Below are 57671 nucleotides of genomic sequence, written 5' to 3'. Positions count from 1 at the left end.
ATTAATCAGCCAGCGGAAGAACAAAGCCCTATGCAGTTAGCTCAGCGTTGCACTGATTTATTAGCCTCATTTACTCGCCATATTAACTATAAATTCATTGTAGGTGATGAGCTAAAAAATAATAACTATATGGGTCTTTATACGGTTGGAAAAGGTTCAAACCGCCCGCCTGTACTATTAGAGCTTGATTATAATCCGAGCAAAAATAATGATATGCCTGTTACTGTGTGTTTGATTGGTAAAGGAATTACCTTTGACTCAGGTGGATATAGTCTTAAACCGAGTAGCTTTATGGAGTCAATGCGCTCAGATATGGGCGGCGCTGCATTAATAACGGGAGCACTTGCTTTGGCAATTGCTAGGGGGCTTAACTATCGAGTTAAACTCTATTTATGCTGTGCTGATAATTTAGTTAGCGGGAGTGCTTTTAAATTAGGTGATATCATTAACTATCGTAATAAAGTGAGCGTTGAAATAGAAAATACCGATGCTGAAGGCCGTTTAGTCCTTGCTGATGGTTTATTGTGTGCTGATAGCGATAATGCGAAATATATTATTGATTGTGCGACGCTTACAGGGGCAGCTAAAGTTGCGGTAGGTAATGATTATCAATCTTTATTGTCTTTTGATGATATCTTTGCAAGTAAGCTTTTACAAAGCGCAAATAATGAGCATGAGGCTTTTTGGCGACTTCCATTAGCTGAATTTCATCGACAACAATTTCCATCATCTTTTGCTGATATTGGTAACTCAGGTTTACCAAATACCGCAGGTGCGAGCACCGCGGCTGCTTTTTTATCTTATTTCATCAAGGATTATCGCAACAATTGGTTACATATTGATTGTTCTGCAACATTTCGTAAAAGTGCGACAGCCTTGTGGGCAACCGGAGCAACAGGCGTTGGGGTTCGTTCGTTAGCTAATTTATTACTGACATTAAAATAAAAAAAAGCGCTTAATGAAGCGCTTATATATTTAATACTATTGAATAATCGTCACTTTCTTTATATAAACAGGCGTAACAGGTACGTTTTGATGCGGCCCTTTGCGCTCAGTTTGTACATGAACAATTTTATCTACGACGTCCATGCCATCAATTACTTTACCAAAAACAGCATAGCCATAATTATCTGCTGATTTATAATTTAAAAATTCGTTGTCTACAATATTAATAAAAAATTGACTTGTTGCACTATCAGGATTTTTTGTTCTTGCCATTGCAATGGTTCCTCTGTCATTTTTTAAACCATTACCTGCTTCATTTTTGATTGGTGGATTGGGTGTTTTAAAATTTAATTGATCATCAGCTCCGCCACCTTGGATCATAAAATTAGGAATGACACGATGGAAAATAAGATTGTCATAATAACCACTATTAGCATAATCAATAAAATTTTTTGTCGTGATTGGTGCATGTTCATTATCAAGTTCAAGTTTTATGTTCCCAGCACTTGTTTCCATTAATACTTGAGTATTTGCCACAGCAAAAGTAGAGACGAATGATAGTCCTAATGTTAGTAATAATACCTTTATTTTATCCATGCTAAATTTCCTATAATTCGATAGAGTAGCTCAATTATAGCTAATTATTGCTATCATAAAATAATTTTCTATAATATTTACATAATATTGAGCATTATTTCTCATAAAACGATCTGATTTACTCATAATTAGTACCGCTTAGTTAAAATAATTATGAAACTAGTAATAAATGAGCGCATTTTATGAACTGTATATTATGTTATTTACCTCTAAATTTACATTGGGGGATTTGTAGTCAGTGTTTTCAACACCTTCCTCGCATCATTTCTGCTTGTTCGGTATGTGGATTACCATTGTTTAATAAAAATAATTCGTGCCACCATTGCCAGTTATTGAAGCCGAGTTGGCATAAATTAATTGCTGTTGCCAATTACCAAAAACCGTTCACAAAACTTATTTATCAATTTAAATCTAATCAGAAAATAGAGTTATCCTATCCTTTAGCAAGGTTGATGTTTTTGGCGTGGTATGATGAGCGCTTATCTACGGGCCTATGTAAACCAGATATTGTGACTTGTGTGCCTTTACATCACAACCGTTATTGGTCAAGAGGTTATAATCAGTCCGCTCTTTTAGCAAAACATATCGCTTATTGGTTAGGTGCTGATTTCAAACCTTTTTTACTAAAGCGTAAAACGAAAAGTGCAGATCAAAAGAGCTTATCAAAATTTCAGAGACAGAAAAATGTTGAGCATATCTTTGACTGTGAAACAGATTTGATGAAAAAAACGATTGCTGTTATTGATGATATTGTTACAACAGGAAGCACCATTGATGAAGTCAGTAAACAGTTGATATTACGAGGCGCTTTAAATATACAAATACTTTGTTTGTGCCGTACTACCTTGTAAAACCTAAAACAAGCTATATAATATTTGATAAATTAAGTCAACTATTATCCTAATGCTATCTATATAGGTTATCTGTTATCGACAAGTGAGTATTATATGTCAATTATTACAATCAGCGATTCAGCTAGAGCACATTTTAAAAAATTATTAAGTAACCAAGCCGATGGAACACAAATTCGTGTTTTTGTTATTAACCCAGGTACTCCAACGGCTGAATGTGGTGTATCTTATTGTCCTATTGATTCTATTGAAGACTCTGATATAGAAGAAAAAAACGAAGATTTTTCAATTTATATTGATGAGATTAGTGCCCCTTTTTTAGACGATGCAATCATTGATTTTGTTACCGATGAACTCGGCTCGCAATTAACCTTAAAAGCACCTAACGCTAAGATGAAGAAAGTTGCCGACGATGCCCCATTAATTGAGCGAGTTGATTATATGATTCAAACTGAAATTAATACTCAGCTAGCAGGACATGGTGGATATGTAAGCTTGATTGAACTTACTGAAGATAATCATGTTATTTTACAATTCGGTGGTGGTTGTAACGGGTGCTCAATGGTTGACGTTACCTTAAAAGAAGGAATAGAGAAGCAATTGTTAGCTGCTTTTCCTGAGCTTGCTGGGGTTCGTGATTTAACCGATCACCAAGCGGGTTCTCATTCTTATTATTAGTAAGATTAAAATTAAAAATTATCATTTTTTTCTTTGATTATGTTTGGAGTTGCGGCATAATCGCGGAAAAGGTGACCTAACTTATGGATAATAATGTATTATGATTAATCAAGCCAATGTTATTTCTGATCTAATTATTTGGATTGAAAAAAATTTAGAGCAGCCTCTATCTATTGATCATGTGGCAGATAAATCCGGTTATTCTAAATGGCATCTTCAGCGTATGTTTAAAAAAGTTACTGGTCAAATTCTCGGTACTTATATTCGACATAGACGTTTAACTCATGCAGCATTAGCACTTAGGCTAACAAGTAAACCGATTTTAGATATTGCAATGCAATATCGATTTGATTCACAGCAAACTTTTACACGGTCATTTAAAAAACAATTTAATGATACCCCAGCAACTTATCGTCGTAATGAATTTTGGGATCCTGTAGGACTAACCCCGCCAATTGAATTAAATAAAACTCAGTTTAGACTACCTGAGCCAACATTTATGGATTTTCCGCAACAAGTTTTTTGGGGAGTTACATATAAAAATAACTGTAGTTTGAATGAGTTATTACAACATAATGCTATTTTAAGAAAGCAATTCTTTGTCGATTATTTAGATAAATATTTCAAAAATAATGCAGTTTTACCAAATGAAGTTTATAGTTTCAGCCAGATCTATAAAGGGAAAGAGCATTTTGATGAACAAGAAGTGCTCTATACTATTGCGATTGAAGACAATAACATTCTTGATAATGCTGAAAAATATGTCAGCCAAGGTGGTTTATATCTTTGTTTTAAATATATTGGACCACCATCCGATCTGGTAGACTTTATTTCACAAATTTATTTTGCAGCGATACCAATGCTAAAAGTTAAACTGCGTCATGGTGATACTATTGAAATTCATCATAATCATAGCAACTTAACGTCAGTGTCTAACTTAACTGAAATACCTCTAGTTGAGTGTGATTACTGTGTTCCAGTTATTATGAAAGATGACGATTAAACGAATTACTCTAGTGATGGGCCTCATTAAAATGAGGCGCTTATTTATTTAATTAGATTTTTTTCGAGCCATTGTTTAAATTCTGGAGAGACATCCTTTAATGAATTCGAGCCTCTTGTTACAGTCGCAATACCAATACCTAATTGTTCTCTAAGCTGACGTTGGTTAATTTTTGCCTCAAGTAATGCCTTCACTATTTTTACACGAGTAATTAACGCATTGCGTTCATCAATGGTCATTAAAAGCTTAAAAATATCAAATTGGTGATTATCATCAAAAGCTTTATTCAAAAAAGCTACTGTTTGTTGCCAATCATCTTTTTCCATTACATTCTCTTCTAAAAATTAACGATATAAAATTTAATATTTATAATTTACTTCATTATTGTGCAAAATCATGTCCGGTTGATTATTTAGCATAAGATCATAGATGTAATCATAAACGAGTACAGTTTTAACATAATTTCGTGTTTCTGTAAAAGGAATGCTTTCAATAAATGCCACAGCATCAAGTTGGCCGTTACTTTCTTTTAACCAACGATTAACTCGGTTTGGGCCTGCATTATAAGCTGCTGAGGCTAAAATTCTATTATTACCAAATAATTGATAAACATAGTCTAAGAAATAAGTCCCGATTTGAATGTTTGTTTCAGGGTCGTAAAGTTGATCGGCTGAGTAGTAAGATAAATTTGCTATTTTTTTTGCGCTATCCTTTGCTGTGCTAGGCATTAATTGCATAAGTCCTCTTGCTCCAACAGGGGATTGAACTGTTGCATCAAGCGCACTTTCTTGCCTAGATATTGCCAGTGAATAGGAAAGGGGAATTACTTTTTGTTCTAATGATGATTTAAAGAAATCTTGATAAATAATTGGAAAACGTTCGAGCCAGTTATCCCATAATTTACCGGCTATTGTTGCCTGTACGCTATGCTCAGCCCAACCTTTGCTATAAGCATAACGAGCTAGCTCTGCATATTGTTTATTACTAGTATTAGAATATAAATAATTACGCCATTCTTTTATTGCTTCGGGGAGCATGTTCCAAAAGCGTAATTCATCAATGCGCTTAATAACCGCATCATCTTTATATTTATCATCTAAAATTTTTGACTCATTTGGCGCCGATGTCATACCGTCGATAATGGTGTAATTAAAATCATAATTGAAAGGTTGTTTTAGTTTTTGGGCACTATACATCGCATAGAAACCTCGGCTTTTTATCAAGCGATTAAAGATTTCATTTGCTTCTTTTTGATTATTTTTATTAAGGAGTCCGATGGCTTGCCAATATTGCCATTCATCTTTTTGTTTATCCTCTGTCGATAATAAATTTAACCAATAGGCGACATCATCTAAATTATTTGTTTTTAAAGCTTGGCGAATTTCACGTTCAATTTGCGTTGTATTGCGATCTTGGGCAATAAATTGTTTGCGCCATTTTATTTGCTTATCTGTTGCTGAGTCTTTGAAGTAATTATTAGCAATTGTTCTAAACATTGCATTTTCATCATTTTTGCTCAATTTTTGTTGTTTTACTAGTGTTGGAATTAATATTTTTGCCTTATCTGCATCAATATTTGCGAATCGAGCAAAGGATAAGTTAACTATTTTTTTGCTAAATGAACTCGGTGCAATATTTTTAGCAAATTCCGGTAGTGTTTTTGCATTAGCAAACAAAGCTAATAAGTTCTTTTTAAGGGTTTTATAGCTATCTGGTAATTGTTCGGTTAAGTGACGGGCTAATTTAATATTATTTTTTTTAAGTACTAATTCGATTCTAAGTAAAATTATATTTGCTGTTTTTTGTCCTGCTTTACCCCATTCATCGAAAATAGCATCGCACGCACTAGGCTGATCGTCTGGAGATAACCAAATATTTTTAATTGGCTCTAATGCCGCTGATTTTTTTCCTAGCTTTAATAATGCGTATTGATAGCGGCACTTTGAAGCAATTGAATCATCAATATCTAACGCGTTTATCTCATTCCACTTTTGCTCTTTAGTTAGCAGCTCTAAATAACTTTGTATTAAGGTACTTGCAAGAGGAAAATCATTATTTTGTGTAACAAATTCATTAATTTCTTTTGTTGTAGCGGTATTTAAGTGCGCGGTAATATATTGATATTGTGCATAAGGATATAACGGGTAGCTTTTTAACGAATCGAGAGATTTTTTTTGTTCACCATCAGTTAATGACTGATAAGTTGTTTGCCAATGATTAAAACGCGTACGCAGTTCATCAATCGATACATTTTCAGCATTAGCGTTAATAGTAATAATGAAATAACTTATAACCACTAATAATATCGTTTTTAATTTCATCTATGTCACTCTCAATACCGTTACTAAATAATTGTATAGTCTAACATACCTCAAATGTTTAATGATACGTACATGAGTTGTAATTTCACTGAAAAAAATTTATTGATTTTCTTAGATATAAATTTATATGAGTGAAATTTTTGTATGGCATGCTGTAAATTTTAACTATTTCTGTACTAATTTTCTTCAAACAAATTATCTTTTCAATATCTTGAATAATAATGGTTGCAATCTTTAGTTAATCCTATATTATGGGCACCTCTCTGACGCGGGGTGGAGCAGCTTGGTAGCTCGTCGGGCTCATAACCCGAAGGTCGTTGGTTCAAATCCAGCCCCCGCAACCAATTTTTTTTCATTTTTTTCAGCAATACAATCACGTTATTATTATCTTCTAATTATTGCTATTCTCTATTATTTCTAATATTTGATTTAGGGATAAAGATGCAATTAAGCATCCTTTAGTTGGTTGTTTTAGGTACGGAAAATAAGGTCGCAACAGCTTCATTAATCCGCCTAGCAATTAATGAACTATTCATTGTATATAAGTGAACACCATCAACACCTTGTGAAACTAAATCTACTAATTGATCAATAGCATAAGCAATGCCGGCATCACGAAACGCTTCGGGGTAATATTCATATTTTTCCATCATTTGTTTAAATTTTTTCGGTAGATGGACACCACAAATTGATACCATTTTTTCAATTTGTTTTTTATTTACAACCGGCATAATCCCGGCTTCAATTGGGATATTAATTCCTATATCAGCGGCTTTATCACGAAAAACATAAAAAAATTCATTATCAAAAAATAGCTGAGAAATTAACTGATCAGTGCCAGCATCGACTTTTTCTTTTAAATTAATTAAATCTTGTTTTACGGTTGCAGCTTCACTATGCCCTTCAGGATAGCAAGCACCAATAATATTAAAGTCACCTTGTTCTTTAATAAATGAAACTAATTCACTTGCATAGCGAAAATCTTGTTTTGGTTGCCACTCAGGGGTGATATCCCCCCTAAGTGCTAATATATTGTCAATTCCCGCAAATTTTAGTTCTTTTAAAATTGATTTTATTTCATCTTTACTAAAATGAATACAAGGTAGATGAGCAACACTTTCAATACCATAAGTATGCTTGACCGCATGGGCAATACTAATGGTTGTTTCACCATTCAAACTTCCTCCCGCACCGTAGGTAACACTAATAAAATCAGGCTTTAAATTACCAAGTTCACGTAAGGTGCCATAAATTGATTCAAGCGGAGAGGTTTTCCTTGGCGGAAAAACCTCAAACGAAAGAACCGTTTTATCTTTAAATAATTGATTCATCTTCATATCTATAACCCTAAACGAACATCCAACGTTGCTTTAACTAAGTTAATTAGGCTTGCTACAACTTCCTTTTCACCCCTTGTTTTTAGTCCACAATCTGGATTGACCCAAAGTTTTTGCTTATCAATTTTATTTAATAGCTTTTCAATTGTTTGACGAATCTCATTTACAGATGGCACGCGTGGTGAATGAATATCATAAACACCGGGTCCAACTTCTGTTTGGAAATTATTTTGTTTTAATACATCAATAATTTCTAGATTAGAGCGTGATGCTTCAAATGAGATAACGTCTGCATCCATTTGGTCAATTTCTTTAATAATGTCAGTAAATTCGCTGTAACACATGTGCGTATGAATCTGAGTTTCAGCTTTAACTTTGCTATGAACAAGGCGGAAAGCTGGGATTGCCCAATCTAAATATTCGCTAAGCCAGTCTGCTTTTCGTAGTGGTAGCTTTTCTTTTAGTGCCGCTTCATCTATCTGGATAACACTAATTCCCGCAGCTTCTAAATCAAGTACTTCATCAGCAATTGCAAGACCAATTTGGAATACTGATTCCTTGTAGGAGATATCTTCACGCGGGAATGACCAGTTTAAAATTGTTACAGGTCCGGTTAACATGCCTTTTACTGGTTTATTAGAAAGGCTTTGCGCATACTGTGAATATTCAACAGTGATTGGTTTTGAGCGAGACACATCTCCCCATATAACTGGAGGTTTAACACAGCGAGTACCATAAGATTGTACCCATGCTTTTTCTGTAAAAATGAAACCATTTAAGCTTTCACCAAAATATTCCACCATGTCATTACGCTCAAATTCACCATGAACTAAAACATCAAGACCAATTTCTTCTTGTAGTTTGATACATTCAGCAATTTTTTGTTTATTAAATGCGGTGTATTGTTCTAAGCTAATTTCACCTTTTTTAAATTTAGCTCGATTTAAACGCACATCGCTGGTTTGTGGAAAAGATCCAATCGTTGTGGTTGGTAGCACCGGTAAGTTTAGAGTCTGTTTTTGTCGTTTTTCGCGTTGATTAAATTCTGGTAAGCGAACAAAATCTTGTGGCGATAGGGCTGCAACTTTTTGCCTTACGTTTTGGTTAGTTCCTTCACGTTCACGAGTAAATAAGGTTTGATTAGTTTTGTAGGCCTGGTGCTGCTTTGGATCTACTTCATTTATTAATTGACCAAGCTCAGCTAACTCCAGCAGTTTTTCTTGTGCAAAAGTAAAATACGCTTTTTGTGCAATCGTTAATTTTGTTTCATTTTGTAAGGTATAAGGAACATGTAACAGTGAACACGATGTATTAATAACTAATTTACTGGTATTACTTTTAATTTGCGCTAATAGCGGTAGCGTTTTAGCATAATTATTACGCCAAATATTTTTACCATTAATAACCCCTGCAAATAAAATTTTATCACTAGGAAAACCATATTGTTGTAGTAGGTTAAGTGATTCTTTACCTTCAACAAAATCAATACCAATACCATCAAAAGGCTGAGCGATAACGTTAGTATAACAATCACGAATATCACCAAAATAGGTTTGCAATAAGATTTTTACGCTTCCCTTTGTCGGTAATATTGCTTGATAGATTTGTTCAAAAGATTGAATGTCTTCTTTACTTAAATCTGTGACTAAAATTGGCTCATCGATTTGGACCCATTTAGTGCCAAGTTGTTCAAATTTAGTAATAATATTTTGATAGGCACTAACAATCTGAGCTTGGTAGCTCTGATATGTTTGACCTGCTGGCAATTTAGCGAGTTTTAAAAATGTTAGCGGCCCAATAATAACAGGTTTAGTTTCTATTCCAAGCGCTTTAGCTTCTTGATACTCATCAAAGGGTTTAGTGCCAACAAGTTTAATTTCTGTTGTTGCTTCAATTTCTGGCACTAAATAGTGATAATTGGTATTAAACCATTTTTTCATAGCCAGTGCATGTACATCACCTTTATCACCTTGATAACCACGAGCCATAGCAAAATATTGACCTAGTTCGGGCAATGTCAGTTGCTGATAACGTTTTGGGATCACATTAAGTAAGTTTGCGGTATCAAGTACTGCATCATAAAATGAGAAATCATTAGATGAAATATAGGCTATTTTATTTTCTACTTGTTGTTGCCAATGCGTTGCTCGTAGTGTTTTAGCTAAGCCTAATAATTCATTTTCGCTTTTATCGCCTTTAAAATAAGATTCGATTGCAAACTTTAATTCGCGAAGTTTACCGATACGTGGATAGCCAATAACAGATGTAGTCATTTTTATTTCCTCAATTAATTGGTCAAATATTGCCTTTATTTGAAGATAACAAAAATTATTGTTATTGAATAATTCTATTTTTTTATTATTAGATATAGTTTTTTTCTATACTCAAGATGGTTGTAATCGGAAACAATAGGTAGATAAAAGAGTTAAGCTTAAATGTTTTATTTATTGCTAAGATTTATTTAAACTTAACTTATTTTTAATTAAAAATTAAACTCTATTTAGTTATCTCGATGAGAGATCATGTCTAATATATCGATATCGATTTTAGGACATGGGCCGATAATCTCATCAAAACATAGAATAAAACCGTTTTTGTTAAATGGTTTCCAATTACTATTTTTATCATTAGGCTCACCTGTTTTTACAAAATTAATCATATAATTGATAAATGATTGGTTGATATTAATATCATTTTCAGTCCAAGGGCGGTCTAATTTATCCAAATTATTTAAAAAATAAGGTAAATCACTTGAATGAAAGGCACCGAATGTACCATGCTCTGGCCATGGGATCGCTCTTTTTAAAACATAAAGGTAATTGGCATTATGGGTTGATGATATTCTTTGGTTTGCTAACCATTGCATTGCATAGTTATTTTGATCTCTCAGTAGTTTTTTATAATTTTCACGGGCTTCCAAATTATTAGTAGGCTGATAAAAATTAAAAACACGGTCTTTGTTTTTAGGGTAAAATTTATCAATATAGTCATGGAGTTCATTAATAGTAATAACATTATATTCTTTTTCGCTTCCTCTCTCGTCCCATACAGTGCCAGCCATAATATCAATTTTATTTGCAGACTGATTTTTGTATAAATTAGTGACGGTATCAGGCAAAAATTCGCCATCAATAACTGCACCTTTAAACGGTGTATCTTCAGTGAAATTCGCTAATAATTCTAAAGCAGGTGCTGCTCTTAATGAATCTAGTGTTAGATAGTTGAATTTTGTGGCCCAATTTGAAAATTTTTTTTCTACATCAGAGAGGTTATATTGAATATTATCAGTAGGATGAATCCCATAATCTGAGATAGTCGTACCTGGTGCACTTAGCATAATTGCTTTATTATATAAATTACGAGTAAGAGGGGAAGCATTTAATAGCATAATTGAATTTGCACCAGCTGACTGTCCTAATAATGTTATATTATTTGGGTCACCACCAAATTGTTTTATGTTATTTTTCACCCATTGTATTGCTGCGATTTGATCATAAAAAGTATAGTTACCAGATTTTCCCTCTTCTTTTGTCAAACTAGGGTGAGCCATCATTCCAAAAATACCTAGGCGGTAATTAAATGAAACAAAAATAACATCTTGTTTAGCTAAATTTTCTCCATCATAAATAGCAACATTTGTTGAACCTTCAACAAACCCACCTCCGTGGAGATAAATAATAACCGGTAATTCTTTTTTTGATTTAACGGGAGCCCAAATATTTAAATATAAACAATCTTCACTGACAAGGCCTTGATGTAAAAACTCTTTAGTCCAAGGTAATTTATCCCCCTTAACTCTATTTTGTATACAGCCATCACTATCGACGACTGTATATTTAATATTATCCCAATTTTCTAATTTTTGTGGTTTCTTCCAGCGTAGATTATTAATTGGTGCTTTAGCATAAGGAATACCTTTAAATATCGCTATACTGCGGTCTTTGTTATAGATTCCCTCAATCTTACCATTTTCGATTTGGACTTGATTGTTTATGTCAGCTAATGTGAAAAAATTACAGGAGATTAGCGTTAAAATTAACAGTAATAATTTATTGAACATTTTTTTAACCTTATTTTTTATAATACCGGAATATCGATAACAAAATACAATTAAAAAAGATATAAAATTAGTTCATTATTGTGATCTTATCCGCTAAATAGTCAGCAGCGACGCATAATTTATGTTATAAAAGTTAATCTAGATTCAAAATTAACAATGTCTGTGATGAGTTAAATAAGTTAAGCGAACTCGATATATTCTAAAATAATATCTTTTTGAATTATTTAATTTTTACGTAAGGTTATATAGCTTTTAATACCTTCAAGCATTGCTTTTGCGATTTGATTTTGAAAATTTGCTGTCTTTAGTTTCTTTTCTTCATTCAAGTTACTAATAAATGCAGTTTCAACTAGTACTGAGGCGACATCAGGGGCCTTTAATACGGCAAATCCTGCGGTCTCAACTTGAGCTTTATGCAGTGTATTAACTCGCTTCATTTTACTTAAAATTTCTTTACCAAGAATTAAGCTATTACTTGTGGTAGTTGTTTGGACTAAATCTAAAAGCGTATGATCAAGATAACGATCGCCACTGCGACTGACACCACCAATTTCATCAGCTTCATTTTGTGTTTGTGCCAAATAGCTTGCAGCAGAGCTACTTGCCCCTTTAGTTGATAAGGCAAACGCTGATGATCCTTTGGCTGAGCGTTTAGTAAAAGCATCAGCATGAATTGAGATAAATAGATCTGCATGAAATGCACGTGCTTTTTCTACGCGAACACGTAATGGTAAAAAGATGTCCTCGTTACGCGTTAGATGCACTGTCATAGCTTTTTCTTTACGGATCAAATCACGTAAACGGCGAGCTATTTGTAAAACAACATCTTTTTCTCGCGTTTTATAATAACCTATCGCGCCAGGATCTTCTCCACCATGACCAGGATCAAGTACGATAACGATTTTATCATTTGCTTTTTTGACTGGCTGGCTAATTGGAATATCGTTATCATTAAGATCACCTTTATTGAATTCTTGTAATAAAGCAAATAAAGGGTCATCGTCTAAAGTATTTTTTTGTAACGGATAGAGATCGATAACTAATCGATTTTTAAATTCAGCGATTGGTTTGAGCGTAAAAAGATTAGGATTTATATCTTGCTTTAATTCTACAACAAGTCTTACTGTTTTGTTGTCAAACTGACCAACTCTTAGCTGTTTAATATAAGGATCTTCTGGCTTAATTAGTGATGATATATTGCGAAAAGTACTATTTAAGCTTAAATCATCAATATCTATCACTAACCTATTTGGATTAGTAAGGTAAAATTGCTTATAGGATAACGAAACGTTTGATTCAAGTGTTATGCGAGTATAGGTTGATGACGGCCAAACTCGAACAGCTGCAATTTGCGCCGTAGCTGCAAATCCAACTCGTGTAACAGATAATAGGCAAGCAGCTGCTATTCCTTTTATCAGTAATCGTCTTGTTGAATCAAATGGTGCAGGCATAATCAATTAAGCATTAATAAAATGTTATCTAAGGGCTACAAATAATAGCATAAAACAATCATATATTTATAGCGGCCTTATTGGGTAATCATCATAAAAAATTCTTTTTTACGCTATAATTACACTTTACAACAAAAATATAACGAGAAAACTTGCCAATTATTGTTTATTCTAGATAGTATTTTTTGGGTATTTTTCTTTTGTATTTTCAAGATTATTGCCTTGATTATCATGGCTTTCTAAGTTGTATTTAACAAGTAAAGTCTCTATAATTAAAGCTTATACACTATTGTTTGCTAAAACATTAAAAGGATTAAAGAATGTCTACTTCAGTTTCGATTTCTTATATTGATAGAGCGGTCCAATTACTTAATAAAATCGGTATTACTATTAAGCCACAAGCTGATGCACCAATTTTAAAATTATTAGATGAAGTCGCTGAAATTGATAATGACCGTATTGTTGCAATTGCTCGCACGTTACAGCAACAAAGTGCATTTAATGAAGTCGTAAGGGAACAGATAAACGGTATGGAAGTCTCTCAGCGCTATACTAAAATCGTTGCCAGTTTTGATAGTATACGTAATGATATGAACCAAATGGTTGTATGGTTAGATGATGGTAGATTAGATTTCTTTGAAAAAGTTAAAATGGGTTGGATGACTTTAGTTCGAGGCTCTATTCCTGATCGCTTTGACCTGATAAAAAAAACGTTTTTAGAAGTATCTAAAGAGACAGGAAATCAAGTTGAGCGTGAACGTATTATTTTAAATGCTTATCAAGATTTTCGCTTTGGCTTAAAACAAGCTCAAATCGCTGCAGAAGAAGTCGTTAAAGTTGCAGCTTTACGTTTAGAAGAATATAAAGCAAAACTCGCAACGGCAATGGCCGCTATTGATAGTTTCGATTCGGAAGATCAAATCGAACGAGCTCGTTTAGAATTAGCTAGAGATGTCGCATTACGTGACGTTCAAAAAGAAGATGGCCGTTATCAGATAGTTTTAGATTTATCTAATAATCTAATTGTTTCTTATAACTCTGCTGAGGCTGTGTTTGCAAGACTACAGCAAACAACTTCTGTGAAAGACCGTGTTTACCAACAAAGTGTCAGTTTCTTCTCAACTAATGAAATCGTTTTTACCGCGTTAAGTGCATCAATTACGTCTTTAACAGGCTTAAATGAAAGTACGAAAACATTAGAAGCGATGAAAGATGGGATAAATAAAGGCATAGAAAGTATCGCAACATCAGGAAATAAACAGTTAGAAGAAGGCCTTAGAGCAGGCTACGGTTCAACAATTAAAGCAGAGTCTTTACGTACGTTGATGGAGGCGATTGTTAATTATCAAGAGTCTAGCCATAAACTTATCACCGAATTAAGAAATGAGTCTATCAGTAATGCTCAAGAAATTGACCGAATTGTTGAAGACGGTAAAGAACGTTTTAATAACATTATTTTAAAGGTTAATGTTTAGTGCAAGAGGTTAAACTTAGTGATCAACTTGGTGCAATGGCGATTATTGATGAATTATATCAAAAACAGCAATTGCTATTAGAACATCTTGATCGTGATAAGTTACGTAGTAGTCTTACAGAAAAAATAAAAAATTATTATCAAACTAAAGGATTAACGATTGATGATAAAACCATCAATGATGGCGTTGATCTTTGGTTTGATAGTCGCTTACGCTTTAGTACCCCCAAACGGTCTTGGCTTCAGCGGGTACTCATTTTTTGTTATATTAAAAGAAATTTTTTATTTTTAATCGTTGGATTCTTATTATTTGTTTTTTTTGTGGTCGGTTCTATTTCTTTAGTAAATTCTCTACAATTGAAAAAAAATATAGGTGTGGCGTATAGTCATATATTAGCATCAAAGCAATCATTAGCTAATTTGAGTAAGGAGCTCGAATCACTCAGTAAGCAAGATATTACTTATGCGCAAGTTCCTGTAAAAAAATTAAGAACATCAATTGCTGATTTACTCAATCAAGAAAAAGTATCTCGAATTACTAGACCTGTAATTAACGACACACTGACGACTACTGAAATAAAGCAAACATTTGAAACGTTGAAAAAATATGACTTTTCTATTAAAGATAAGCTATCGCTGATAACCTCTCAAATGAGTCAACTACGTACGCTAACTGAAAATGACCATAAATTAGCTCAATTGATTAATAATCAAAAATTTACACAGGCGAGTAAACGTTATCCCGTTTTACAAATTGCGGTGGACTCGGTTATTGATAGTTTAAATAGTGGTGGGACGTCGATTGATACGAGTCAAATTGAAAAACTTTATGACTCAGTTGACAGAGCGACAACGTTAGAAAATAAAATGACAGCTGATATAACGCAGCTAAAATCACTAGATGTGCCAGATACCGATCTTGAGCCAGTCACAGCATTACAGACAGCCTTAATTGCTGACTTAAAAAGCCTTAAATTTGGCAATGTTGATAACTACAACAAGATGATTGCTTACTATATTAAGCTTGCTCAAACGGCATTAACTTTAACGATTGTCGATGAGCCTGATTCTAAATCTGGAGTCGAGCGTACTCATAATAATACCAGTGGTAAATCTTGGTTCTTAATTGTAAGACCGATGACACCTTCTGGTCATGCACAGTCGCTATGGGTGAAAAGTATTGAAACCGGTAAGACAGAATTAGTTGATATGTTTGGCCAGCAAGTTAGTCAAAATGCCTTTGACCTTGTTAGAAAAGATAAAGCACAAGATGGACATATTGATAATTCAAAGCTTTGTGATAAGCCGATTGGTCGTTTAGGATTTGAATGCCCTAGCTCAGTTAAAGCTGGCAGAATTTTGGAGTGGTAGAGCATGCAAACAAGAATAATTGAGAGTACTATTAATCGAAGGATTGACGATACTCGGGGATCTTTAGATTTTGCTAATAAGATGCTTCAAGATGCACATCAAAATATATTAAATTTAAAGCATCAACAAGTAACAATATACGAAAAAATAGCGACTATTTTTCTATTAGAATCCCCCCAAAATGATAATAAACAAATACAAGCACTTGTTACTCAATTGCAAGAATTGTTTATTAAATTAAACACAAGCTCTCAGGAGCTAGAACAGCTCACGTTAGAGTCTCTTAATAAAGTATCTGATACACTTTCGAAAATAGATACCTTAACAATTGAAAAGGTTATGTTATTAGAGCACGATCCAAACTATGTATCACTATTTAATCTTTTAAAAAACCAAGAAGAAAATATTGAAAACGAAACACTTGCTTTTAATGAATCACAAAAGGAATTTTCGCAAAAATTAGCTCAGTATTATCGAAATAGTTGTTACAATTACCTTATCAAAAGAAGGTTTGGTCAGCAAGATTATCGTGGGTTTTGGATATTTCGTAACTTAGATGCATGGGCTGCAAGATATGTTAACTTTACTGAAAATTATAAAAATCAAAGGATACTTGAGTCATTGATTAAAGAATCCCAAAATCGTTATGATAATAAAAAAGAATCCTATCAATTAACATTGCAACAAAAAGAGCAGAAAGAGCAAGAGGTTGAAGATAAGCTGAAATTACCCGTGTTGAGGGATCAACTTGCACAAAAACAACGAATTCTAGCGGGTTATCAGGAACAAAAAGCTCAAATTTACCAAAATCTAAATGAAACTCAGCTAGGGAAAGGAAACCAATTTTATGAAATCGCTCATCAATTAGCTGAGGTAATGCGACAACAATCAATAAGTTCTCTTGAACATTTAACCCGACAAACAAAGTCAAAAGAGGATGATTTGTTACTACAAGATCTGACAGGAATAGAGAGGCAAATACGTAAACTTGAAGGTATGCTACCTTCTTTAAAACAAAATTGTGAAGCAATTGAGCAAACTTATAACCGTTTTAATCAAGTATTTTTTATTTTTAAACAAAATAATATTCCTAGTGGTTTTTATGAATACAACTTATCGCCATCTAGTCTTAATCAGCTATTGGATAAATTACTAAATAAAGCAGTCTTTCCCGAGACGATTGCACACGCAATTATTGCTAATCGAATGAAAATCAATAGAAATCGCTCATCAAGTGGTAGCAGCGGATGGTCAGTTGGGTGGGGCAATAGCACTACGACATCAAGTTCTTCTTATCGCCGCTCCCCCAGTGGTGGCTTCTCATCTCGATCGTCTAGTTCATCAAAAGGTAGTGGATTTTCCTCTACCTCATCGAGTGGTGGTGGTGGATTTAAGACAACCGATAGTTTTTAAAATTGCAGTTAAATTTGTCAGGCTTGATGTCAGTATAATCAAGCAGAAAATGCCCGCTTAATAAGGCATGTTACTTATACTGACACTAAAACTTGCTTATATTTGTATCATAATGCGCATAATTACCTTTTATAATAAAGTCTAATTTTAAAATAATTTTTTATCTTGCTTGTTTTATACTGATATTTTGATTTAATAGTTAAAGATAAATAGTTTGGGGGTATTTACCCATTGAAAATAACGGTTAGATTAACTTGTGGATAATTGATTATGAAAAATGTTGGTTTTATTGGTTGGCGAGGCATGGTTGGGTCTGTTTTGATGCAACGTATGATTCAGGAACAAGATTTTAATGGCATTAATGCTATTTTTTTCTCAACGTCTCAAACAGGACAAGATGCGCCTTCTTTTACAGGTAAAACAGGTATTTTACATAATGCTTATGATATTGACGCGCTTAAAGCATTAGATATTATTGTTACCTGCCAAGGTGGTGACTATACTTCTGATATTTACCCTAAATTACGTGATGCAGGTTGGCAAGGTTATTGGATTGATGCTGCGTCAACCCTACGTATGAAAGATGATGCGATTATTATTCTTGATCCTGTTAATCGCGCGAATATTGATAGTGCGTTAAATCGAGGCATAAAGACATTTGTTGGTGGTAATTGTACGGTTAGCTTAATGCTTATGTCGCTTGGGGGGCTATTTGCCGCCGATTTAGTTGATTGGGTATCTGTATCTACTTATCAAGCCGCATCAGGCGGTGGCGCTCGCCATATGCGTGAACTTTTAACTCAAATGGGTATGTTACATGCTGATGTAGCAAAAGAACTAGCTAACCCACATTCTTCTATTTTAGATATTGAGCAGAAAGTAACAGCGAAGATGCGTGATGGTTCATTGCCAACAGATAATTTTGGTGTGCCGCTAGCAGGTAGCTTGATCCCATGGATTGATAAACAGTTAGATAACGGACAAAGTAGAGAAGAATGGAAAGGGCAGGCGGAAACTAATAAAATTTTAGGTACATCAAGTATTATTCCTGTTGATGGTTTATGTATTCGCATCGGGGCTTTACGTTGCCATAGCCAGTCATTTACAATTAAACTGAAGCAAGATATTGCTGTACCTGATATTGAGCAACTGTTATCTGCACACAATGATTGGGTAAAAGTCATTCCTAATGATCGTGAGTTATCGATGAAAGAATTAACACCGGCTGCGGTAACTGGAACGCTATCTACTCCAGTTGGCCGTTTACGTAAACTCAATATGGGTAAAGACTTTTTGTCGGCCTTTACCGTTGGCGATCAGTTATTATGGGGCGCCGCCGAGCCATTGCGCCGAATGTTAAAAATTTTATGTTAGTTTTTATGACTCACGGCATATGCCGTGAGTCCATTTCATTTCTCACTCTCAAGAATTGTCATCAATAGCGAACCACTAAATAGAGCTTGTTGAACCAAAGCAAATGCACCAATCGCTGAACAATCATTTAACGTAGAACAGTTAAGTGATAAGTTTTCACGGAGTTGTTGTAAACTTTGTGAATAAAGTACACTATTGATGGCATTAAGCAGAATTTCTGGTGATTTGGTTATCTCGCCAGCTAAAACTATACATTGAGGATTAAAAATATTAACCATAATTGCGACGGCTCTACCTAAGTTTTCACCTGCATTCTTTATTAATTTTTCAGCTAATTCATCACCCTGATTAGCTAATTGGCAGATTGTCACGATATCGCATTTATCAATAGTTAACTTACTTGGGTATCCTTGCTCAATGAGTAACTTTGCTCTATTTTCAATTTCTGTGTTCACAACTTGATTTTCAAGGCAACCAAAATTACCACAGTGGCAACGTTGCCCTAATGGATTAACTTGAATATGGCCAACTTCGCTAGCGCTTTGGTTATGATTCATTAGGAGTTGTTGATTAACAATAACACCTGAGCCGACACCCCGATGAACACGAATCAAAATTGAATCTTGTACATTTTGGGTGGAGCCAAAATAACTTTCGGCAAGTGCTAGGCTTTGTACATCATTACCGACAAATGTTGATACGTTAAACTTTTGCTGTAAAATTTCAGCCAGTGGCCAGTTATTGACAGTAATGTGTGGTGTATAGCGTACAATGCCATTAACTGAATCAATAACACCAGGCATCACAACTGAAATCGCAATTAAATTTTTGATTTTTTTGCTATGCTCATTACAAAATAATTCAATTAAGTTAATTAAATAATTTTGAGCTAGCCTCTGAGTATAATCAGTAAGCGGATAACGTTTGAGTACTAAGCTATTGCCACCGAGATCGTAAAGTTCAATGGTAACATGGGCACGGCTTAATTGGATTGCAATAGATTGGTAATTTTCAAATTTAGCCTCAATAGAAACCGCTGGGCGCCCACCGGTAGATTGCTGAGTATCAACTTCTTTAATTAATTTTTTCTTCAGTAACTGGCGGGTAATTTTTGTAATACTAGCAGGAGCTAGCTGGCTTGTTTCGGCTAATTGTATTCGTGAAATAGGGCTTTGCTGGATAATTAGTCGATAAATCATGGCATAATTGAGTTGCTTTACTAGCTCTGCATTACCGACCAAGTTTAAATAGTTCAATGCCATTAACCGTTACTACCTTAATCTATTTTATTTGGGGTAATTATATACTCAATTGGTGGTCAGTTGCACATTTTGTTCTAATTAAATACGAGTTATATCATTACTTTTACCAATATTACACTTATTAGCAATGATATAACTATTTAATTTTGATAATTTATAATTTACCGTTAACAATCGTTCTTTGCACAACAAAGTTATGATCAAAGGCAACTAAATTAGCAATTTTTCCCGCTGTAATTGTACCTAATATATTATCGACTCCAATTGCTTTAGCTGGGTATAGTGTCGCCATTTTCAGTGCCTCATCTAAAGCAATACCAGCATAATTAACACTATTTTTAACTGCTTCAATCATTGTAAGCGCAGAACCGCCTAAAGTACCACTTGCATCTGTGCATTTCCCATCTTTGTAGTAAACGGTTTTTCCGCCGAAAGTACATTTTTCAATATTCGTTCCAACAGGTAAGATAGCATCAGTAATTAAAATTAATTTATCGCGTTTAATTTTTTGAGAATTACGGATATTTGGCCAACTGACATGTAGACCATCGGCAATAATACCACAGTAGACTTCCGATTCATCATAAATAGCTCCAACAACGCCAGGCATACGTCCTGTAATTGCTGGCATCGCATTAAATAGATGCGTTCCCATGCGAATTCCCGCATTAAATCCCGCTCTAGCATCTTCATAAGTTCCATTCGAATGTCCTGCTGAAACGTGAATTCCTGCTTTCGCTAGTTGCCCAATAAAGCTTGGATCTACTTTTTCTGGGGCTAAAGTGATAATTTTAATAACATCGGCATTTTTACACAAAAAATCAATCATCGCTTGATCGGGTTTGCGGATATAATTGATGTTATGAATCCCTTTTTTTTCAGGATTGATGTAAGGTCCTTCTAAATGAAGGCCTAAAGCTTGATGGCTATGTGTTTTTAGATATTCACGCATTACTTCAACGGCTTTATGCATAAACTCGTCGCTTGACGTGATCAAGGTCGGTAGATAGCTTGAACACCCCGAGAGTAAATTTGTTTGTTGCATAATTTTTAGCGTTTTGATACTGAGCGCATCGATTTCTTCATTAAATTGAACGCCACCACAACCATTTAGTTGGATATCAATAAATCCAGGCGACAGAATTGCCCCTTGTAAATTTTCGATCATAATATCATGTGGAATGTTGTCATTATGACAAATCATTGAAATTCTATTATCATTAATGATTACAGCGTGGTCATTAAGAACTTCCATTCCCGTATAAATTTGGCAATTTGTTAATGCATACATAAAATTTACTCTTATTTATCGTATCAATTAGTATATTAAAAATAACTTTAAAGTACTTCTACTTTTAGATTATCAGTTTCAAGTTGTTTAAAATATTTTAACGTTTTCACTTTCAATTCATTGGTACTTGGATCATCACAAACTATGATTGCTTTTTGGTGAGTTTGTAAAATACTCACTGTCCACATGTGATTAACAGAACCTTCAATCGCAGCTTGTAATGCAAGTGCTTTATTATGTCCAAATACTAATAATAATACTTTTTCGGAGTCCATTAGCGTTCCAACACCGATTGTTAATGCATATTTTGGCACTTGATTTATATCATTATCAAAAAAACGCGAATTAGCAATGCGAGTATCTTCTGTTAATGTTTTAATTCGAGTGCGTGAACATAATGATGAGCTTGGTTCATTAAATGCGATATGTCCATCTTGACCAACACCACCAATAAACAGATTTACTTTGCCATATGATTTCATTTTTTCTTCATATTGTTGGCACTCTTTTTCAATATCACTGGCATTGCCATTTAATATATGAATATTGTTAGGGTTAATATCAACATGGTTAAAAAAATTATCATACATAAAAGTATGATAACTTTGAGGGTGATTTTCAGGGATCCCCACATATTCATCCATGTTAAAGGTCACTACATTTTTAAAACTAACCCTACCGGCTTTAAAATATTTAATTAAATGTTTGTACATTAACAATGGTGAGCTTCCAGTTGGTAAACCTAATACGAAAGGTTTTTCTGCTGTTGGATTAAATTTATTAATTTGTTCTACAATATAATTAGCTGCCCAAGCGCCGCCTTGCTCTGCATCTTGTAATGGGATTAATCGCATATTATTGCTCCGTTTTAATTTTATTTAGTTTTAATCAACTGTTATATTTACTCTAACGAATATTTTTTCTTTTTACAAAAGTTTTTTTACTTAAAAAAATAAATAAGCATAAATTGTTTATAATGTATTCAATTATAATGTTTCGATCAGTGATATTTATCACAAAAAAGGATAATTAATTTGCGAAGAAAAATATTATCGTGTCAAATATACATTAGATTTTAAATATTTTTTTTTACTTATGGAGCCCTTATGGGAATACTAGCTTATTTACAGCGTCTTGGTAAATCTTTGATGTTACCAATTGCAACCTTACCTATCGCTGCAATTTTATTGCGCCTAGGTCAGCCTGATGTACTGAATATACCGTTTATTTCTGTTGCAGGCGGCAGTATATTTGATAATTTGCCCTTATTATTTGCTTTAGGAATTGCAGTCGGTTTATCTAAAGATGGTGCTGGCGCTGCAGCATTAGCTGGCACGGTTGGATATTTTATCTTAACGAAAGGAACCGAGGTATTAGGAAACTATACTGATGTCACTTATGTTTTAAAGGATAATTTAGAACAGGCTCATAGCTTTATTGTTAAAGATAGCAACATTATTGCAAAGCTTCATCAGCTCGTGCCGAGTGTTTCGCCAGCTTTAGATAAAAATGGTAATGAAATTGCTAATTCATTAATTGTCGTACTAAGTGATGTAAAACTTAACTTATCTTTTTTCGGTGGCGTAATTGCGGGCATTGTTGCAGGGCATTCTTATAACCTTTTTTATAATATTAAACTCCCCGATTATCTCGCTTTTTTTGGTGGCAAACGTTTTGTCCCCATAATGACAGGCCTCATTTGTTTAATATTAGCTTTTATTTGTGGTCAAATTTGGCCTTATGTACAAAATGGAATCAATAGTTTTAGTCTGTTTGTCTCGAGTAGTGGTGCTATTGGTGAATTTACTTATGGAGTGATGAATAGAGCGTTAATTCCATTTGGTTTACATTATATTTTACACTCTGTATTTTGGTTTGGTTTCTTAGGTGAATGTACTAAAGTTACTTATGAAATTGTTGCTACCGGTGGCTTAGATGTTACGCAACATTTTATTTGTTTAAGTCCTGATATCGTAAAAGGTCTTGCTTTAGGTGGGAATGTTGTTGATGTGCATAATAACGCCATTACGGGAAGTGTAATAACTGAAATTGCGCCATCAATTATTCGTGGTGATTTAAATCGATTCTTTGCCGGGGATCCAAATGCTGGCGTATATATGGCTTGGGCATATCCTATCTTTATGTTTGGGCTACCAGGCGCGGCATTAGCTATGTATTTTGCTGCACCAAAAGGTAATCGTAGTCGAATTGGAGGGTTATTATTTTCCGTCGCATTTACCGCATTTTTAACTGGCATTACTGAGCCTATTGAATTTACTTTCTTATTTTTAGCGCCATTGCTATATGTTATACATGCCATCTTAGCTGGTATTTCAATGGTAGTTGTTAATTCGTTAGGTATATTACATGGCTTTGGCTTTTCGGCCGGTTTAATTGATTATGTTTTAAATTGGGGACTGGCAACTAAGCCTGGATTATTAATTCCAATTGGCTTGGTATTTGGTATTATCTATTTTGTTATTTTTTATTTTAGTATCAAAATTTTTAATATTAAGACGCCCGGTCGTGAAGATGATTTTGATTATAACCAAGACACCACCGCTACTGATGTAAAAAATATTAATCAAGATGATAATTTAGAACAAATTGCTATTAAATATTTAGATGCATCAGGTGGTAAAGATAATATTACTAATATTGAAGCGTGCATTACTCGGTTACGACTAACAGTAAAGGACTCCGCTCTAGTTGATATCGAAAAATCGAAAATGCTTGGCGCTAAAGGCGTGGTAAAATTGGGTAAAACAGGTGCCCAAATTATTATTGGCCCACAAGCCGAAAAAATAGCTGACGCTATGAACAGATTAATGTGATTTAATTTTTTATATCCACTTTTGCCGGGTGAAATACTCGGCTTTTTTTTAGCGATCATTTTTAACACACGAATATTGATAAATTTTGTGTATAATCTTACTTGGTAAATAATATAAGATATTCATATCATGGTTACTTCACTTATTGCATTTAATAAACCGTATGGGGTTATTTGTCAATTCTCCGAGCATGACACGCATCCAAGCTTAAAAAACTTTATTACGCTACCTGAATTTTACCCTGCAGGGCGTTTAGATACTGATAGTGAAGGGTTGTTATTACTAACTAATGATGGAAAGTTGCAAACTAAAATCGCGTCACCTAAGTTTAAATTGCCCAAAACTTATTGGGCACAGGTTGAAGGGATAGCCGCTCCCTGTGCGATTAACCAATTACAAAAGGGTATTGAGCTAAAAGAATTTGTTACTCAGCCAGCAAAAGTTAAAATAATTGCAGCACCAACTTGTCTTTGGCAACGCGACCCGCCAATTCGTGAGCGTAAAGCGATCCCTACATCATGGCTAAGTATTACGATAACGGAAGGAAAGAACCGCCAAGTGAGGCGGATGTGCGCAGCGGTTGGATTTCCTTGTTTAAGATTAGTTCGGGTTCAAATTGGTGAATTTAATTTATTTGAACATTCACTTGCTTTAGGTAAATGGCAAGCATTAACAGAAAATAACCTATTTAGTTAAATTAACTAATATCAATATCGAGGAGAAGATAGATGATTAATAAAGATACAAAACTTTGTATGTCTTTGTCCGCAAGGCCAGGAAATTTTGGCACAAAATTTCACAATAGCTTATATCAACAATTAGGGCTCAATTTTATTTATAAGGCTTTTTCTACTCAAAATATTGAGGATGCAATAAAAGGTATTAAAGCGTTAAGCATACGTGGTTGTGCTATTTCTATGCCATTTAAGGAAGTTTGTATTCCTTTTTTAGATAAATTGACTGATTCGGCTTTAGCCATTGATTCAGTAAATACGATTGTTAACGATGATAATTATTTAACGGCTTATAACACTGATTATATTGCAATTCAAAAATTAATTATTCAGTATCAGTTAACACCAGAACATTCAGTTATTATTCATGGTAGCGGCGGAATGGCGAAAGCTGTTATTGCTGCATTTTATGATGCTAGTTTTAGGAATGTGACTATTCTTGCTCGTAATCAAGTGTTAGCGCAAAAAATAGCAGATAAATATGGTTTTTTAGCATTAACCAAGCCAAAAAGCCAATATGATATTTTAGTTAATGCAACCCCAATAGGTATGGTTGGTAGCACTGATTCAGATAAATTATCATTTTCCTCGGATCTTGTTAAACAAGCTGCTATTGTATTTGATGTCGTTGCAATGCCTGTTAATACTCCATTGATTAATGAAGCCAAAAAATATAACCGAATAACAATTTCTGGTCGTGAAGTGATGATCTTACAAGCAGTAGAGCAATTTATTCTTTATACTGGTAAAATACCAACTGATGAACAAATTCAATTAGCGGCGCAAATTGCTAGTCAGCAATAAGTGATAATAAATTCGACGAATTGGTTATCTAAAAAAGGGCTATTCGGATTTGGCTAAAACTGTATATAATATAAGTTGTTATAAGCTGATATTTAGTAAATAATAAACGACAAATTTTAATAAGTACAAGATATTATCGGAGTTATTGTTCAAATGACAGAACAAAAAAAAGTGGGTTTTTTTGCTCGCTTAAAAAATGGATTATTTAAAACAAAACAAAATATCGGCTCTGGTTTTTTATCTTTATTTAAAGGAAAAAAAATCGATGCTGATCTTTTTGATAATTTAGAAGAGCAGCTATTAATTGCCGATGTTGGTGTTGATACGACACAAAAAATTATTCGTTCATTAACAGAGCATGCTTCTCGAAAACAGCTTAAAGATGCAGATGCTTTGCATGATTTACTAAAAACTGAAATGGAAAATATTCTGACGAAAGTTGATGAACCACTAGATCTTAATCAACATAAGCCTTTTGTTATCTTAATGGTTGGTGTGAATGGCGTTGGGAAAACGACCACGATAGGTAAATTAGCTAAGCAGTTTCAAAATGAAGGTAAGTCGGTCATGCTTGCCGCTGGTGATACGTTTAGAGCCGCGGCAGTTGAACAGTTACAAGTTTGGGGTGAACGCAATAATATTCCCGTGATTGCCCAGCATACTAATGCCGACTCTGCATCGGTGATATTCGATGCATTACAAGCGGCTAAGTCGAGAAAAGTTGACGTCTTAATTGCTGATACGGCTGGGCGTTTACAAAATAAGTCCCATTTAATGGATGAGTTAAAGAAAATTGTTCGTGTCATGAAAAAACAAGATGACAGTGCACCACATGAAATTATGTTAACTATTGATGCAAGTACGGGCCAAAATGCGATTAGCCAAACTAAAATATTTAACGAAGTGGTCGGATTAACGGGAATAACACTGACTAAGCTCGATGGCACAGCGAAAGGTGGCGTTATTTTTAGTATTGCAGATCAATTTAATATTCCTATTCGCTATATTGGTGTTGGCGAAAAAATTGATGATTTAAGGCCTTTTGTTGCTAGCGATTTTATTAATGCTCTTTTTGATAATAATATGGATGATAACGAAAATTCATGATTCGATTTGATCACGTCAGTAAAGTATATTCTGGTGGTAAACCTGCATTACAGAATGTAAATTTTTCGCTTGTTAAAGGCGAAATGGCTTTTTTAACAGGTCATTCTGGCGCTGGGAAAAGCACTTTACTACGCTTAATTTGTGGACTTGACCGAGCTAATGATGGGCAAGTACTGTTAAATGGTCATGATGTTAATCAATTGAAGAAACAAGACATTCCATTTTTAAGGCGTAAAATTGGAATGATCTTCCAAGATCACCAGTTATTAATGGATCATTCTGTATATGATAATGTTGCTATTCCTCTTATCATATTAGGTAAACCTGTAGAAGAGATTCGTCGTAGGGTTTCAGCTGCCCTAGATAAAGTTGGTTTAATCGATAAAATGAAATTTTACCCTATCCAATTATCAGGCGGTGAGCAGCAACGCGTAGGGATTGCAAGGGCTATTGTGAATAAGCCAATGATATTACTTGCCGATGAGCCAACGGGTAATTTGGATGATAAACTATCAAAAGATGTCTTAAAATTATTTGAAGAATTTAATCAAAGCGGTGTAACTGTCTTAATGGCAACCCATAATATGGGATTGATTCGGCGTAAACATCATCGGATTTTAAACTTAAGCCAAGGTCGCTTAATTGGGGATACCCATGTTAGCGAATAGAAATAAAAATCAGCAAACGGCTGATAATGTATTTTTCTCTCGCTGGAAAAGACAGATCCAATATGCATGGCAAAATGTTTTTAATGATTTTCGTCAACATATTTTGGCCTCATTATTGACCATTATTGTCATTGCAATTTCAATTACCCTGCCAACTATTGGTTATTTATTGTGGAAAAACGCAAATGAAGCTGCACATCAGTGGTACCCAACACCGAATTTAACTGTATATTTAGATAAATCTTTAACCACAGCGCAGACAGACGAATTGCTCGATAAAATAAAACAATACCCTGAAGTTGAAAATATTAATTATCTTTCTCGAGATGAAACATTAGACGAGTTTAGACTTTGGTCAGGATTTAGTGATGCAATTGATTTGCTCGATGAAAATCCATTACCGGCTGTGGCAATTGTTATGCCTAAAGATGATGCTAAGCAAACAAATATATTGCATGCAATTCAAGTCCAAATTATTAAACTAAAAGGCGTTGACGATGTTCGGCTTGATGATAGCTGGTTTACTCGGTTAACGGCGTTAACGGATATGGTTAAAACAATTGTTTGGACTATTTCGATACTAATGATTATTGCTGTTTCATTGGTCATTGGTAATAGTATTAGGTTAGCGATTTTTGCTAGACGTCAAACTATCGTCGTTATGCAGCTTATTGGTGCAACAGAAGGTTTTATTTTGCGACCATTTTTGTATAGTGGCATATTTAATGGTTTTGTCAGTAGTGTTGTTGCGTTAATTCTATCGGAAATATTTATTTTTCAAATTGATGCAATTATATTGAATGTTTCATCTATTTTTGGAACTATATTCACCATAGAAGGCTTAAATTGGGATGAAGCATTATTTATTGTACTCATCTCAACTATCATTGGCTGGTTATCTGCACTTGTTGCAACGAAAAAATATTTAAATATGACTCATATTGCTTAATAAATAGCTGGTTTTGTGATTAGAATGATTGACCTAGCTTTGATTTATTGAAAAAATGTGAACTAAATCACGTTTTTATGGTCTAATAAAAAAGATATCAATAATATTAACTATTATTTGATAATGATAATACAGATTACTGGTTTGTTGTTCGTTGTTAGTGATAACAGCAAATAGAAAATACATAAGGGGAATTTTTATATGAGTAATGACATAAAAATGCAATCTGTTGCTTTGATCCCACAAGGTAATATTGAATCTTATCTTCGCATGATTAACACTTACCCAATGTTAACTGCGGAAGAAGAAAAAGAACTCGGTGAAAAGCTTTACTATCACGATGATGTCGATGCGGCAAGGCAGCTCATTTTATCGCATCTTCGTTTTGTTGCGCATATTGCTCGTGGCTATTCTGGGTATGGTCTGCCACAAGCGGATCTTATTCAAGAAGGTAATATTGGCCTTATGAAGGCCGTTCGTCGGTTTAATCCTGAAATGGGTGTTAGGTTAGTTTCATTCGCTGTTCATTGGGTTAAAGCTGAAATTCATGAATATGTACTGAAAAATTGGCGGATAGTTAAAGTTGCAACAACTAAAGCACAACGTAAATTATTTTTTAATTTGCGTAAGTCTAAAAAGCGTTTAGGTTGGTTTAGTTATGATGAAGTTGGTATGGTTGCCGATGAGCTTGGTGTAACAAGAAAAGATGTTTTAGAAATGGAATCGCGTATGTCAGCGCAAGATATGTCATTTGATATTGATAGCGATGATGACGATAATTCTATTGTAGCGCCGTCATTATATTTAGAAGATTCAAATTCAGATTTTTCTAAGTCAATTGAAAATGATAATTGGGAAAATGATGCAACCGATAAATTGCATGATGCACTATCGCAATTAGATGAACGTAGCCAAGATATCATTAAAGCGCGTTGGCTTGATGCTGACGATAGTAAATCAACGTTACAACAATTAGCGACCAAATACAGCGTTTCAGCAGAGCGCGTTCGCCAGTTAGAGAAAAATGCATTACAAAAATTGCGTGTTGCAATTGAAGCTTAATTAGCTTTAATCAAACAAATAAAAAGCCGAGTTTAAACTCGGCTTTTTTTATACTAACGTTTAACGCTATGAAATTAAAATTCCATTAACTCTTTTTCTTTGTCACTAAGGACCACATCAAGCTTTTTAACCATCGTATCGGTTAATTTTTGGATAATATCTTGAGCTTTACGTTCATCATCTTCTGATATTGCTTTATCTTTTAATAAAGCTTTAATTTGATCATTAGCATCGCGTCTTACGTTACGAATTGCAACGCGACCTTGCTCAGCTTCACCACGAACGATTTTAGTTAAATCACGGCGACGTTCTTCTGTTAATGGCGGTAGTGGAACACGAATAACAGTACCGGTTGATGCTGGATTTAACCCTAAATCTGATGCTAAAATTGACTTTTCAACAGCAGGGGTAAGTGATTTATCAAATACAGTAATTGCTAAGGTTCTTGAATCTTCAGCAACAACATTTGCTAGTTGACGTAAAGGTGTTGAACTACCGTAATATTCAACCATAATACCATCAAGTAAGCTTGGTGAAGCTCGTCCAGTACGAATTTTACCAATGTGATTTTGGAAAGCATCTAAGCTTTTTTCCATTCTATCCTGAGCGTCTTTTTGTATCTCATTTAGCATAATATAAAACCTTCTTTTATATAATTAGCAACTAACTGTGGCATCATTGTTAATAAGTGTCCCTTCGGATTGCCCAAGGATCACTCTCTTTAAAGCACCTGGTTTATTCATATTAAAAACACAAATAGGTAGGTTATGATCGCGAGCAAGTGTGAAGGCGGCAAGATCCATCACTTTAAGTTCATCATCTAGTACTTTATCATAATTTAGTGTCTTAAATAATGTGGCACTTGGATCTTTGACCGGATCTGCTGAGTAAACACCATCAACTTTAGTCGCTTTTAACACAACATCCGCCTCAATCTCAATTCCTCGTAAACAGGCTGCTGAATCGGTTGTGAAAAAAGGATTACCTGTTCCAGCGGAAAGGATAACCACTTTACCATGTTTAAGTAAACTAATTGCTTCAGTCCAGCGATAATCATCACATACACCATTTAATGGAATTGCTGACATTAGGCGAGCATTGATTTCAATGCGATGTAGTGCATCACGCATTGCAAGCCCATTCATCACGGTTGCAAGCATTCCCATGTGATCGCCAACAACACGATTCATGCCTGCTTTCGCAAGGCCTGCACCTCTAAATAAATTACCACCACCAATAACAACTGCAACCTCAACGCCCATTTCGACCAGTTCTTTAATCTCTAAGGCCATTCTATCAAGAACAGATGCATCAATACCAAAACCTTCATCACCTTGTAGTGCTTCACCACTTAGTTTTAAAAGAACGCGTTTATAATAGGGGGCTTGTTTTGTCATAGCTGGGAGATCCTATGAATTAAATTAATAATTAATTTGTAGATATAATTCTAAAGTATTTTGATTATAAACAAAACCGCCTAGATGGCGGTTTTGCTATTTTTAATCGGCAATTAAGATTGTTTCGACATTGCTGCTACTTCTGCTGCAAAATCTACTTCAACTTTTTCAATACCTTCACCTACTTCAAAACGAATAAATGTTGCAACAGCAGCTTTCTTCTCTTTAAGTAGATCACCAACAGTTTTAGATGGCTCCATGATAAATGGTTGACCAGTTAAAGAAACTTCGCCGGTGAATTTACGCATACGGCCTTCAACCATTTTTTCTGCGATTTCACGTGGTTTGCCCGATTGCATTGCAATATCAATTTGAATTTGACGTTCGTGTTCAACAACATCAGCAGGTACATCAGATGGATCAACATATTCAGGTTTACTTGCCGCGATATGCATTGCAATGTGCTTAACTAATTCATCATCAGCGCCATTTGCTGCAACTAAAACACCAATACGAGCACCGTGTTGATAGCTACCAACAACATCACCAGCGATTTCAGCAATACGACGAATGCTAATGTTCTCACCAATTTTTGCAACTAGCGCAGTTCTTTCTTCTTCAAATTTAGCTTGTAGCACTGCAATATCACTAATGCGATCAGCTAAAGCTGTTTGGGCTACTTTTTCGCTAAATGCTAAGAAACCAGCATCTTTTGCTACGAAGTCAGTTTCGCAGTTAACTTCTAGAATGACACCAAATTGTTTATCTGCTGAAATTTTAGAAATAATCGTTCCTTCAGCTGCTACGCGACCTGCTTTTTTAGCTGCTTTAGCTTGACCTGATTTACGCATATTATCGATTGCAAGCTCAATATCACCATTTGCTTCAACTAATGCTTTTTTACATTCCATCATTCCTGCGGCAGTTCTTTCGCGCAGTTCTTTAACCATCGAGGCAGTTACTTCAGCCATTTTTTAACCCTCTGCTAAATCTGTCGTTCACCCAATATAATCTTCGGTAAACTGTATTTGATACACAAGATAGGAGGAGCGAACTCCTCCTGTGAATAGATAATTTATTAATAAATTATTCAGCTGCTGCTGGTTCTTCAACAAATGCTGCTTCTGCAACAGGTGCTTGATTTTGTTCACGACCAGAACGTACTGCATTTGCTACTGCATTTGCATATAGTTGGATTGCGCGAATCGCATCATCATTACCAGGAACAACATAATCAATGCCGTCTGGATTTGAGTTAGTATCAACGATAGCAATAACTGGAATACCTAAGTTGTTTGCTTCTTTAATCGCAATATGTTCATGATCTGCACCGATAACAAAAATTGCATCAGGTAGGCCGCCCATATTTTTAATACCACCAAGGCTATTTTCTAATTTAGCCATTTCACGAGTACGCATTAACGCTTCTTTCTTGGTTAATTTATCAAAAGTTCCGTCTTGTGATTGTGTTTCTAAATCTTTCAAACGTTTAATTGATTGACGAACTGTTTTCCAGTTAGTCAACATACCACCTAACCAACGGTGATTGACATAAAATTGTCCACAGCTTTCTGCTGCTTGTTTAACCGCTTCGCTTGCAGCTCGTTTTGTACCAACGAATAAAATTTTGCCACGACGAGCAGCAACTTTATTTAGCACATCTAGTGCTTCGTTGAACATAGGAACTGTTTTTTCAAGATTAATAATATGAACTTTATTACGAGCACCAAAAATAAATGGTTTCATTTTTGGGTTCCAATAGCGGGTTTGGTGACCGAAATGTACACCAGCTTGCAGCATATCGCGCATAGATACTGTAGTCATGATTTCCTCATTATAGATTGGGGTTATGCCTCCACATATTCGCTTTAACCGACTTTAATCTTTTGAACCAAAGCACCCCGGCAAAGTGTACTAATATGTGTGTGTTATAACGTTAATTAAATTATTTTGCTCTTTCAAATTATAGAAAGATGCGCGCGTTTTATACCATGTTTTATATAAAAAAACCAGAATTATTTAAGGTATTAATCCATAAATTACGATTAATACCTTGATGTTATTGTGGAAAATGTTTCCTGGCATTCGGGGCGTTATATTATGATCACATGAAGTGAATTCGCTATTATTTAAGATGAAAAACGTAATGCATTAATTTTAATAAAATTTTTAAATTAAGAAAAGTTTGTTATCTATTTTTATATCTATACGAATAAAAATTCCAATGATAATATCAAATTATATGCTTTAAATTAGGAGTAACTAAAAATGGCAGAATATCGATTTATTGTTGAAGGGATGTCATGCGCCTCATGTGTTAGTAGAATTGAAAAAATACTAAGTAAAGTTGATGGTGTTGTTACGGTAAGTATTAATTTAGCAACCGAAAAAGCAACGGTCGAAACTTCTCACACTATTAATGTCGAAACGCTGATTAAAGCTCTTAACAATGCCGGGTATCGTGCTATTACCATTTCCTCTACTCATGACGAGCAACAAATTATTCTTGCTATTGGTGATATGAGCTGTGCTTCTTGCGTCAATAGAGTTGAAAAAGCTTTAAGTAAAGTAAATGGTGTTAAAACGGTCCAAGTGAATTTAGCAACGGAAAAAGCAACTATTACTGGCTCAAATCTAGATATCGCATTATTAATTCAATCTGTTGATGATGCAGGATATAGTGCAGTTTTTTATGATGAAAAGAAAGCGCAAGCAATTAAACCTAAAAAGCTACCACTATGGCCTGTCATTATTGCGGCATTACTTACGTTGCCACTTATATTACCAATGTTGCTAGAGCCCTTTGGTTTTCATTTGATGTTACCAGGCTTTGCACAATTAATTTTAGCTACGCCTGTTCAATTTGTTTTAGGGGCTCGTTTTTATCGTAGCGCTTGGAAAGCCGTTAAAGCATTTGCAGGTAATATGGATCTATTAGTTGTTATAGGGACAACAGCGGCTTATGGATTATCGCTTTATCAGTTGGCTTTAAATTGGAATAGTGCTCATATGCCACACCTTTACTTTGAATCTTCAGCGGTGATTATTACCTTAATTTTATTTGGTAAGTGGTTGGAGGGAAGAGCAAAACATCAAACAACGAAAGCTATTGAGGCACTTGGTGCATTACGTCCTGATGTGGCAAGAGTTAGGCGTGATAATAAAGAGCAAGAGCTACCGATTGATCAAGTAAAGCTTGCTGATATTGTGATCATTAAGCCTGGTGAGAGAATTCCGGTCGATGGCATAATTATTGAAGGGGCATCGAGTAGTGATGAATCTATGATCACAGGTGAAAGTTTGCCGGTTACTAAGCTAGTCGGTGATTTTGTGACGGGCGGGGCAATTAATGGTGAAGGGTTATTGGTGGTTAAAGTGACGGCAATTCAAGCGGAATCGATGCTAGCTAAAATTATCCAAATGGTTGAGTCTGCACAGTTTAATAAAGCGCCGATCCAACGGATCGTTGATCGTATCAGCGCGATTTTTGTGCCTGTGATCTTGCTTGCTGCTTTAATTACATTACTTGTATGGGGTTTTTTCAATGGTAATTGGCAGCTTGCACTACTTAATGCCGTCGCAGTTTTAGTCATTGCTTGTCCTTGTGCTTTGGGGCTTGCAACACCAACATCGATTATGGTCGGTACTGGCATTGCGGCGCGACATGGTATTTTAATTAAAGATGCATTAGCACTTGAAACGATGCATAGCATAAAAGCCATCGCATTTGATAAAACAGGTACGTTAACACTGGGTAAACCGGAATTGGCTGTGTTTGAAACATTAATAAAGCAAGATAAAAATCAGTTATTAGCGATTGCGGCATCAATGCAATTAGGTAGTGAGCACCCATTAGCTAGTGCCGTGTTAAATAAAGCTAACTCATTACATCTACAATATAGTTATGCTCAAAATCTAGCTAATGTTGTAGGTTCAGGTATTACTGCAACGGTAGATAATTACGATTATGCTTTAGGTAGTACTCGCTGGATGATGTCATTAAACGCCGACTTTAGTGAATGGCAAAGCACTATCAACAAATTAGAAAATAAAGGTTATACCTTATCATGGCTTGCTCAGAAAACGGATAGTACAGTGAAGGTTTTAGCATTGCTTGGTTTTTCGGATATTCTTAAAAAAGAAGCAAAATTAGCGATTGAAGCTTTGCATAAGCTCGGTGTCAAAACCGTTATGTTGACAGGTGATAATGTAAGTGCGGCTAATAATATAGGTCAACAACTTGCTATTGATGAGATTGTGGCACAAGTATTACCACAAGATAAAGCAGATAAAATTTATCAAATGCAAGAAAAATACGGTAAAGTGGCAATGGTTGGAGATGGCATTAATGATGCTCCAGCACTGGCTGTTGCTGATATAGGTATTGCTATGGGAACCGGTACGGATATTGCGATGCATACCGCAGAGATAACTTTAATGCGAGGTGATCCTTTATTAATTGCTGATAGCATCGATATTTCTAGAAAAACCTATAGTAAAATTAAACAAAACTTATTTTGGGCATTTTTTTATAACGCAATTGGTGTTCCATTAGCAGCATTTGGTTTGCTTAACCCGATGATAGCTGGTGCTGCAATGGCATTAAGCAGTGTTAGCGTTGTTACTAATGCATTATTACTTAGACGTTGGAAACCGAAGGCTTAAAAATAAACCCCTTCGTAAATTGAACATCAAGGGGTTTATAATGATCTTTTTATTAGTTTGCTTGGCAATCTAATTATAGACAAACTTTATTGATTACTTATTGACACTTATTTTTAATAAAATCAATAATACTATCAGCGCGAACCATCTTTTTATCTCCGTCAGCACGATATTTGTACTCAACTTCACCATTATCAAGATTTCGCTCACCAATGACGATAGTATGAGGGATCCCAATTAGCTCGGCATCTGCAAACATCACGCCAGGGCGCTCTTTACGATCATCAAAAAATACGTCAATACCGCTAGCTTGTAGTTCTGTATAGAGCTTTTCTGCAGTTTGTTGTACTTTCTCTGACTTATGCATATTCATTGGAATAATCGCAACTTTAAATGGCGCGATAGCATCTGGCCATATAATGCCACGATCATCATAACGCTGCTCAATTGCAGCTGCAACAATACGCGTTACACCGATCCCGTAACAGCCCATAATCATTACATGATTTTGACCATCTTCACCTTGCACGGTTGCATTCATTGCTTTAGAGTATTTGGTACCAAGTTGGAAAATATGACCGACTTCGATACCACGTTTAATTAATAATGTCCCTTTGCCATCAGGACTTTTATCACCTTCCACCACGTTGCGAATATCCGCAATCATTGGTAAACTTACATCACGTTGCCAATTAATATTGAAATAGTGCTTACCATCAATGTTAGCTCCGGCACTAAAATCACTCATTACGGCAACATCACGATCAATAATTACTGGTAATTTAAGGTTAACAGGGCCGAGTGAACCAGGACCTGCACCTATTGCTGAAAGAATTTCCTGTTCTGAGGCAAATTCTAATGGTGAAGCAATAAGCTCAAGTTTTTCTGCTTTCACTTCGTTCAGAGTATGATCTCCGCGCACTAGCAAAGCAACAAATTGATGGCCACTATCTTTGGTAGCTTTAACAATAAGTGTTTTTACCGTTTTTTCAACTGCTATATTAAATTGGTTAACGAGTTCTTCAATGGTTTTTGCATTTGGTGTATCAATGAGTTCCATCGTTTTAGTCGGCGCAGCTCTTTGAGCTGTAGGCGCTAATGCTTCAGCTTTTTCGATATTAGCAGCGTAATCAGACTCAGTTGAAAAGATCACATCATCTTCACCACTATCCGCCAGTACTTGGAATTCATGTGACCAGCTACCTCCAATTGATCCGGTATCTGCTTGTACTGCTCTAAAATCAAGCCCTACACGAGTAAAAATGGCACTATAAGCGGCATACATATCATCATAGGTTTTTTGCAATGACTCTTGAGTTGTATGAAATGAGTAAGCATCTTTCATAATAAATTCGCGAGAGCGCATCACACCAAAACGAGGACGAACCTCGTCACGGAATTTAGTTTGAATTTGGAAAAAGTTTAATGGTAATTGTTTATAAGAACTGACTTCATTGCGTAATAAATCAGTGATCACCTCTTCATGAGTTGGCCCGAGGACAAAATCACGAGCGCCACGATCTTTAATACGTAAAAGTTCTGGGCCATATTGCTCCCAACGACCACTTTCTAGCCAAATGTCAGCCGGTTGAACGACGGGCATTAACAGTTCTATTGCGCCCGCTTTGTTCATTTCTTCTCGAACAATGTTTTCAACTTTTTTGAGTACTCGATAACCAGTAGGTAACCAAGTATAAAGGCCTGAGGCCACTTTTCTTATCATTCCTGCACGAAGCATTAATTGATGGCTAATAACTTCTGCATCTGCAGGCGTTTCTTTTAAGGTAGATAGCAGATATTGACTTGCTCGCATGATTTATTCCAATTCCAGATTAAAGCACAAAATAATGCTAGTTTAGCAGGCAATTTTATAACTCGAAAGAGCTATATCTTTAAAATTCTTGAGTAAGTAAAATTTTGAGCGAATAAATGATAAAATAGTTGTTAATTTTGCGGTTGGTAGTTGCGCCAGTAATACTTAATATAGACATATTGATCTAATTATTAAAGGTAAAAATGATGAATATAGCGGCTAATGAGATGTATCAAGCTTTGCTGAATAAAGATCCTAGCTATGATGGAGTATTTTATGCGGCAATTAAAACGACAGGAATTTTTTGCCGCTGCATTTGTACTGCTCGTAAACCAAAGCAAGAAAACGTCGAGTTTTTTAATACTGCTCATGATGCGATTTTAAGTGGTTACCGCCCGTGTAAAATTTGTAAACCCCAATATTTACCTGATCAAACGCCGACCGAAATCGCAACCTTATTGGTACTATTGGAAGATAATCCGAATCAAAAATTATCCGATCAAGATTTGCGCCAAAAAGGTTTTGAACCTTATACCATAAGACGCTGGTTTTTAAAGCACCATCAAATGACTTTTCATGCATTTCAACGTATGAACCGCATTAATATTGCATTAAAAAAGCTTCAAGATGGTGAGTCGGTTATTAATACGGCTTACGATAGTGGTTTTGAGTCATTAAGTGGCTTTAATGATTCATTCAAAGCCATATTTGGCGTATCGCCATCTAAAGCAAAAGATAAAAACATTATTTATTTAAATCGTATTGAAACGCCCATCGGTACTATGTTTGCTGGTGCGACCGATGATGGTTTATGCTTACTTGAGTTTACGGATCGTCGCATGCTTGAAACCGAGTTTAAACATCTAATTAAGCGGTATAATGCGACTTTAATTCGTGGCGAGAATCAGCACATTAAGCAAACTAAACTACAACTTAATGAGTATTTTGCAGGTTATCGTCAAGATTTTACTCTCAAGTTGGATACAAAAGGAACTGATTTTCAAAAACAGGTGTGGCAAGCATTAATTGATATCCCTTATGGTTCAACCCGATCTTATCAAGAACAAGCGAGCTATATTGGTAACCCTAAAGCGGTAAGAGCAGTCGCTAATGCTAATGGTATGAATCAAATAAGTATTATTATTCCTTGTCATCGAGTAATTGGTGCTGATGGAAAATTGACCGGTTATGGTGGTGGATTATGGCGCAAAAACTGGCTGCTTAATTTAGAAAAAGCGAATAGATAAAAATAACGAAGCCATGTTTACTTCTATTAGCAAAGGGATTATTATAATTAACGATAATTAATTCCCTATTTCCCTCCTATATATATCAAAAGTGAAACCTTAACTTCTCCTGCATAAGATAGCGCATCATTACTGATACTTTATTTATAATTTTTACTTTTGGTATCAAAAGTGATTTATTCAATTAATTGAAAAATAACAATAAAATATTTATTTTGTGATATTTGTCACTGCTTTTTTGTCATTTTTTTGTTATGATTTAATCAGTTTTAAAATGAAAAATGTTTTTTAAAAAGGAATGCTTTGTGAACAATGAAAAAAAATTAAATGCTGATAGTAAAATGCCAAAATGGCGTGCAAGTGATACCGCCTGGATGCTAAGTTTATATGGTACAGCAATTGGTGCCGGTGTATTATTTTTACCAATTAATGCCGGTGCTGGTGGCTTATTACCGTTGTTAGTTATGCTTATTTTAGCGTTTCCTATGACATTTTTTGCCCATCGAGCATTATGCCGTTTTGTTTTGTCCGGAAAAAGTTCAGATGGTGATATTACAGTCGTTGTTGAAGAGGCATTTGGTCGAACTGCAGGTAACTGGATAACTGTATTATATTTTTTTGCTATTTACCCTATTCTTTTAGTTTATAGCGTTGGTATCACCAATACGGTGATTGATTTTATGCAGTATCAATTATCAATGACGCCACCACCTAGAGTACTATTATCTTTTATTTTAGTTGGCGCTTTAATGTTAATTGTTCATTTGGGTGAAAATTTAATAATAAAAGTCATGTCTGTTTTGGTTTTTCCGTTTATCGTTGTTCTAATGATCTTAGGATTATTTCTTATCCCTGAATGGAATGGCGTTTTATTTACTGATTTTTCTTGGTCTGGTAGTACGCTTGTTGGTAGTCAAGGTATTTGGATGACATTATGGCTAGTTATTCCTGTAATGGTATTTGCATTTAACCATTCGCCAATTATTTCTTCCTTAGCTGTTGCTAAACGTAAAGAATACGGAGAACAACATGTTGAATATAAATGTTCACGTATTATTGCCGCCAGTAATATTATGATGGTTGTAACTGTAATGTTTTTTGTGTTTAGCTGTGCATTATGCTTAACGCCAGCTGAACTATTGGAAGCCAAAGCTCAAAATATTTCAATTTTATCTTACCTTTCTAAGCGTTTTGATTCACCTGTTATTGAGTATATTGGCCCAATTATTGCTTTTGTTGCTATGGCAAAATCTTTCCTTGGCCATTACCTTGGCGGTAAGGAAGGCTTTAATGGTATGGTAAATAAGGCTTTACGTAGTAAAGGTAAAACCATTACACAGAAAAAACTTGATAATATTGCTGCGCTCTTTATGTTTGTAACTGCTTGGATTATTGCAACGTTAAATCCGAGTATTCTGGGATTAATTGAGTCATTAGGTGGCCCTGTACTTGCGATCATATTATTTTTAATGCCAATGTATGCGATCCATAAATTACCTGTTTTAGCAAAATATCGAGGTAAATTAAGTAATACCTTTATTGTTATTATGGGTTTAATCGCTATTTCAGCTGCAGTTTATCTTGTGTCTGGATCTATATATACAGCAATTTGTAATTTGCAAGCGTATTTAGGTTTATAGATTAAATGCAATTGCAGTAATCAGTAAGTACAGCTTTATGTAGCGGTATTTGCGCTATAAAATTAATCATAACGTAATTTGAATTTTGTTTATTTAGACCGACATATTATTGAGTCTAAATAGGAGTAAGGAGGCAATAATGGGCTCTGTATTTGATATTTTTAAAATAGGAATTGGGCCATCCAGTTCCCATACTGTTGGGCCAATGCGGGCAGGAAAGCTCTTTATTGATCATTTAATTAAAGATAATGTAATGGCGTCAGTCACTAAGATTGTTGCAGATGTTTATGGATCACTGTCATTAACAGGTAAAGGTCACCAAACAGATATTGCTATTATCATGGGGCTTGCTGGGAATTTGCCTGATAGTGTTGAAATTGATGCTATTCCTAATTTTATTAATCAAGTAAGCAAAAGTGGCCGATTACCTATTTATGATGGAAAATTTGAAGTTGATTTTCCACTTGTTAGTAGTATGAATTTTCATTCGAAGTTTTTACCATTACATGAAAATGGTATGACGTTATCTGCTTACCAAGGTGATAAGTTAGTTTTACAACAAACTTATTATTCGGTAGGCGGAGGTAAAATAGTACTTGAACAAGATTTTGGGAAAGAGGATCAATCTGGCAGTGATGTTCCTTATCCTTTTTCTAGTGCTGAAAAGTTATTGGAATACTGTAATGATAATTCACTATCTATTTCAAGTATTGTAATGAAAAATGAATTAACGATTCATAGCTATGATGAAATAGAAGCTTATTTTATTCGTGTGGGTAAAACAATGGAAGATTGCATTAAACGTGGCATGAATACTGAAGGCTTATTGCCTGGCCCGTTAAAAGTGCCGCGCCGTGCTTTTTCATTATATCGTCAATTAGCAACGTCTTCAGAAAAAATAATTAGTGACCCAATGATTATTATTGATTGGGTTAATATGTTCGCATTCGCTGCGAGTGAAGAAAATGCAGCTGGTGGGCGAGTTGTTACAGCACCGACTAATGGTGCATGTGGCATCATTCCTGCCATTCTTGCTTACTATCACAAGTTTGTTTCGCCAATAACGCCAGATATTTATATTCGTTTCTTTTTAACGTGTGGTGCAATTGGCCAGCTTTACCAAATGAATGCTTCAATTTCTGGTGCTGAAGTAGGCTGCCAAGGCGAGGTCGGTGTTGCTTGCTCAATGGCCGCAGCAGGCTTAGCTGAGTTACTTGGCGCAAGCCCTGAACAAGTTTTTATGGCTGCTGAAATTGGTATGGAGCATAACTTAGGTCTTACTTGTGACCCTGTCGGTGGACAAGTTCAAGTACCATGTATCGAACGTAATGCAATTGCGGCTGTTAAAGCAATTAATGCAACACGTATGGCATTAAGGCGCACCAGTTTAGCTAAGGTTTCTCTCGATAAAGTAATTGAAACAATGTACGAAACAGGTAAGGATATGAATTCAAAGTATCGTGAAACCTCTCGAGGAGGGCTTGCGATAACGATTCGATGTGATTAATTTCATCTAATTTTAATGAATAAAAAGGGCATTAATATTAATGTCCTTTATTTTATCTGACCAGGCTAAGCTGACTGCTATTTATAAATGTTCGTTATTTTTTTGTTGTAAGGTGTCATTATAGTGTAAAACTAATACTTCCAATGCATATTATTTAGCTGTGAAGTAATAAAGTCATTACTTATAATTTCTTTATCAGGTATATCTTCTTGGCTTTTTATTTTGCGTTTTCTTTGTCGCGAATTTTTTTGTATTTTACCTTTTCGCTCATTATGTGCGAGTAAATTATTGAGTTGATCTAATTCATCAAGTCCCCGTAAAACAGAGATCAGGGTTAACAAGGTAATCGATTCACCCAGTTCAATGCGCTTAATTGTTGCAATGCCAACCTCAGCTAACTCTGCTAGCTCTATTTGAGATAAATTTTTTTCAATTCTCGCTATTTTAATTCGGCGACATAACATAGCGATAACATCTGCATTTTCGTCCATCAGTTATTAGCCTCTATTTTGGGGAGTTGTTCACATATATAAAATTATCATAGCATAGCTTTATTTTTAGGCTAAATTTATCTAACTGTATTGTTTATCCTTTTGCTTATTATCTATGCAATAGATCTTGAATATCAACAATAAGATTATTTAAACGTCGGCGATAAATTAATGCTATAATTTAGCAAAATTTATTCTTAATATCTAATTTTATGTCTGAACCCAAGTTTATTCATTTGCATGTCCATAGTGATTATTCAATGATTGACGGCGTAGCTAAAACAGGCGTTTTAGTTAAAAAAGCCGCATCAATGAATATGGTCGCGCTCGCTATAACTGATTTTACAAACCTATGCGGGTTAGTGAAATTTTATAGTGGCGCTTTATCAAAAGGGGTAAAACCCATTATTGGTGCTGATGTTAAAATTTATAGTGAAGAACTTGATTCGTTTTATGATATTACTATATTAGCCACTGATAATGAAGGATATCAAAACTTAACGTTATTGATTTCAAAAGCCTATCAACGAGGTTATATTGGCGACGGCCCAGTCGTTGATAAAAATTGGCTTATTGAGCATAAATCAGGTTTAATTCTTCTTGCAAGTTATAATAGCGATGTTGGTATTGGTGTTATTCGCAATAATCCACAGATTGTTAATGAGTCTATTGAATTTTATAAAAATCATTTTGCCAACTATTTCTATTTAGAGCTAATTCGAACAGGGCGAGATAATGAAGAGTTATTTGTTAATCAAGCGATAAAGCTTGCTGAACAATATGATTTACCCGTTGTTGCAACTAATGATGTTAAATTTTTATTAAGTAGTGATTTTGAAGCTCATGAAATACGAGTAGCGATTCATGACGGTGATACACTCGATGATCCTAAAAGACCAAAAAAATATTCGGCTCAACAATATTTTCGTAGTGAAGACGAAATGTGTGAGCTTTTTTCTGATATCCCAGAAGCCTTAGCTAATAGCGTTGAAATTGCTAAACGTTGCAATGTTTCCATCCGTTTGGGCGAGTATTTTTTACCACAGTTTCCAACGGGAAACATGTCGACTGAGGATTTTTTAGTTCATAAAGCTAAAATCGGACTTGAAGAACGACTTGCCTTTTTATTTCCCGATCCTGAAATAAGACAAAAACGCCGAGTAGAATACGATGAGCGTTTAGATATTGAACTGGGCGTAATTAATCAGATGGGCTTTCCAGGTTATTTTTTGATCGTTATGGAATTTATCCAATGGTCTAAAGATAATTCAGTACCTGTTGGACCAGGGCGAGGCTCAGGTGCTGGCTCACTTGTTGCTTATGCATTAAGTATTACCGATCTCGACCCATTAGAGTTTGATTTACTTTTTGAGCGATTTTTAAATCCAGAACGTGTATCAATGCCTGATTTTGATGTCGACTTTTGTATGGATAAACGGGATCTCGTCATTGATCATGTTGCTGAAATGTATGGACGTGACGCGGTATCACAAATCATTACCTTTGGAACCATGGCAGCCAAAGCTGTTATTCGTGATGTAGGACGGGTACTTGGTCATCCTTATGGTTTTGTTGATCGTATCTCTAAATTAATACCCTTAGATCCAGGAATGACGCTTGCCAAAGCATTTGAGGTTGAGCCTCAGTTACAAGAGCTTTATGATAATAATGAAGATGTTAAAGGCTTAATTGATATTGCACGCCAGCTAGAAGGCGTAACGCGTAATGCAGGTAAGCATGCCGGTGGCGTCGTTATTTCGCCAACAAAAATCACTGATTTTTCACCGATTTATTGTGACTCGGAAGGTCATCATCCCGTTACCCAGTTTGATAAAAATGATGTTGAATATGCTGGCCTCGTTAAATTTGACTTCTTAGGACTAAGAACATTAACCATCATCGATTGGGCTTTGGGTATGATTAATGTGAGAATGCAAAGTGAAGGTAAAGAGATTGTTGATATTAACCGTATTCCTCTTGATGATCCTTTAGCATTTGAGTTGTTACTTCGAGCTGAAACTACCGCGGTATTCCAACTAGAATCTCGTGGTATGAAAGATCTTGTCCGGCGGTTAAAGCCTGACTGCTTTGAAGATATGATTGCTTTGGTTGCTTTGTTTAGGCCTGGACCTTTACAATCAGGTATGGTTGACAACTTTATTGATCGAAAGCATGGCCGAGAAGAAGTTTCTTACCCCGATAGTCAATATCAGCATGAGTCGCTCAAGCCAATCTTAGAACCGACTTATGGTATTATTCTTTATCAAGAACAAGTTATGCAAATTGCACAAACTTTAGCGGGTTATACCTTAGGTGGCGCCGATTTATTGCGTCGTGCGATGGGTAAAAAGAAACCTGAAGAGATGGCAAAACAGCGCTCTGTTTTTAAAGATGGAGCAGAGCGATGTGGAATTAATGGCGAATTGTCGATGAAAATTTTCGATCTCGTTGAGAAATTTGCAGGTTATGGTTTTAACAAATCTCACTCCGCGGCTTATGCACTTGTTTCCTATCAAACATTATGGCTAAAAACACACTTCCCAGCTGAGTTTATGGCCGCTGTAATGACCGCTGATATGGATAATACCGATAAAATCGTCGGTTTGGTTGATGAATGCTTACGTATGGGAATTAAAGTTAATCCACCCGATATTAATAGTGGCTTATATCATTTTCACGTCAATGAAAAAGGCGAGATTGTTTATGGTATTGGTGCAATTAAAGGTGTTGGCGAAGGCCCAATTGAAGCAATTGTTGAAGCTCGTAATGAACAAGGTAAAAATGGCTTCTTTAAAAATATTTTTGAGCTGTGCGCAAAAACTGATATTAAAAAGCTTAATCGCCGAGTATTAGAAAAACTGACAATGGCTGGTGCTTTTGATAAACTTGGCCCGCACCGCGCAGCTATTTTACATAGTATTAATGATGCGATACAAGCGGCTGATCAACATACAAAAGCGCGAGATATCGGTCAAGAAGATATGTTTGGTGTTTTGGCCGAAGAACCAGAACAAGTCGAATATGCCTATGGTAATGTGCCAGAATTACCTGAACAGGTTATTTTAGATGGCGAGAGAGAGGCGCTAGGATTATACCTAACCGGGCACCCTGTCACGCAATATTTGAAAGAACTCACAAGATATACTAATGGAACTCGCATTAGTGAAGCAAGCCCAACTGGCTGGGGAAAAACTGCTACTTTTGCTGGGTTAGTTGTTTCTGCGCGAGTTCGCTTGACAAAGAAAGGCAATCGTATCGGTTTATTTACGCTAGATGACCGCTCTGGGCGCATTGAGGTAATGCTTTTTGGTGAATCTTTAGATCGATTTGAACATTTAATTGTCCAAGATAAAATATTAATTGTTTCAGGGCAAGTTAGTATAGATGATTTTAATGGTGGTTTTAAAGTATCGGGTCGAGACATTATTGATTTAAGTCAGGCCAGAGAAAAGTATGTAAAAGGGCTTAGTATATCTTTACAAGAAGCAGAGATTAATCGCCCATTTTTGCAACAACTACAAAAGTCGTTTGAACCCTATCGCAATGGAAGTGTTCCTGTTCATATTTATTATCAAACCGACGAGGCTAGAGTAAAAATTGAATTTGGCGTAACTTGGCGAATTACACCTAATGATGATTTATTAATTAGCTTAAAAAGCTTATTAGGTAATGATCGAATTGAACTCGAATTTGATTAGTTTTCGATAAAGTCGGAAATTTGTAGCGCTTTATCCCAAATACATAGTAAAATTAGTAAATTACTATATAAGTTTAGTTTGCTATTATGTAAATTAAATTTTTTAACTAGATAATTGTTTTCAATTGTTGAACAATCACAGAATGATAGATGAATCTTGTCGTCACTAACAAGATACCTATAGAGGCAAAAGTTGAATAGTTATGAAGAATTTCTTAGATTTTGAGAAACCTATTGCTGAGTTAGAAGCTAAAATTGACTCACTAAAAAACATGGATTCACAAGAAGTTAAACTTGATATTAATCTTGATGATGAGATTAAATTGCTTAATAAAAAAAGCAAAGAGTTAACAAAAAAAATCTTTTCAAACCTAACTCCGTGGCAAGTTGCACAGTTAGCTCGTCATCCAAATAGACCATATACACTTGACTACATTAAAGAGATTTTTACCGATTTTGATGAACTTCATGGTGATAGGGCATATGCTGATGATAAAGCAATTATTGGTGGTATGGCGCGTATTGGCGATAGACCCGTTGTTATTATTGGTCATCAAAAAGGGCGAGAAACAAAAAGCAAAATTTATCGTAATTTTGGTATGCCAGCTCCAGAAGGTTATCGTAAAGCATTACGATTAATGCAACTTGCTGAGCGTTTTCATTTACCCATTATCACATTTATTGATACCCCGGGCGCCTATCCTGGAATCGGTGCGGAAGAACGAGGTCAATCAGAAGCCATCGCTCGTAATCTACGTGAGATGTCTAGGTTAAATGTACCCATTATTTGTACTGTTATCGGTGAGGGCGGCTCAGGTGGCGCGCTTGCATTAGGTGTTGGCGATAAAGTTAATATGCTACAGTACAGTACTTATTCTGTTATATCACCAGAAGGCTGCGCCTCTATTTTATGGAAAAGTGCTGATAAAGCGTCGTTAGCGGCTGAAGCGATGAATATGACCGCTGATAAACTATTAAAATTGAACCTGATTGATTCGCTTATTACCGAGCCATTAGGTGGTGCTCATCGAAACTATACGGCAATTTCTGCTTCATTGAAAAAACAACTTTTGAACGATCTTGACGAACTCGAAGAGATGGAGCCACAAGCATTATTAGAAAGACGTTTTCAACGTTTAATGAATTATGGCTATGTCAGATAATTATAGGTACTGCAATGACGAAAGCTAAAGGCATTCGAAGAATTATTAGTGCCGGGAAATACTCTATTCAAGGATTGAAATCTGCTTTCATTAATGAGGCGGCATTTAGGCAAGAATTTTTCTCGTTTATTGTCGCTTATATTATTGTTATGGTCGTTGATTTTTCAATTTATGAGCGCATATTACTACTGGGATCAGTTGGTTTTGTGATGATTGTTGAATTAATTAATAGTGCAATAGAATGTATTGTTGATCGTATTAGCACTGAGTATAATGAGTTGTCTGGACGAGCTAAAGATTATGGTTCTGCAGCTGTTTTCCTATCTATTTTGCTTGCATTAAGTTTGTGGGTTTATTTATTTGCCTGTCATTTTTTTCCGGAAACATAAAGATTAATAACGGAGGATCACAATAAATCCTCCTTGTTTTTGGTTATCAAATTTTACTTTTATTTTATGTAATTCAGCAATTTTTTTGACGATAGATAAACCCAGTCCACTGCCTTTTTCTTTTTGCCCTGCAGGACGGAAAAATCGTTCCCCTAAACGAACTAATGTTTCATTTGCGACGCCTAGGCCATTATCGGCAAACGTGATGGTATTGTTCTCGATCGTAATAGTTATTTGTGAATTATCTGGGATATAACGTATCGAATTATTAATTAGGTTGCGTACTAAAATAGATAATAATAATGGGTGTCCTTCGATCTTTCGATTAATACTTTGTTCATTTATTATGGTTTTAATATTTTTTTGTTGCGCTAATGGTTTTAGCTCTTCAACCACATGATTAATCAGTTCTTGCCAAGATATAGTTTGTAGTTCATCTTGGATTTCTAAAGAATCTAAACGTGATAATGTTAATAGTTGATCAACAAGATGAGTGGTACGATCAATACCAATGATTAAATTATTAAGCGCACGTTCGCGGCTAACTTTATCATCATCTGATAGCTGAGCTACTTCAGTTTGTACTCGAAGTGCGGCAAGTGGTGTTCTTAATTCGTGAGCTGCATCTGAAATAAACTGCCTCTCGTGAGTTATCATTGATGTAATACGAGCAAATAATTTATTTAAGGCAAGGATAAAAGGGCTGATTTCTTTAGCGATACCATTAATATCAATAGTACTGTCTTCATCTGGTTTTCGCCTAGCAATTCGATTAGCCAATATTTTGATGGGTGAAAAACTTCGTCCAATTAATATTGCAATAAATAATATAATGATAAAAAATGTTGTTAGCCAAGGGATCAGCTGTTTATAAACAAGCTCAGTCAGAATATCTTGCTGATAATCAAGTTTTTGGCCTACTGCTATAATTGAGCGATTATCGTTACTAAGTAACCATAGTATACGCCATTTTCCTTGTTCACTTATCATTGCCCTATGTTTTTGGGGGTGGAAAAAACCACCATAAAAATAAAATTTTTTACCATTTTCACCGTCATCAACGACCATTTTACCTTCGCGATTAAAAATTGCGAAAGCGAGGGCATCATCATCATAGTCTAACGATTGTAGTTCATTTTCATTTATTTTTGGCGTCTTAGCATGTGCTGTGTTCAATACCATATTTCCATGGTAACTTAGGCTGGCAAGTCGTTTAGCGAAAAGTAATTGTTGACTATCAAAGACCTGTTTTAATGAATTTTTTAGTTCATAATAAGAGATACTCGTCGTGATTGAGCAGGCTAACAATAAAAGACTACTAATGAAAAAGATTAATCGCAAACGTAAACTATATGATTTCATATAATTGTGTCCCTACTCTTGGCCGCTAAGGGCATAACCCGCACCATAAATAGTTTTAATCACATTATTACCCAGTTTTTTACGCAAATTATGAATATAAACATCTACGGTATTACTTACTACATCATCAGACCAGCTATAAAGTTTTTCTTGTATAAGGTCTCTAGATAGTACTTTATTTGCATTTAATAAAAACAGTTCAAGCAAACGTGTTTCTTTGCTAGTTAATACAACTAATTTTCCATTTTGCTTAACTTCGTGGGTTTCTGAATTATAACTAATGTCTCCAAATGTTAATTCAGGCCCCATTTTTTGGTGACTACGGCGAATGAGAGCTTGAATTCTCGCTGATAGTTCAGATAAAGCAAAAGGTTTACAAACATAGTCATCAGCGCCAGATTGTAACCCAACTACGCGCTGCTCAATAGCATCTCTAGCAGTTAGAATTAATACCGGGGTTACAATCCCTGACTGGCGCCAGCTTTTTAGGATGGTTAAACCATCTTTTTTCGGTAGGGTTAAATCAAGTATTACCGCATCATAAGGGGCTAAGGATAGGGCATTTTCACCTTCTTGCCCATCAGTAAACCAATCGAGAGTAAATCCTAATTTTTTTAGGCCAATTTGTATACCATCACCGATTAAGGTATCATCCTCTATAAGAAGTATTCTCATTATTTTTTTCTCATTATTATTCGGTCATTTATAGATATTGTTATGCTATAAAATAAATATTAAGATAATATTAAGTGTAATAAGTTTTTCAATTTAGAAGATGCAAGCTTACCATTATCTAACTATTTTTAGTGTTCAATATCAAGTCGTTTAGCTTCCCATTTACGTGATTTCCAGCGCCATGCATTAACGAGCCCTCGGATCCATTCATCACAAGCAAAGCCAATCCAGATCCCCATCAGGCCCATTCCCATTTTTATACCAAGAAAATAGCCGACAGGAATTGAGATCCCCCACATACAAACTAAGGCTGCATATAGCGGGAATTTAGCATCCCCAGTAGCCCTTAAGGCATTAACCATTACGATATTTTGTGTACGACCAGGTTCAAGGAAAATTGATAAAATAAAAATAGGTAAAATTGTATTAATAACATCTAAGTCGTCAGTAAACGAGGTTACTAACGGTTTTCGAAGTAAAAAGAAACTAATAACAACGATTGCCGTAACTATCATGCCTAATTTTAAACTTTTAAACGTACGTTTATAAGCATCATCAAAACGTTTAGCGCCGACAAGGTGCCCGACCATAATTTCATTACCTACGCCAATTGAAAGTGCAAATAGCATCATGAAATAAGATATTTGGAAAAATATAGCTTGTGCGGCAAGTGCTGTTTCTCCCATCAGTCCAATAAACGCTGTCATAACCAGTATTTGCCCCGACCATGCTAGATTTTCTCCGGCAGAGGGCAAGCCAATCTTAAAAATTTGCTTAAGGATATTTTTATTCCAGTTTAAAAATTGTGATAATTCTGCTTTAATTCGCAATCCATAAAATAATAAGCAAAATAGCAATATAACCCCTACAACGCGGCCAATGACTGTCGACCATGCGACACCAACAAGCCCCATTTCCGGAATACCAAAAAAGCCATAAAGGACAATGATATTACCAATAATCGTTATTACATTCATAATTAGTGATACGTACATGGCGACTTTTGAATGACCATAAACTCTTAAACAAGATGCCATTATAATTGCAACAGCTTCAAACATTAAGCAAATCCCCAAAATATGGAAATAATCATAGCTCATATCTAAAATAGCTGCAGGTGTATTCATCCAAATCAATACTTGATAACCGAGTATTGAGATAAATATATAACATAACGCCCCAAGGACGAGGTTAAATGAGATAGATAAGTGAATTGCTTTACGGGCAAGATCTCGAGTACCAGCACCTAAGTACTGAGCAACAACCACACTACAACCAATACCAATGAAATTAAAGATCGGGATAAAGATATCAAAAAATTGATTACCAACGGTGGTTGCAGCGACCATTGACATTGACACATGGCTAATCATATAGGTATTGATAAATAAAGTTGCTAAATGCAAGAAGATATCAATAAAAATTGGCCAACTGAGTGAAAAAAGTGATTGATCGATAACTGAGCGATCTTGTTTCATAAAAATCCTACTTAACTAATTATTAATTAATAATTTTTGGTGAATTATACTTGATTTAATGTGAGATGCTATTGATTATTTATTAAACATACTAAAAATATTTGAAATTACTCTATTTACATATTAAGTTGCAAATAGAGCAAAAGTAACCGATAGCTAAGATAGAACTTTTACAATTGATTCGCATAATAAAGACATATTATCAAGTGTCATACCAGCGACATTAAGTCGTCCAGAATTAACAATATAGATCCCATAATCATTTCTTAATGCAAAAACTTGTTCTTCTGTTAATCCGCTAAATGAGAACATACCATTTTGTTTAGTGATAAAACTAAAATCCTGCTTTGCCCCTTTTTCTTGTAGCGTTTTGACAAACAATTGTCGCATACGATGTATTCTTTGCCGCATCGTTGTTAATTCATCAATCCATTCATCTTTCATTTCTGGATTACTTAAAATATTAACAACAACATTCGCACCATGAGATGGTGGATTAGAATAATTAGCTCGGATGATTGTTCGCACCTGACTAAATGCGCGTTCGGCAATGTCTTCATTTTCAGCAATTAAAGTTAATGCACCAACTCGTTCATTATATAAACCAAAGTTTTTCGAATAAGAGCTTGCAATTAATAATTCTGGTTGGTTTTTGGCAAATAACCGAACACCAAGTGCATCTTCATCTAAACCTTGACCAAAGCCTTGATAAGCTAGATCAAAAACAGGTAACCAGCCTTTTTTTAAGGCTAGATCTGAAATAATTTGCCATTGCTCTGGTGTTGGATCAATTCCTGTTGGGTTATGGCAACAGCCGTGGAAAAGAACTGCTTCGCCAGCTGAAACGTGATTTAAATCTTCAATTAGTGAATCAAAATCTAACTCATGAGTTTGAGCATTATAATAGCGATAGTCTCTTACTTCCAAGCCTGCAGTTTGAAAAATACTCTGATGATTTGGCCATGTTGGACTACTAACCCAAATGCGTTTAATCTTTGTACGTTTAACTAAAAAGTCAGCCATAATTCTTAATGCACCAGTGCCTCCTGGTGCTTGGGCTGTTTTTACTCTACCACTAATAATTAATTGATTATCTTCGCCTAAAATTAATTTTTGGGTTAGGGTATTAAAAGTTGCCAACCCTTCAATAGGAAGATAGGATTTAGTTTGTTCGTTTTCTAATAATTGAGCTTCTGCTTTTTTTACACACGCAAGAACTGGTGTTAGCATATGTTCATCTTTATAGATCCCAACACTAAGATTAATTTTATTAATTCGTTCATCAGCATTAAATATTTCAGCTAGCCCTAAAATCGGGTCGGCTGGCGCTGCTACTAAATTTTCAAACATGGTTTCCCCAATTTTTTAAAATTGAATTTATTATATGCCTTATAAAAGCTATTGAACAATAGGTTTTAGGCTGCTTAGAAACGCGTCTAAATCATCAGCTAAGACGTCAGTTTCATTGGTAATTAGTTTTTCTAAAATCACGTTCCCAGTTTGATTATCTATTGAAACTATTTCTGTTTCATCATCTGTCGTTGCAATAAAAATAGAAGGGCGACGTTTTAGTCTTTTTTGCATCGTCAAATGCGCGATAATATTTTGTTCTAGCCTTGAAAAATCATCATCACTCCAAATTTGCAAAAGCGATAAAGATAAATGATTCCATTGTGCTTTCATATCACCAGCATATTGTGTGCCATAAAAAAGATGAGCATCATCATGGATACGAATATTTATAACTTCCTCAACAATGTTTAGCGTATGAGGGCTAGGCCTTATGGGTAACCAAAAAATAGCTAAATCTATGGTATCTTTAATACATGGTGATGGCATACCATATAATTCGCTACTTTTGGGATTATGGTTAACGGTATCTTGCCATATATCTATATAGCGCTTGGTAAAAAATATAAGACTATCTGATTGAGTTTTATTCATTTGCATATTTATCAAATAATGGCTTTAGTTTTAGTAATAAATTGGCTATTCTTGAGTAAGGCTATATTTCATTGTAGCTAATGGCGTGAATATAACGGCAACACTTATAATTTTAGTATTGTATCGAATAATTCTAACAATAACTAGCTTAAGTCGCAAAGAGAGGTTGATGTGATTACCCATATTAGTCCATTAGGATCGATGGATCTACTCGCACAAATTGAAGTAGATATGTTAAAACGTTCGGCTAATAGTGAACTTTATCAACTGTTTAGAAATTGTTCATTAGCGACACTTAACGCTGGAAGTAAAACGGATAATACAAAAGAGCTACTCGATAAATATTTATCGTATGAAATTAATGTCATTAGTAAAGAGCGTGGTGTAAAACTCGAATTAGTTAATCCGCCACAAAGTGCTTTTGTTGATGGTAAAATTGTTCGTTCTATTCAAGCAAATTTGTTTGCAGTTTTGCGTGATATTTTATTCGTTAATAGTCAAGTTGCCGCAATTAAAGCAATACTCACGCCTGCCCTAGATAAACAAGATATCTCTTTTTATATTACTAATCTTGTCTTTGCTATTTTGCGTAATGCAAATGCGCTACATGTTGGTGAAGATCCTAACTTAGTCGTTTGTTGGGGAGGACATTCAATTAATGAGATTGAATATTATTATTCAAGACAAGTTGGAATGCAGCTAGGTTTACGAGAACTTAATATTTGTACTGGTTGTGGCCCTGGGATCATGGAAGCACCAATGAAAGGCGCTGCAGTTGGACATGCGCAGCAGCGGTACAAAGAGAGCCGGTTTATTGGGATGACTGAGCCATCAATTATTGCAGCTGAGCCACCTAATGCATTAGTGAATGAGCTCATTATCATGCCTGACATTGAAAAACGTTTAGAAGCATTTGTTCGTATGGCGCATGGCATCATTATTTTCCCAGGTGGCCCAGGAACTGCTGAAGAGTTACTGTATATTCTTGGTATATTATTAGATCCCGCTAATGAAAATCAGGCACTACCACTTATTTTAACTGGCCCGAAAGAGTGTCGTGATTATTTTGATGCGATCGATTTATTCATACATAACACGTTAGGTGAAGAAGCGACTAAACTTTACCAAATCGTTATTGATAATCCCGAAGAAGTAGCAAGAATTATGAAAAGTGGTGTTAAACAAGTTAAAGCTTCTCGCTTAACTAGTGGTGATGCATATGGGTTTAATTGGACGTTAAAAATTACTAAAGAATTACAACACCCATTTGATCCAACGCATGAAAATATGGCGCATTTAAATTTACATAAAGATCAGCCAGTTGAACATCTAGCCGCTGATTTACGTAGAGCATTTTCTGGCATTGTAGCGGGTAATGTTAAAGAATCTGGTATGAAGCAAATAGAGCTACATGGTCCTTATAAATTACAAGGCGATCCGCAAATTATGAAGCAACTTGATGAGCTATTGCGAAGTTTTGTTGAACAACATCGAATGAAACTACCCGGTGGCACTGCTTATCAGCCATGTTACGAGATCTGTTATTAATTAAATATTAAAAATATAATTGATAAAAATCAAATGATTAATTGTTTTTTTTAATTTAATTAATATATCTTTGAAATAGATATTAACTATAAAAATAATAGATTGAGATAACCGACAAAGCAGGTATACTTAAAAAATTACAATAGAATTTTGTATTATTCTCTATAATGATTAAAAGGAGCAATACTATGGCTTACTCTTTATCCCCTTTACCTTATGCGTATGACGCTTTAGAACCTTACATTGATTCAGAAACAATGCATCTTCATCATGATAAGCATCATCAAACTTATGTCAATAACTCAAACGTCGCAGTTGAATCTTTATCAGCAGATCTACAAGCTTTATCTGCAGAAGAGTTATTAAAACATTTAGATAAAGTCCCAGCTGAGAAATTAACAGCGATTAAAAATAATGTTGGTGGTCATGTTAATCATACTTTCTTTTGGGAGCTACTAAAAGTTGGCACTGAATTGAAAGGTGAATTGAAAACTGCTATTGAAAAAGATTTTGGTTCTATAGATGCTTTTAAAGAAAAATTTGCAGCTGCAGCGACAACGCGTTTTGGTTCTGGTTGGGCATGGTTAGTTGTTCAAAACGGAAAATTAGCTATTGTTTCAACACCAAACCAAGATACGCCTATTATGGGTGAAAAATTTGCAGGTGTTTGTGGTACGCCGATTCTGACTCTTGATGTTTGGGAGCATGCTTATTACTTAAAATACCAAAATCGCCGTGTTGATTATATTGGTGCATTTTGGAATGTGGTTAACTGGGATAAAGTCGCTCAGTTATATACTGCTGCAAAATAATTAGTTTTAGTCTATTGATAAGAAGGCGCTAACTTAATTGATGGCGTCTTTTTTTTATTTTAATCCTTGTATCTTTATCAATTTTATAACGACCCAGTTTTCTCTATATCATTTTTCTATTTATGGCATATCTGTTTTCCCTAACTTACCTTAATTAATTTTTTTAAATTTTTGAAATAGTCACTTTTATTTGAATAAAAATTTTGAATTGTAAGAAATTTATTTTTTATTTATACAATTTATGTAATTTTTGATCACTGAAATTGACGGTTAAATATAAAAATGATAAATAGTAGCCACCTGTTTTTTATCAATATTTAATTCATATCACTATTTTCATTTGTTTTCAAAGATAAAACAAAATCGAGTATTATTTTAAATAGTTAAAGGGTTTTTATGTATTCTCTAAGAGTAAGATGTTTAGCTGAAACCTTTGGTACGTTTTGGCTTGTTTTAGGTGGTTGTGGAAGTGCAGTCCTCGCGGGATTTGAAATTGGTTATGCAGGTGTTGCTTTAGCATTTGGGTTAACAGTATTAACGATGGCTTATGCAATTGGTCATATTTCTGGCTGTCATCTGAATCCGGCTGTAACCATTGGTTTATTGATAGGTAAACGTTTTCCACTAAAAGATGTGATACCTTATATTATTGCTCAAGTTATTGGTGGTATTATTGCCGCAGCAATTTTGTATTTTATTGCAAGTGGAAAAGCGGGTTTTTCATTATTTGATGGCTTTGCTGCTAATGGCGTAGCAGAACATTCTCCGGGCAAATATAGTTTCGCTGCTGGTTTTATTTGTGAAATCATCATGACATTTGCTTTTTTAATGATTATTATGGGGTCTACACATGGTAAAGCACCGGCTGGTTTTGCTCCTATCGCCATTGGCTTAGGTTTAACGCTTATTCATTTAATTACTATTCCTATAACGAATACTTCTGTAAATCCGGCTCGAGCGACTAGTCAAGCCATCTTTGTTCAAGGTTGGGCGCTTGGTCAATTATGGATTTTCTGGATTGCCCCGATTATTGGCGCAGTATTAGCTGGAACTATTTTTCCTCTACTTTGTAAAAATAAGTAATGTAATTCATCCTATTAGTGAATTCTTATAAAAATGGCTCAAGATTGAGCCTTTTTAATTCATAGCCCTTCTAATTAAACTTAACGATCTTGATAAATCTAGAGCAAGATATGAGATTTTTCTCTATAGATCTATATTCTGTTGCACAAATCCGCTAAAATAGCGAATTATTATCAAAATTTTTACATTTTTCACTTTGGGTTAGCCTGTAGTGTAAAAAATTAATTCTTACTAAAAAATGAAAGGTAACGATAACATTTATGTTTGAAATTAATCCTACTAAAAATAAAATTATTGAACTTAATGAACGCACTGCGGTTATTCGGGGGTACCTTTGACTATGAAACGAAGAAAGAGCGTCTTGAGGAAGTTAACGGTGAACTCGAACAGGCGGACGTATGGTCTAATCCAGAAAAAGCTCAGTCGCTTGGCAAAGAACGTGTAGCACTTGAAGAAATAATTGATACGATCGATACACTCACTCAAGGTTTAGATGATGTCGAAGGTCTATTGGAGCTAGCCATTGAGGCTGAAGATCAAGATACCTTTGATGAAACTAATTTTGAGTTGTCACAGCTAGAAAAAAAACTTGATAAGCTTGAATTTCGCCGTATGTTTTCTGGTGAATATGATAGTGCTGATTGTTATTTAGATATTCAATCAGGTTCTGGCGGGACAGAGGCACAAGATTGGGCTGAAATGTTACTTCGAATGTATCTTCGCTGGGCTGAATCAAAAGGATTCACAACCGAAGTAATGGAAGTTTCTGATGGTGATGTTGCGGGAATTAAATCTGCAACTATTCGCGTTGCTGGTGATTATGCATTTGGCTGGTTAAGAACAGAAACTGGCGTCCACCGATTAGTTCGTAAAAGTCCTTTTGATTCAGGTAATCGACGGCACACATCATTTGCTTCGGTATTTATCTATCCTGAAGTTGATGATGATATTGATATTGACATGAATCCGGCTGATTTACGTATTGACGTTTATAGAGCATCAGGGGCCGGGGGACAGCATGTTAATAAAACTGAATCTGCTGTTCGTATTACTCACGTCCCTACGGGTATTGTTACCCAGTGCCAAAATAACCGCTCTCAGCATAGCAATAAAGATCAAGCGATGAAGCAATTAAAAGCTAAATTGTATGAACTTGAGATGCATAAGAAAAATG

Annotated in this window: 47 protein-coding genes and 1 tRNA gene (2 of these 48 cut by a window edge); 27 read left to right on the top strand and 21 right to left on the bottom strand. The window is 35.0% G+C overall.

What is annotated here, in order from left to right:
• Positions 1-945: the 3' portion of an aminopeptidase PepB gene (gene pepB / locus RHO14_00505; GenBank protein ID WVD71301.1), read on the top strand. 342 nt of this gene lie to the left of the window's left edge; 945 of the gene's 1287 nt are visible here — the last part of the coding sequence; the start codon falls outside the window, past its left edge; its stop codon occupies positions 943-945.
• A gap of 36 nt (positions 946-981) precedes the next feature.
• Here pepB and RHO14_00500 read toward each other — a convergent pair whose 3' ends face one another.
• Positions 982-1461 (bottom strand): peptidylprolyl isomerase, encoded by a 480-nt coding sequence (locus RHO14_00500; GenBank protein WVD72479.1) that lies wholly within the window; start codon positions 1459-1461, stop codon positions 982-984.
• A 263-nt stretch (positions 1462-1724) separates the two neighbouring features.
• Here RHO14_00500 and RHO14_00495 point away from each other — a divergent pair, with 263 nt between their 5' ends.
• From RHO14_00495 to robA, 3 genes are all read left to right on the top strand, one after another.
• Positions 1725-2393 carry a hypothetical protein gene (locus tag RHO14_00495; protein ID WVD71300.1) on the top strand — a complete coding sequence of 223 codons (669 nt, stop codon included), beginning with the start codon at positions 1725-1727 and terminating at the stop codon, positions 2391-2393.
• 96 nt (positions 2394-2489) lie between these two features.
• Positions 2490-3071, top strand: coding sequence for a Fe-S biogenesis protein NfuA (nfuA, locus tag RHO14_00490; GenBank protein ID WVD71299.1), 582 nt, complete (start codon positions 2490-2492; stop codon positions 3069-3071).
• A 103-nt stretch (positions 3072-3174) separates the two neighbouring features.
• Positions 3175-4074: an MDR efflux pump AcrAB transcriptional activator RobA gene (gene robA / locus RHO14_00485; GenBank protein ID WVD72478.1), complete on the top strand. Its 900-nt coding sequence runs from the start codon at positions 3175-3177 to the stop codon at positions 4072-4074.
• Between the two features lie 44 nt (positions 4075-4118).
• Here the strand turns inward: robA and trpR are convergent, their stop codons facing one another.
• Positions 4119-4400: a trp operon repressor gene (gene trpR, locus RHO14_00480; protein ID WVD71298.1), complete on the bottom strand. Its 282-nt coding sequence runs from the start codon at positions 4398-4400 to the stop codon at positions 4119-4121.
• 33 nt (positions 4401-4433) lie between these two features.
• A complete protein-coding gene (gene sltY / locus RHO14_00475; protein ID WVD71297.1) occupies positions 4434-6395 on the bottom strand; it encodes a murein transglycosylase in 1962 nt (653 codons plus the stop codon).
• 267 nt (positions 6396-6662) lie between these two features.
• On the opposite strand from sltY, the gene RHO14_00470 reads away from it, so the two are divergent.
• Positions 6663-6739 (top strand) — tRNA-Met (locus RHO14_00470).
• 114 nt (positions 6740-6853) lie between these two features.
• Here RHO14_00470 and metF read toward each other — a convergent pair.
• The 4 genes from metF to RHO14_00450 form a co-directional block, all read right to left on the bottom strand.
• Positions 6854-7732, bottom strand: a complete 879-nt coding sequence (gene metF, locus RHO14_00465) for a methylenetetrahydrofolate reductase [NAD(P)H] (GenBank protein ID WVD71296.1) — start codon at positions 7730-7732, stop codon at positions 6854-6856.
• Between the two features lie 2 nt (positions 7733-7734).
• Entirely contained in the window at positions 7735-10005 is a 2271-nt protein-coding gene (gene metE / locus RHO14_00460) for a 5-methyltetrahydropteroyltriglutamate--homocysteine S-methyltransferase (GenBank protein ID WVD71295.1), read from the bottom strand.
• A gap of 227 nt (positions 10006-10232) precedes the next feature.
• The gene (locus RHO14_00455) at positions 10233-11792 is read right to left on the bottom strand and encodes a carboxylesterase family protein (GenBank protein WVD71294.1); all 1560 of its coding nucleotides are present in this window, start codon (positions 11790-11792) and stop codon (positions 10233-10235) included.
• 224 nt (positions 11793-12016) lie between these two features.
• Positions 12017-13243, bottom strand: a complete 1227-nt coding sequence (locus RHO14_00450) for an N-acetylmuramoyl-L-alanine amidase (protein ID WVD71293.1) — start codon at positions 13241-13243, stop codon at positions 12017-12019.
• A gap of 320 nt (positions 13244-13563) precedes the next feature.
• Here RHO14_00450 and RHO14_00445 point away from each other — a divergent pair, with 320 nt between their 5' ends.
• From RHO14_00445 to asd, 4 genes are all read left to right on the top strand, one after another.
• Positions 13564-14718 (top strand): hypothetical protein, encoded by a 1155-nt coding sequence (locus tag RHO14_00445; GenBank protein WVD71292.1) that lies wholly within the window; start codon positions 13564-13566, stop codon positions 14716-14718.
• Positions 14718-16088 carry a DUF6384 family protein gene (locus RHO14_00440; protein ID WVD71291.1) on the top strand — a complete coding sequence of 457 codons (1371 nt, stop codon included), beginning with the start codon at positions 14718-14720 and terminating at the stop codon, positions 16086-16088. Before RHO14_00445 ends, RHO14_00440 begins: the two co-directional genes overlap by 1 nt.
• Positions 16089-16091: 3 nt before the next feature.
• Positions 16092-17501, top strand: coding sequence for a hypothetical protein (locus tag RHO14_00435; GenBank protein ID WVD71290.1), 1410 nt, complete (start codon positions 16092-16094; stop codon positions 17499-17501).
• Between the two features lie 270 nt (positions 17502-17771).
• Entirely contained in the window at positions 17772-18875 is a 1104-nt protein-coding gene (gene asd, locus RHO14_00430; protein ID WVD71289.1) for an aspartate-semialdehyde dehydrogenase, read from the top strand.
• Between the two features lie 35 nt (positions 18876-18910).
• On the opposite strand, the gene RHO14_00425 is transcribed toward asd, so the two are convergent.
• The 3 genes from RHO14_00425 to nagB form a co-directional block, all read right to left on the bottom strand.
• Positions 18911-20137: an ROK family protein gene (locus RHO14_00425; GenBank protein ID WVD71288.1), complete on the bottom strand. Its 1227-nt coding sequence runs from the start codon at positions 20135-20137 to the stop codon at positions 18911-18913.
• 154 nt (positions 20138-20291) lie between these two features.
• Entirely contained in the window at positions 20292-21428 is a 1137-nt protein-coding gene (nagA, locus tag RHO14_00420; GenBank protein WVD71287.1) for an N-acetylglucosamine-6-phosphate deacetylase, read from the bottom strand.
• A 47-nt stretch (positions 21429-21475) separates the two neighbouring features.
• Positions 21476-22282 (bottom strand): glucosamine-6-phosphate deaminase, encoded by an 807-nt coding sequence (gene nagB / locus RHO14_00415; protein WVD71286.1) that lies wholly within the window; start codon positions 22280-22282, stop codon positions 21476-21478.
• Positions 22283-22534: 252 nt separating this feature from the next.
• Here nagB and nagE point away from each other — a divergent pair, with 252 nt between their 5' ends.
• The 7 genes from nagE to rpoH all read left to right on the top strand — a co-directional run bounded on the left by nagE (position 22535) and on the right by rpoH (position 29586).
• Positions 22535-24262 (top strand): N-acetylglucosamine-specific PTS transporter subunit IIBC, encoded by a 1728-nt coding sequence (nagE, locus tag RHO14_00410; GenBank protein WVD71285.1) that lies wholly within the window; start codon positions 22535-22537, stop codon positions 24260-24262.
• Positions 24263-24391: 129 nt separating this feature from the next.
• Entirely contained in the window at positions 24392-24958 is a 567-nt protein-coding gene (locus tag RHO14_00405; GenBank protein WVD71284.1) for a pseudouridine synthase, read from the top strand.
• A gap of 32 nt (positions 24959-24990) precedes the next feature.
• Positions 24991-25800, top strand: a complete 810-nt coding sequence (locus RHO14_00400; GenBank protein WVD71283.1) for a shikimate 5-dehydrogenase — start codon at positions 24991-24993, stop codon at positions 25798-25800.
• Between the two features lie 153 nt (positions 25801-25953).
• Positions 25954-26907, top strand: a complete 954-nt coding sequence (gene ftsY, locus RHO14_00395; GenBank protein ID WVD71282.1) for a signal recognition particle-docking protein FtsY — start codon at positions 25954-25956, stop codon at positions 26905-26907.
• Complete coding sequence (ftsE, locus tag RHO14_00390) at positions 26904-27575, top strand: cell division ATP-binding protein FtsE (protein ID WVD71281.1); 672 nt, start codon at positions 26904-26906, stop codon at positions 27573-27575. The genes ftsY and ftsE overlap by 4 nt, the downstream gene beginning before the upstream one ends.
• Positions 27562-28524, top strand: a complete 963-nt coding sequence (ftsX, locus tag RHO14_00385; protein ID WVD71280.1) for a permease-like cell division protein FtsX — start codon at positions 27562-27564, stop codon at positions 28522-28524. Before ftsE ends, ftsX begins: the two co-directional genes overlap by 14 nt.
• Positions 28525-28725: 201 nt before the next feature.
• Positions 28726-29586 carry an RNA polymerase sigma factor RpoH gene (gene rpoH / locus RHO14_00380; GenBank protein ID WVD71279.1) on the top strand — a complete coding sequence of 287 codons (861 nt, stop codon included), beginning with the start codon at positions 28726-28728 and terminating at the stop codon, positions 29584-29586.
• Between the two features lie 74 nt (positions 29587-29660).
• On the opposite strand, the gene frr is transcribed toward rpoH, so the two are convergent.
• The 4 genes from frr to rpsB form a co-directional block, all read right to left on the bottom strand.
• Entirely contained in the window at positions 29661-30221 is a 561-nt protein-coding gene (gene frr / locus RHO14_00375) for a ribosome recycling factor (protein ID WVD72477.1), read from the bottom strand.
• Between the two features lie 21 nt (positions 30222-30242).
• Positions 30243-30983, bottom strand: a complete 741-nt coding sequence (gene pyrH, locus RHO14_00370) for a UMP kinase (GenBank protein ID WVD71278.1) — start codon at positions 30981-30983, stop codon at positions 30243-30245.
• A gap of 113 nt (positions 30984-31096) precedes the next feature.
• On the bottom strand, positions 31097-31954 hold the full coding sequence (gene tsf / locus RHO14_00365) for a translation elongation factor Ts (protein WVD71277.1): 858 nt from the start codon (positions 31952-31954) through the stop codon (positions 31097-31099).
• Positions 31955-32069: 115 nt separating this feature from the next.
• Positions 32070-32807, bottom strand: coding sequence for a 30S ribosomal protein S2 (gene rpsB / locus RHO14_00360; GenBank protein WVD71276.1), 738 nt, complete (start codon positions 32805-32807; stop codon positions 32070-32072).
• Positions 32808-33251: 444 nt separating this feature from the next.
• Between rpsB and RHO14_00355 the strand changes: the two genes are divergently transcribed.
• A complete protein-coding gene (locus RHO14_00355) occupies positions 33252-35648 on the top strand; it encodes a heavy metal translocating P-type ATPase (protein ID WVD71275.1) in 2397 nt (798 codons plus the stop codon).
• A gap of 97 nt (positions 35649-35745) precedes the next feature.
• Here RHO14_00355 and proS read toward each other — a convergent pair whose 3' ends face one another.
• Entirely contained in the window at positions 35746-37461 is a 1716-nt protein-coding gene (gene proS, locus RHO14_00350) for a proline--tRNA ligase (protein ID WVD71274.1), read from the bottom strand.
• 203 nt (positions 37462-37664) lie between these two features.
• Between proS and RHO14_00345 the strand changes: the two genes are divergently transcribed.
• From RHO14_00345 to RHO14_00335, 3 genes are all read left to right on the top strand, one after another.
• Complete coding sequence (locus tag RHO14_00345) at positions 37665-38708, top strand: methylated-DNA--[protein]-cysteine S-methyltransferase (GenBank protein ID WVD71273.1); 1044 nt, start codon at positions 37665-37667, stop codon at positions 38706-38708.
• A gap of 305 nt (positions 38709-39013) precedes the next feature.
• Positions 39014-40348, top strand: coding sequence for a serine/threonine transporter (locus RHO14_00340; protein ID WVD71272.1), 1335 nt, complete (start codon positions 39014-39016; stop codon positions 40346-40348).
• Positions 40349-40487: 139 nt separating this feature from the next.
• Positions 40488-41855, top strand: a complete 1368-nt coding sequence (locus RHO14_00335) for an L-serine ammonia-lyase (GenBank protein WVD71271.1) — start codon at positions 40488-40490, stop codon at positions 41853-41855.
• A 131-nt stretch (positions 41856-41986) separates the two neighbouring features.
• Here RHO14_00335 and RHO14_00330 read toward each other — a convergent pair whose 3' ends face one another.
• A complete protein-coding gene (locus RHO14_00330; protein ID WVD71270.1) occupies positions 41987-42346 on the bottom strand; it encodes a helix-turn-helix transcriptional regulator in 360 nt (119 codons plus the stop codon).
• A 212-nt stretch (positions 42347-42558) separates the two neighbouring features.
• On the opposite strand from RHO14_00330, the gene dnaE reads away from it, so the two are divergent.
• The 3 genes from dnaE (at position 42559) to RHO14_00315 (ending at position 47595) form a co-directional block, all read left to right on the top strand.
• The gene (gene dnaE / locus RHO14_00325; protein WVD71269.1) at positions 42559-46044 is read left to right on the top strand and encodes a DNA polymerase III subunit alpha; all 3486 of its coding nucleotides are present in this window, start codon (positions 42559-42561) and stop codon (positions 46042-46044) included.
• A 202-nt stretch (positions 46045-46246) separates the two neighbouring features.
• Entirely contained in the window at positions 46247-47206 is a 960-nt protein-coding gene (gene accA, locus RHO14_00320; protein WVD71268.1) for an acetyl-CoA carboxylase carboxyl transferase subunit alpha, read from the top strand.
• 14 nt (positions 47207-47220) lie between these two features.
• Positions 47221-47595 carry a diacylglycerol kinase gene (locus RHO14_00315; protein WVD71267.1) on the top strand — a complete coding sequence of 125 codons (375 nt, stop codon included), beginning with the start codon at positions 47221-47223 and terminating at the stop codon, positions 47593-47595.
• A gap of 3 nt (positions 47596-47598) precedes the next feature.
• Here RHO14_00315 and qseC read toward each other — a convergent pair whose 3' ends face one another.
• The 5 genes from qseC to syd form a co-directional block, all read right to left on the bottom strand.
• Positions 47599-48957, bottom strand: coding sequence for a quorum sensing histidine kinase QseC (qseC, locus tag RHO14_00310; protein ID WVD71266.1), 1359 nt, complete (start codon positions 48955-48957; stop codon positions 47599-47601).
• Between the two features lie 12 nt (positions 48958-48969).
• Positions 48970-49632, bottom strand: a complete 663-nt coding sequence (locus RHO14_00305) for a response regulator (protein WVD71265.1) — start codon at positions 49630-49632, stop codon at positions 48970-48972.
• A gap of 128 nt (positions 49633-49760) precedes the next feature.
• A complete protein-coding gene (locus RHO14_00300; GenBank protein ID WVD71264.1) occupies positions 49761-51110 on the bottom strand; it encodes an MATE family efflux transporter in 1350 nt (449 codons plus the stop codon).
• Between the two features lie 156 nt (positions 51111-51266).
• Positions 51267-52460, bottom strand: a complete 1194-nt coding sequence (locus RHO14_00295) for an amino acid aminotransferase (GenBank protein ID WVD71263.1) — start codon at positions 52458-52460, stop codon at positions 51267-51269.
• A 48-nt stretch (positions 52461-52508) separates the two neighbouring features.
• A complete protein-coding gene (gene syd, locus RHO14_00290) occupies positions 52509-53054 on the bottom strand; it encodes a SecY-interacting protein (GenBank protein ID WVD71262.1) in 546 nt (181 codons plus the stop codon).
• A 171-nt stretch (positions 53055-53225) separates the two neighbouring features.
• Here syd and ppnN point away from each other — a divergent pair, with 171 nt between their 5' ends.
• From ppnN to prfB, 4 genes are all read left to right on the top strand, one after another.
• Positions 53226-54602 carry a nucleotide 5'-monophosphate nucleosidase PpnN gene (ppnN, locus tag RHO14_00285; GenBank protein ID WVD71261.1) on the top strand — a complete coding sequence of 459 codons (1377 nt, stop codon included), beginning with the start codon at positions 53226-53228 and terminating at the stop codon, positions 54600-54602.
• Positions 54603-54790: 188 nt separating this feature from the next.
• Positions 54791-55414 carry a Fe-Mn family superoxide dismutase gene (locus RHO14_00280; protein WVD71260.1) on the top strand — a complete coding sequence of 208 codons (624 nt, stop codon included), beginning with the start codon at positions 54791-54793 and terminating at the stop codon, positions 55412-55414.
• 396 nt (positions 55415-55810) lie between these two features.
• Positions 55811-56497: an aquaporin Z gene (gene aqpZ / locus RHO14_00275; GenBank protein WVD71259.1), complete on the top strand. Its 687-nt coding sequence runs from the start codon at positions 55811-55813 to the stop codon at positions 56495-56497.
• A gap of 303 nt (positions 56498-56800) precedes the next feature.
• A protein-coding gene (gene prfB, locus RHO14_00270; protein WVD71258.1) for a peptide chain release factor 2 crosses the window boundary here: on the top strand, positions 56801-57671 show its 5' portion. Its footprint extends 185 nt past the window's final position; the window shows 871 of its 1056 coding nt (coding positions 1-871); the start codon lies at positions 56801-56803; the stop codon falls past the right edge of the window.

This window comes from Orbaceae bacterium lpD04, assembly GCA_036251935.1.
GTDB lineage: Bacteria > Pseudomonadota > Gammaproteobacteria > Enterobacterales > Orbaceae > Orbus > Orbus wheelerorum.
The sequence above is the reverse complement of the archived record's forward strand: the minus strand, read 5'-3'. Positions and strand labels throughout refer to the sequence as shown.

Coding starts and splice junctions, on each gene's coding strand:
- RHO14_00500 (WVD72479.1), bottom strand. CDS start 1,461: ATGGAAACAAGTGCTGGGAACATAAAACTTGAACTTGATAATGAACAT.
- RHO14_00495 (WVD71300.1), top strand. CDS start 1,725: ATGAACTGTATATTATGTTATTTACCTCTAAATTTACATTGGGGGATT.
- nfuA (WVD71299.1), top strand. CDS start 2,490: ATGTCAATTATTACAATCAGCGATTCAGCTAGAGCACATTTTAAAAAA.
- trpR (WVD71298.1), bottom strand. CDS start 4,400: ATGGAAAAAGATGATTGGCAACAAACAGTAGCTTTTTTGAATAAAGCT.
- sltY (WVD71297.1), bottom strand. CDS start 6,395: ATGAAATTAAAAACGATATTATTAGTGGTTATAAGTTATTTCATTATT.
- metF (WVD71296.1), bottom strand. CDS start 7,732: ATGAAGATGAATCAATTATTTAAAGATAAAACGGTTCTTTCGTTTGAG.
- metE (WVD71295.1), bottom strand. CDS start 10,005: ATGACTACATCTGTTATTGGCTATCCACGTATCGGTAAACTTCGCGAA.
- RHO14_00455 (WVD71294.1), bottom strand. CDS start 11,792: ATGTTCAATAAATTATTACTGTTAATTTTAACGCTAATCTCCTGTAAT.
- RHO14_00450 (WVD71293.1), bottom strand. CDS start 13,243: ATGCCTGCACCATTTGATTCAACAAGACGATTACTGATAAAAGGAATA.
- RHO14_00445 (WVD71292.1), top strand. CDS start 13,564: ATGTCTACTTCAGTTTCGATTTCTTATATTGATAGAGCGGTCCAATTA.
- RHO14_00435 (WVD71290.1), top strand. CDS start 16,092: ATGCAAACAAGAATAATTGAGAGTACTATTAATCGAAGGATTGACGAT.
- asd (WVD71289.1), top strand. CDS start 17,772: ATGAAAAATGTTGGTTTTATTGGTTGGCGAGGCATGGTTGGGTCTGTT.
- RHO14_00425 (WVD71288.1), bottom strand. CDS start 20,137: ATGGCATTGAACTATTTAAACTTGGTCGGTAATGCAGAGCTAGTAAAG.
- nagA (WVD71287.1), bottom strand. CDS start 21,428: ATGTATGCATTAACAAATTGCCAAATTTATACGGGAATGGAAGTTCTT.
- nagB (WVD71286.1), bottom strand. CDS start 22,282: ATGCGATTAATCCCATTACAAGATGCAGAGCAAGGCGGCGCTTGGGCA.
- nagE (WVD71285.1), top strand. CDS start 22,535: ATGGGAATACTAGCTTATTTACAGCGTCTTGGTAAATCTTTGATGTTA.
- RHO14_00405 (WVD71284.1), top strand. CDS start 24,392: ATGGTTACTTCACTTATTGCATTTAATAAACCGTATGGGGTTATTTGT.
- RHO14_00400 (WVD71283.1), top strand. CDS start 24,991: ATGATTAATAAAGATACAAAACTTTGTATGTCTTTGTCCGCAAGGCCA.
- ftsY (WVD71282.1), top strand. CDS start 25,954: ATGACAGAACAAAAAAAAGTGGGTTTTTTTGCTCGCTTAAAAAATGGA.
- ftsE (WVD71281.1), top strand. CDS start 26,904: ATGATTCGATTTGATCACGTCAGTAAAGTATATTCTGGTGGTAAACCT.
- ftsX (WVD71280.1), top strand. CDS start 27,562: ATGTTAGCGAATAGAAATAAAAATCAGCAAACGGCTGATAATGTATTT.
- rpoH (WVD71279.1), top strand. CDS start 28,726: ATGAGTAATGACATAAAAATGCAATCTGTTGCTTTGATCCCACAAGGT.
- pyrH (WVD71278.1), bottom strand. CDS start 30,983: ATGACAAAACAAGCCCCCTATTATAAACGCGTTCTTTTAAAACTAAGT.
- tsf (WVD71277.1), bottom strand. CDS start 31,954: ATGGCTGAAGTAACTGCCTCGATGGTTAAAGAACTGCGCGAAAGAACT.
- rpsB (WVD71276.1), bottom strand. CDS start 32,807: ATGACTACAGTATCTATGCGCGATATGCTGCAAGCTGGTGTACATTTC.
- RHO14_00355 (WVD71275.1), top strand. CDS start 33,252: ATGGCAGAATATCGATTTATTGTTGAAGGGATGTCATGCGCCTCATGT.
- proS (WVD71274.1), bottom strand. CDS start 37,461: ATGCGAGCAAGTCAATATCTGCTATCTACCTTAAAAGAAACGCCTGCA.
- RHO14_00345 (WVD71273.1), top strand. CDS start 37,665: ATGATGAATATAGCGGCTAATGAGATGTATCAAGCTTTGCTGAATAAA.
- RHO14_00335 (WVD71271.1), top strand. CDS start 40,488: ATGGGCTCTGTATTTGATATTTTTAAAATAGGAATTGGGCCATCCAGT.
- RHO14_00330 (WVD71270.1), bottom strand. CDS start 42,346: ATGGACGAAAATGCAGATGTTATCGCTATGTTATGTCGCCGAATTAAA.
- dnaE (WVD71269.1), top strand. CDS start 42,559: ATGTCTGAACCCAAGTTTATTCATTTGCATGTCCATAGTGATTATTCA.
- accA (WVD71268.1), top strand. CDS start 46,247: ATGAAGAATTTCTTAGATTTTGAGAAACCTATTGCTGAGTTAGAAGCT.
- RHO14_00315 (WVD71267.1), top strand. CDS start 47,221: ATGACGAAAGCTAAAGGCATTCGAAGAATTATTAGTGCCGGGAAATAC.
- qseC (WVD71266.1), bottom strand. CDS start 48,957: ATGAAATCATATAGTTTACGTTTGCGATTAATCTTTTTCATTAGTAGT.
- RHO14_00305 (WVD71265.1), bottom strand. CDS start 49,632: ATGAGAATACTTCTTATAGAGGATGATACCTTAATCGGTGATGGTATA.
- RHO14_00300 (WVD71264.1), bottom strand. CDS start 51,110: ATGAAACAAGATCGCTCAGTTATCGATCAATCACTTTTTTCACTCAGT.
- RHO14_00295 (WVD71263.1), bottom strand. CDS start 52,460: ATGTTTGAAAATTTAGTAGCAGCGCCAGCCGACCCGATTTTAGGGCTA.
- syd (WVD71262.1), bottom strand. CDS start 53,054: ATGAATAAAACTCAATCAGATAGTCTTATATTTTTTACCAAGCGCTAT.
- RHO14_00280 (WVD71260.1), top strand. CDS start 54,791: ATGGCTTACTCTTTATCCCCTTTACCTTATGCGTATGACGCTTTAGAA.
- aqpZ (WVD71259.1), top strand. CDS start 55,811: ATGTATTCTCTAAGAGTAAGATGTTTAGCTGAAACCTTTGGTACGTTT.